Source organism: Telluria sp. Soil_C_11, assembly GCF_057657395.1.
The window spans coordinates 1-56,687 of record NZ_JBDGIN010000001.1 but is presented as its reverse complement, the minus strand read 5'-3'; the positions used below and the strand labels follow the sequence as shown (position 1 = coordinate 56,687).

Genomic DNA, 56,687 nt, shown 5'->3' with positions numbered 1-56,687 from the left:
GGGCGGCGGCGCGGGTGATCCACGCTGCCGGGCTTCGGCACGCTCGGTTCGACCGGGAACACGCGCGAGCCGGGCACCACGCCTTCGACGTCGCTCTGCGGCATCAGGAACAGGCGCTCGCCTTCGAAGCCGACCACTTCGGCCTCGATGCGCGCGCCCGATGCGACCGGGATGGTGCAGGCGCTGCCCACCGCCAGCTTCAGGCCGACGCATTCCATCACCAGTCCGGCCACCCGCGTGACGCGGCCCGAGACCTGCATCGGCTCGACGAAATCGAGCACGTTGCCGCAGTCCTTCAGGTAGGACTTCCAGCGTGCGGTGTGGCGGTCGTTCACCCCAACCACTCCACGTTGCGGCCCAGCGCATGCGACAGGCGCTGCCAGCGCGAGGCGATCTGGGCGTCGATCTGGTTGCTGGCGGTGTCGATGCGGCAGCCGCCGCGCGCGACGTTGCCGTCTTCGACGATGCGCCAGCCGCTCTTGTCGAGTTCATGGCCGATGCTGCCGCGCACGATCAGGGCGTCTTCCGGATGCAGGACCAGGAGGGCCGGCTGCTGCAGGGTCGGCAGGTAGTCGATCGCTTCGCGCACCACCGGCAGGATCAGTTCGGGACGCACGTCGAAGGCGGTGCGCACCATGTTCTTCGCCAGGTGCAGGGCCAGTTCGAGCACGTCGGCGGCGATGGCTTCGTCGGCCCGGGTGACGGCGTCGCCGAATTCGGCGGCGATGCCTTGCAGGTGCGCCAGTTCGGCGGCGGCCTCCTGGCGGCCCATCGCCAGGCCGTCTTCATAACCGCTGGCGTGGCCGGTGGCGAGACCCGCTTCGTGGCCTTCGGCATAGCCCTGCTGGCGCGCCGCTTCGCGGATCGCTTCCAGCTCTTCTTCGCTGATCGCCGGCGCGGCCGGCGCGGGTGGCGGTTCCATTGCGCGCCGGGCAGCCATGGCCTGGGCCGCTGCGGAAGCGGCTTCGGCGGCCTGGCGCTCGGCCGCCGCGCTGGCGCGCTCGTCGCTGAAGGAAGTCATTTCCCAGCGCTTGAACATGGGCTGGAAGTCTTTCGAATTCACCATCAGACGAACGAGTCCTCACCTTTGCCGCCCAGGACGATCTGGCCTTCGTCGGCCAGGCGGCGGACGATCTGCAGGATCTGCTTCTGCTGGGATTCGACTTCGGACAGGCGCACCGGACCCTTCGATTCGAGGTCTTCGCGCATCATCTCGGCCGCACGCTGCGACATGTTCTTGAAGACCTTTTCGCGCAGGTCCTGCGAGGCGCCTTTCAGCGCGATGATCAGCATCTCGGACTGCACTTCGCGCAGCAGCAGCTGGATGCCGCGGTCGTCGATGTCGATGATGTTATCGAACACGAACATCTCGTCCATGATCTTCTGCGCCATGTCGTTGTCGTAGTTCTTGATGTTCTCCATGACCGAGCTTTCCTGGTCGCCGCTCATGAAGTTCAGGATCTCGGCCGCGGCGCGCACGCCGCCCAGCGAGGACTTCTTGATATTCTCGTTGCCCGACAGGAGCTTGGTCAGCACGTCGTTCAGCTCGCGCAGTGCGGCGGGCTGCACGCCGTCCAGGGTGGCGATGCGCAGCACCACGTCGTTGCGCAGGCGGTCCGTGAAGTGGGCCAGGATCTCGCAGGCCTGGTCGCGCTCGAGGTGGACCAGGATGGTGGCGATGATCTGCGGGTGCTCGTTGCGGATCAGTTCCGCGACCGACTGCGAGTCCATCCACTTCAGGCTCTCGATGCCGGAGGCGTCCTTGCCGCCCAGGATGCGGTTCAGCAGCACGGCGGCCTTGTCGTCGCCCAGCGCCTTGGTCAGCACCTGGCGGATGTACTCGTCCGAATCCAGGCCCACGGTCGACTGCAGGTCGACGCGCTCGCGGAAGTCGGTCAGGACCGCCGTCACCTCGTCGTGCTGCACCGCCTTCATCTGCGCCATCGCCGCGCCCAGCTTGAGCACTTCGCGCGGGCCGAGGAAGCGCATCACTTCCGCCGCTTCCGATTCGCCCAGGGCCAGCATCAGGATGGCCGCCTTGTTGATGTTGTCTTTGTCCTTGTCGCTCATGTTATTCCGCGCCCAGCCATTCCTTGATTACGTTTGCCACAATGCGCGGGTCGTTCTGCGCGAGGGTCTTGGCCATCTCCAGGTTGCTCTTGTAGACGATGACCTGCTTCTGTTCTTCCGCTTCGCGGGCGATCCGGGCCAGCTCCTCGTGGTCCGGTTCCGGTTCCGGCTCCGGCTCGACCGGTTCCGGCTCCGGCGGCATCTCGACCGCCTGGTCGAATTTCTTCATCACCGGCTTGAGCAGCGGGCGCAGGATGCGGTACCAGAGGAACAGCAGCACCATCGCGATGAACACCCATTTCGCGACGTCCTTCGCCAGCGGCAGGTTGTTCGGGTCCTTCCACCAGTCCGGGACGGTGTCAAGCGGCTTGTCGATGCCGTCGAACGGGGCGTTGGCCACGTTCAGGGTGTCGCCCCTGGCCTGGTTGTAGCCCATCGCCTGCTTGACCAGTTCATTGATCTGCGCGACTTCGGCGGCGCTCAGCGGCTTGATCGCGACCTTGCCGGTCTTCGGATCGACGCTGCGGCGGTAGTTGACCACCACGCCCACGGTCAGGCGCTTGATGCCGCCCATCGGCTTCTGCTCGAAGCGCAGGGTCTTGTCGACTTCGTAGTTGGTGGTCGCGTTCTTGCTGGTCGGGCCGGCGCTTGCAGCTGCACCTGCCTGCTGGCCGGCCGCGGGGGCGCCTTCGATCGGCGCGGTGGCCACGCCCGGCGGCTGGTTCGACAGCGCGCCCGGGATGCCGGACGGGTTCTGGGTGCCCGGACCGGTCGACTCCGAGGTCTGCTGGCTGCGGATCGCCTGCGGCTCCGGCGGCGAATTCGGCTTGTACATCTCGGCGGCGGTATCGACCTGGGCGAAGTCCACTTCGGCGGTCGCTTCGGCGCGCACGTTGTTCTGGCCGACGATCGGAGCAATGATCGACTCGACCTGCTTGACGATGTTCTGCTGCAGGGCTTCGACGTACTTCAGCTGGTTCGGATCGAGCTGCTTGCCGTTCTTCGCGCTGGTATCGGAGAGCAGGGTGCCGTTCTGGTCGACCACGGTCACGTTGGACGGGGTCAGTTCAGGCACCGAGGACGCGACCAGGTGCACGATGGCGCTGACCTGGGCCTGGTCGAGGGCGCGGCCAGGCTGCAGGTTGAGCAGGACCGAGGCGGTCGGCTTCTGCTGCTCGCGCACGAACACGGACGCTTTCGGCAGCGCCAGGTGCACGCGCGCCGAGGCGACCGCGGACACCGACTGGATCGAGTTGGCCAGCTCGCCTTCCAGCGAGCGCTGGTAGTTGACCTGTTCGACGAACTGCGAGGTGCCCAGCTTCTGGTTCTCGAGCAGCTCGAAGCCGACGTTGCCGGCGCGCGGCAGGCCCTGGGCGGCCAGCTTCAGGCGCACGTTGTGGACCTGCTCGGCCGGGACCAGGATCGCGGTGCCGCCGTCGGAAAACTTGTACTTGACCCCCATCTGGTCGAGCGAAGCGGTGATCGCGCCGCCGTCGCGGTCGCTGAAATTCGAGAACAGGACCTTGTACTCGGGCGCCGAGCTCCACAGCCAGATCGCGGCGATGACGGCCATCGCGGCCGCGATCGCGCCGCCGATGACGACGCGCTTGCCCATTGGAGTTTCCCAATACTTCGGCCTGGATTCGGCCTGGGCGCCGAGGTCATCGTCGAGAAGTGGTTCCGCAGTTGTTGCCATGGTGGGTGGTCGGGGGATTGGGATCAGGGTAGTTGAACGCCATTATGAAGCCGTAGGGCAACATTCAAACCCTCGAAAAGGGGGATGTTTACGGTGCTGCTCGAAGGCAACCATTGCCGGGGCGCTGATATTCTGACAGCCTGAATGAACCTGTTCTCAAGAGGCGGACATGAATATCGGCGGAATCGACAGCAGCCGCATCGAAGCGATGATGGCGCAACTGAAGGCAGCGGCCAGCAAGCCGGCCATGCCATCGGCCGCGTCGGCGCTGAACGCCGGCGGCATCGGCGGGATCGGCGGCCTGGGCAAGCCCGGCGGCGCGGAAGGCGTGGAATCGTCGTCGAAGGTCAGCTTTTCGGATGCCCTGAAAGCCCAGCTGGAAAACGTCAGCAACGCCCAGAACCAGGCCGACGAGATGGGCAAGCGCTTCGCCGCCGGCGACGATTCGGTCAGCCTGTCCGACACCATGATCGCAATGCAGAAAGCCAGCATCACCTTCCAGGCCACCGTGCAGGTGCGCAACAAGCTGGTGTCGGCCTACCACGACATCATGAACATGCAAGTGTAATAAGCTTAATCTTCAAGCCAAATCAAACCGGGGTCAGACTCCGATTTTTGGAAACGGCCTTCGGGCAATTGCCAAAATCGGGAGTCTGACCCCGGTTTGATTTACAACAAGTTTTAGACGAGGCCGGCCAGGCGGGCGTTGCGTTCGCGCTCGAGCTTGGTGATGTAGCGCTGCACGGCGGCCAGGTTGCCGCGCGAGATGTCGATGAACTGGCAGCCGAGGCGGCGGTTGGTCTTGTTGTTCAGCAGCGTCATGTCCAGCGAGTTGCGGATCTGCAGCGAGGTCATCACCGGGCCGATTTCCGGCAGCTCCAGGCGGCAGCCGACGTAGGTCTGGCCGATGGTCGTGCCGAGCACCTGCTTGTTGTCGAGGATGGCGATGCCGCCGCAGCTGATGTCGGCCAGCGGGAAGGTTTCCAGCTTGCCGCCCAGTTCGGCCGGCAGGGGAATGGTCACGCGCACCGGATTGCTGACCGGGGTCGCCATCCGGTAGAACTCGCGCCGCTGCAGGCGGATCAGGCTGGCCGGGATGTTGGCGCGTACGGCGGTGCTGCCGTCGTAGCTGATCTCGCCCAGGCCGTCCGCGCCGAACAGGATGCGGATCTTGTCGAGCGAGGTCTCGCAGCGGACCGTGCCGGCGGCAGCCATGCGCTGGATCTGGTCGCGGCTGACCGGGCGGTCCAGGATCATGGTATTGCTGTCCGGATCGACGTCGAGGATCGAGGTGACGCAGACGTCGGCCTCGCCCCTGATCAGGACACGGACCAGCTGGTTCTTTTCGGAGATCTGGCGCAGCAGCGCGACGATTTCCCTGCGCGACTCGACTTCGTAGTCGTGCCAGGCTTCTAGTTCGGCATCAGTGATTGCTTGCATCTGTTCCAACCGGTGATTCTTCTGGTTGCAGGAGTCGCGTCGTGTCCGGAGGCGGGGGTAGGGCCTGACCGGTGGTTTGCGCTGACTCAATATAATATAGCCATGCTAACAGTTCGGCAATGGCGCGATACAGGGCGGGTGGAATCTGCCGGTCGAGATCGACTTGCATCAGCAGCGCCACCAGCTCCTTCGATTCGTGCACGAACACGCCGGCGCCGCGCGCGCGTTCGATGATCTGTTCGGCCACCAGGCCATGGCCCTTGGCCACGACCTTCGGCGCCGGGTCACCGGCGCCATACGCCAGCGCCACCGCGTGCTGGCGGCGGGTGTCAGTGTCCCGGCTCATCGCTCTGGGCGGCCGCGTGGATGGCCAGGGTGCCGAGGGGCGTGCCGGCGGCGTCCAGCGCATCGGCCAGGCGGCCGCTGCCGGCCTCCAGCAGCGCGCGCGCCGATGTCGGGGCGTCCAGGCGGATGTGCAGCTGGCCGCCGGACAGCACCACCTTCGCCGCCACCTCGCCGAGGCGGCCGAAACGCAGCGTCAGGCTGCTCTGCCAGCTGGCGGCATCTCCTTCGCCCTGGTCAGGACGGCCGTCCGCATCGCGTTCGGGCTCTCTTTCGATCTCCCAGCTCAGTTCCTGGCCCGGCCACAGCTGGCCCTGCCAGGCGACGCGCGCCTGTTCGTGGGCATTCAGCTGCAGGTTGATGAGCTGGGCGGTGGCCGGATCCGACGGCGGCGCCATGCCGCGCGCCTGCGGTTCGGTCGCCAGCTCGGCCTGCGTGCGCGCGCCTTGCGCCCATTCGGCGACGTGGGACTCGTAGAACAAGCCGCTTTTTTCCATGCCCTGCCGGAGCGCCGCGGCGATCTGCGACGTGTCCAGGCTGGGCGCGCCCAGCAGCGGGGTGCGGCCGAGCGCGGCGGTCTGCTGCGCGCCGCCGTTCTGGGCGGCGGCGATCACCTCGCCCAGCGCCTTGCCGGCTTTGCTGAGCGAGGCGCCGGCGCCGCCATCCGCGCCCAGGGCCGGAGAGGGGAGCTGTGTCCCGGCCAGCAGGGCGCTGGCGCGCGCCAGCGCCGCCGCCCCCTTGCCTTCCAGGTAAGCGAGCGGCGCACCCTGCAGACCGGCGCCTTCCGGCAGCGCCGGCCCGGCTTCGGCGAAGGCCTGGCCGCCCTGGGCGGTGGCGACCTGGAAGGTGGGACGCGGATGCAGTGCGACCAGGGTCAGCGGCACCTGGCTGCCGGCCTGCACGCCGTTCGGCAGCGGCATGCGGGCCGCCATGTCGGCCACCCGCACAACGAAGCTGCCGTCGGACAGTTTGCTCAGGACTTCGGCCTGCATCGACTGGCCGAGCCGCGTGGCCATGGCGCGCTGGAAGGCTTGCTGGCGCGGATCGGCGACCGGCAGCACGGCGCCGACGCGTACAACCGGGGTCAGCGACAGCTGGTCGCGCGTCAGCATGGAAGGGCTTAGATACCGTAGGCGCGCGCGAGGCGGCGTTCGGTCGCGTTATTGTTCATCAGGGCCGACAGCTTGGCCATCCACGGCTGGGTCAGGTCGCGGATCTTGCGGTCGCTGGCCAGCATCTTGCGGATCGCATTCGCCTTGCGCACGCGCTCCTGGCCGGCGAGCGGGGCGCCGTCGCCGCTGGCCTTCAGCTGGCGCACGCAGGCGGCGCACTGCTGCTCCAGCTGGACCACGCGGTCCCAGTCGTTGTCGGTGGCGGCGGCCAGCATCTGGTCGGTGATGCCGACCATCGCTTCATAGACCGATACGATGTCTTGTCCGGTCATCATGGCTCAGGCACCCGCGAAGGCAGCGGTCTTCGGCGCGGCCGGGGCGGCGGCCGGCGCCGAAGCGGCCTGCTCGACCTTGTCGCCGATCGCGACCCAGGCTTCGCGCAAGTCCGACAGCAGGCGGTGCACCTCTTCGATCGCCGGCACGTCGTTCTTCAGGTTGGCGTGCAGCAGGCGGCGGCTCATGTAGTCGTACAGCGCGTCCAGGTTGGCCGCGATCTCGCCGCCGGCGTCCTTGTCGAGCGAGGCGCGCAGGCCGTTGTCGATGATCGTGATGGCCTTCGAGATCGCCAGGCCCTTCGCCGCGATGTTGTTCGCGGCGATGTTGGTCTTGGCGCTCAGCAGCGCGACCAGGGCGCCGTCGTACAGCATGACGATCAGCTTGTGCGGCGAGGCCGAGGCGATGCCGGTTTCCAAGCCCACGTTGGCATAGGCGTTGACGCCGCGTTTCATGGTTCCAAACATCTTGGTTCTCCGATAAATCTAGGGTTAGCTGTTGGCCTTGAGGGCCGCGAGCTGCTGGGTCAGGTAGCTCTGGGTGCTCTGCATCGACTGCAGCATCGTGTCCAGGGCGGTGAATTGGGCGCGGTAGCGCTTCTCGATGGCGGTCAGGCGGTCGCTGAATTTGTCACGCTGGCTGGCAACCTGCTTGATGGTGACGTTCAGGCCGTCGGTCTTGCCCTGAAGGATGCTGCCCTTGCCAGTAAAGCTCGCCGACAGGTTGGTCAGCTGGTAGGCATAGCCCTGCGAGAAGGTCACGCTGCCGCGATCGCCCTCGCTGCCGCTTTTGACGGTCAGCTGGATGCCTTCAGCGGGCGATCCGGCCGCCGCGGTCAGGGTCTGGCCGTTGCCGGTGGCGGCCACGCCGCCGATCGTGCCTTCGACGTTGTTGCCCTTGGCTAGGACCGGGGTGCCGAAGATCGATTCGAACTGGACGCCGGACACGCTGGCGATCGAGACGTTTGACTTTTCACCGAACAGGCTCGACGAGATCGTCAGCTTGCCGGCCGTGTCGACCGAGGTCTCGACCGAGTCGCCCGCGCCGGAAAAGGCGGTGTTGCCGTTGATCGCTGCGCGCAGCACGGCCGCGAACTGGGTGCTGTCGTAGGTGCCGGCAGGGATCGTGATGTTCTGGACCTTGCTGCTGGTGACGGGGTCGCTCTGGTTCAGGGTCACCGTCCAGGTGGTGTTCGGATCGATCTTGACCGGGACCGCCAGGCCGGCGGCGCTCGTCACCGAACCTTTGGTCGCCATCTTCGAGATGTAGACGGGATACTCGCCGGCCTTGGTGGCCGCGCTCGACTTGTCGAAGCTGATGCCGCTGTCGCTGGCCGAGCCCATCGCCGCGAACAGGCCGCCGATGTCCGAAAAATTGTTGGCGATCGCGGCGTTCAGCTTGGTCGAATCGACGGCCAGGCTGCCGTCCTTCTGGAACGAGATGCCGACCTGGCTCAGGTTGGTGAGCTTGCCGCCCAAGCCCTCCACCGTGGTGCCGAGCTGGCGCCGAAGCTGCGACTGGATCGAGCGTGCCGATGCGTCGCCCTGCAGCGGACCGCCGGTCTTGGTGTCGGCGTTATAGCCGGTCAGGCCGGAGATGGTCTTGTTGAGGTCGTTGTAGGCCTTGACGAAGGCATTGATCGCGTCCGAGACGGCGCCGGTGTTCTTCGATACCGTCAGCGTACTGCTGCCGAGCGCGCTCACGTCCATGCTCACGCCCTGGATCGCATCGCTGACCGAGGTGCTCTTGCTGGTGACCGTGATCCCGTTCACGGTCAGCTTGGTGTCCTGGGCGCCGGTGGTCTGGGTCAGGCCCTGGACGCCGGCTGGGTCGTAGCCCATCAGGCTGGCAACGGCGGGCTCGGGACCGTTGACGCCGTCGCCGCTGACGCTAATCTTCATGGTCGAACTGGAGCCGGTCTTGTTGTTGGTGAGCACCAGGTGATAGGGGGTATCGCTGCCGTCCGACACGATGGTCGCGGTCACGCCGATGTTGGCCTTGTTGATGGCGTCGCGGATGCCCTGCAGCGACTGGTCCTTGGCGTCCAAGGTGACGATGCCCATGTTCTGCGTGCCGTCCTGGCTGAAACCGGCGCCGAGGTAGCTGCCGGTGCTGCCCGCGGCAAAGCCGGCGGCGGCCGGATTGTTGCCGCCGATGACGATCTGGCTGCCGTCCGCCGAGCTCAGCGTGACGCCAGTCGTCGTGGTCGTGCTGGAGCCGGTGTTGGCAGATTGATAGTCCAGTCCGATGCCGCCGTAGACTTCGTCGCCGGCCGCTTCGCTCACGTTGATGTTCGAGCCGTCCGCAGCCAGGAACTGCAGGTCGTGGCCGGCCGCCGTCCCTTTCACCGTGATGTCGGCCGCCGCTAGCGCATTCAGCGTGGCCGTGCTCTTCAGGGCATCGTCGATCGAGGCCGCGGTGACGCTGCCGCCTGCATCGGCCGAGACGATCTTGACGCCGTTGACCGACAGGCTGTAGCTGCCGCTGACGACGCTGACGTCGCCGAAGCTGCTGAACAGGCCCGCCGGACTGGCGGTGGTGCCGGCCGTGGCGGTGACGCCGGTGCTGTCGCTCTTGTCGTTGATGGCGGCCGCCAGTTCGCGCGCGCTGCGGGTGGTGCCGCTGGTGGCGATCGCGGCGCCGTTGATGGTCAGCGAACCGCCGGGGATGCCGGAACCGGTGACGCCCAGGCCGAGGGCGCTGCCCGCGCTGCCGAAGGTGCCGCCCGTGACGCTGCCGAACTGGAAAGTGAGCGTGGTCTTAGCGCCCTTGCCGAGCAGAGCGCTGGTGCTGGCGCTACCGCTGCTGACCAGGCTCTGGGCCTGTGCGAGCTGGGTGACGTTGACCTTGTAGCTGCCGGCTACCGCGCCGGCGCTGGCGCTGGCCGACAGGATATCCTTGTTGCTGGAAGAAGTGGAGAGCGCGCTGAAGGTGGATGTGGAATTCAGCGAAGTCAGCGCGGCCTGGAAGGTGCCGACCGCGGCGCTCACCTTGCCATAGGCCGCCAGCTTGTTCTGGTAATCGGCCGTTTTCTTGTCGTAGTTATTCAGCGGAGCGGACTCGGCCGCCATCAGCTTGCTGACGAGGCCTTCGACGTCCAGGCCGGAGCCAATACCAGATGAACTGAGTCCCACTTCTTTCTCCTGTGAAAGCGATAATGTAAGTCATTAACGACAGAAGCAATTCGTACTTGAGAGCAGGAAATCCCGTTCAATTCAAATCCGAATGGATGGGTAGGGCCGGAAAGAACAACACCGCTGGCGCCTTCCGGGCGGCAGCGGTGTCAGAGGGGCAAACCAAGTACGGTTCAGGCGGTCTGACGGATCAGCAGGCCGCGCATCTTGTCGAGCGATTTGGCAATCTCGAGCGCTTCTTCCGAGGGAATCTGGCGTACGACTTCCCGGGTAGACTGGTCGATGACCTTGACCACGATGTCCTTGCTATCTTCGTCGATGGAGAATTCCAGGCTTTGCGCGGAAGGCGGCATGGACTCGTTGATTTTCTTGACGGCGGCGCTCAGGGCGTCTCGCGAGGGCTGCGCCCCGGTCGTCGACGTGGTACCGGCCACGACGGAAGCAGGTCCGCCCTGCTCGGTCGCCTGGACCGGACGCTCGTCGAGTTTCGGAGTGATGGGTGAACCAACCGGCGAAATATTCATGGTGAGTTGAGTTCCCTAGCAAAAATTCCTCGGCTGAATTTCTCCAGCCGAGGAACCGATTACTGCACTAAATTGTGGCCGGATTCAGCGATTAGCCACGCAGCAGCGACAGGACGCCGTTCGGCAGCGAGTTCGCCTGGGCCAGCATCGAGGTGCCGGCCTGCTGCAGGATCTGGCCGCGGGTCATGCTTGCGGTTTCCGAAGCGAAGTCGGTGTCGACGATGCGGCTGCGCGATGCCGACAGGTTCTCGGTGGTCGACTGCAGGTTCGAGATGGCCGAGCTGAAGCGCGACTGCAATGCGCCGTATTCGGCACGCTGGCTGTTGACCGTCGACAGGGCGGCATCGGCAATCTTGATGGCCAGCTGCGCGCCGTCGAAAGTCGTTACGTCCAGGTCTGCAACCGCATTCAGCTTCGATGCGCCGCTCAGGCCGAGATTCGAGGCATCGGTGACCGAGAAGCTCTTTTCCGAGTCCAGAGTGATGTTGCCGACTGCGGTACCGGTGGCGTTGCCGCTGGTCGTTCCGATCGCGAAATCGGTGCCTTGTGCCTTGCCGTCCTCGTCGTAGTTATCGAGCGTAACGTCGTCCGCGCCAGCGTTGCCGATCTTGATGTCGTTGCCTTCCGAATTGGTCAGGCGAATGCCCTTGTTGTCGGCATCGTAAGAGGCGACGACACCGGTCTTGGCCGATTGTGCGTTGAACGCGCTGATCGCGGCAGCGTAGCTGTTGGCGCTGTCGTCCGAGCCTACCGAGAACGAAACGGTGACGGGCTTGGTGCTGTCGTTGTTCGATTCGATCGTCAGCTCGTACGACTTGTCAGCAGTTCCCTTCAGCAGCGCGTCGGTCTTGGCAGTCGCGGTCACGCCCGTGTCGGCGGTTTTTGCATTGATGGCGGCCGCAGTGTTCTTTGCGTTGGCGCCGCTTGCTGCGGTCGGGACCGTGGTCGAGCCAAGGTAGCCGTTGATCGTGATGTCTGCGCCGTCGCCTACCGCCGCGGTGTCGGACACCACCACCGAAGCCACCTTCACGCGGTTGTCACCGTAGGTGTTGGTCTGGAAGTTTGCGCCGTTCATCGAGATCAGCTGGCCTGCGTTGGCGCCGACCTGGAAGTTGGCGGTGCCCATCGAGCCGTCCAGCAGCTTGGTGCCGTTGAATTCGGTGGTGCCGGCGATGCGGTTCAGTTCCGAGGTCAGCTGGGTGACTTCGGTCTGCAGGGCCTTGCGGTCGCTCGAGCTGTTCGACGAGTTCGACGACTGCACTGCCAGTTCGCGGATGCGCTGCAGGATGTCGCCCGAGCTCGACAGGGCGCCTTCTGCGGTTTGCGCCATCGACACGCCGTCGTTGGCGTTGCGGGTCGCCTGATTCATGCCGCGGATCTGCGAGCTCATGCGGTCCGAGATTGCGAGGCCGGCAGCGTCGTCCTTGGCGCTGTTGATGCGCAGGCCCGAGGACAGGCGCTGGATCGAGGTGTTCAGGGAGCTTTGCGAAGTCGACAGGTTACGCTGTGCGTTCAGGGATGCAACGTTGGTATTGATTACGGATGCCATGGTGTCTCTCCAGACTTGGTCTTGCATTTGCGTGGCGACGTGCCACTCGATCACTTTGGTGTGCCACGCTGTTCCGTGACATTCACACCGCTGTTGATGCAGGTAACGTACTGCTATGGGAAAACTTTATGGTGGAATTCAAAAAAATTTTCGTACGGCAACCGTTTCGATACAAAAAACGCCGGCTTGCCGGCGTTTTCGTATCATGTTGATAACTGAACTTCAGTTGGCGATGACGACCCGGTTCTTGCCGCTGCTCTTGGCCTGGTACATGGCCTCGTCCGCGCGCGCCATCAGCGATGCCTGGTCCTCGTTCTGGCGGCGCAGCGCCACGCCGCAGGAGAAGGTGATCAGCATCTTCTCGTTTTCGTGCAGGAAAAAGTGTTTGGTTAGCTCGCGCTGCACCCGCACCATCGCCGCGGCGGCGGCTTCCACGTCCGTTTCCGGCAGCAGGATCAGGAATTCCTCGCCGCCGAAGCGGGCGATCACGTCCATCGAGCGCAGCGTGTCCTTGACCACCTTCACCAGGTGGCGCAGGGCCCGGTCGCCGGCCAGGTGGCCGTAGGTGTCGTTGAGCTTCTTGAAATTGTCGAGGTCGAGCAGGGCCACGCACAGCGGCGTGCCGCGGCGGTCGGCGCGCGCGCTTTCGCGCTCGAACACGTCGTCCAGGCCGCGCCGGTTCAGGCTGCCGGTCAGCTGGTCTTCGCGCACCAGTTCGCTCATATGCTGCAGCTTGGCTTCCAGCTCGCGGATGCGGGCTTCCGCTTCCTGCATCTCGCGGTGCGCGGCCAGCATGCGGTCGCGCGAGGCGAGCGCCTCGGCCTGCACCGCGCGGGTCTCGCGCAGCACTTCTTCCAGCACCTGGTTCAGTTCCTCGATATTGGCGGCGCCGCGGATGCGCTCCGAGAAGCCGCCGATCTTTTCCTGGTAGTCGCCGGTCGAAGCGGCCACCGAGCCGAGCCGGTCGATGAAGGTCATCATCATGTTCTTCATGGTCAGCTTGACGTCGGCGATGCCGTGCCGCAGCTGGCCCTGCTTGTAGATGACGTCCTTCAGGCTGCGCGTCGCGTCTTCCAGCGCGCGGTGGTCGAGCGGTCCGGCGATCAGCTCCTGCACCGCGGCGATCTGGCCGCGCATCCAGCTGTCGTCGTCCAGCAGCTCGCTGACGTTTTCCAGCAGCAGCTTGAACAGGCGCAGCAGCAGCTCCTGCTGTTCGGCCGTGTCGCCGCTCTTCAGTTCGATCTGGTAGCACAGCTCCTTCAGGCGCGCGCCGATTTCGTGCAGGGCCGCTTCGCCGTGCGCGGTCCTGACCGCGGTGCCCAGCGATTCGGCCGCGTCCGCCAATGGGGAACTGGCCGGCAGCAGGGCCGCGACCGCGAAGGTGAGGGTGCGGCTGAGCAGGTCGCGCAACTGCCTGGCATCGGCGTCCTCGAGGCCCAGCGCCATCACCGGGTGGGTGTGGCGGCGCAGGTGCTTCTCGGCCAGCTGCGACAGCATGCGCGCATAGCCGTCCCAGTCGCGCTGCTTGACCGCGCGGTTCAGGCGCGCGCCGATTTCGGCCAGTTCGCCCGGCGTGTCGGCAAGACGGTGGGCAAAGCCGGACAGCACGTTCTCCGCGCCCGGACCGGCCTCCGCCGTGGCCGGGGCCAGCGGCGCGATCACGCCGGCGATCTCGTTATAGATGTCGCGGTAGGCGTCGGGCGTGGGAGCGATGCGCCGGGTCGCGAGACGGCGGAACGCTTCCCTGGCGATCTCGGCCGGATTGGGGGTGGGGCTGGACATGGACGTTGCTACTTGGAATATTTATTCCGACATCGTAGCGGTGTTTTTTGATTTCGATCGCTCGAAAAAACGCCGGAATACCGCTCAGTTATGCGGAATGTATTGACGGTCCGGCAATCAATCGAGGAGCTGGTTGCGGATTGCGTAATGGGTCAATTCCGCGCTGGTCTTGAGTTTCATTTTCGACAGCAGGCGCGAACGGTACTCGCTGACGGTCTTGACCGACAGCGAAAGTTCCCTGGCGATTTCGCTGACCGTCTTGCCGGACGCGATCATGGTCAGGGTCTGGTATTCGCGGTCGGACAGGGTGTCGTGGACCGGCCGGTCGTGGTCTTCGCCGAGCTGGGCCGCCAGCACCTGGGCCAGCTGGGCGCTGACGTAGCGCTGGCCGCCGGCCACCTGGCGGATCGCATTGACCAGCTCGCGCGGCGCGCTCTGCTTCGTCAGGTAGCCGGAGGCGCCGGCCTTCAGCGAGCGGATCGCGTACTGGTCTTCCCTGTGCATCGACAGCATCAGCACGGCCAGCTCCGGCTTGTCGTCCTTGATCTGCTTGAGCACCTCGATGCCGTTGCGGTCGGGCAGCGAGATGTCGAGCAGGAGCACGTTGCAGCGCGACTTGCGGAACAGCTTGATGGCGTCCAGGCCCGTCTCGGCCTCGCCGACCACGGAAATGTCGCGCTCCTCGGCGAGGATCTGTTTCAGTCCTGCACGCACGATGGCGTGGTCGTCGGCGATAAAAACGCGGATGCTGGCTTTTTCTGTCATGCTCGGGTGGCTTCGGGTTGCTGGGACGCTGCGGCTTTCGCGGCCGATGCGGTCAGCCTGATCTTGACGACCACCATCGTGCCACCGCCGGGCGCCGCCGACAAGGTCAAGGTGCCGCCCAGCGCGCGGGCGCGCTCGCTCATGCCGCGCAGCCCGAAGGATTGCGGCTTGAGGCGGTCGGCCGGGGTGATGCCGCGGCCATTATCGCAGATGGTGAGCGTCAGGTGCTGGCGCTGGCGGCGCAGGGTGACCGTGACCCGGGTCGCGCCGGCGTGCTTGGCGATATTCGTCAGCGCTTCCTGGAAGATGCGGAACAGGGCGCTGGCATGGTCCGGGTCGATGTCGCCCTCGATGCCGGTGCCGTCGGCGCCGCTGTCGGCACGGAAGATGCAGGCGATCCCCACCTGCTTCTCGAATTCGCGCGCCTGCCATTCCAGCGCGGCGACGATGCCCAGGTCCAGCGTGGACGGCCGCAGGTCGAGCGAGATCCGGTGCACCGCCTCGATGGTGCGGTCGACCAGGCTGTCCAGGTACTCGGCCTTTTCGCGCAGCGGGGCTTCGTCCGGCAGGCGCGCCTCCAGCATCGCCAGCGCCATCTTGATCGCCGTGAGGTTGCCGCCGAGGTCGTCGTGGATCTCGCGTGCGATGCGGGTGCGCTCCTGCTCCTTGACGTGTTCGATGTGCGCGGTCAGCTCGGCCAGGCGGGCGCGCGAACGCCGCACCTCTTCCTGCTCCAGCTTGCTGGCCGTGATGTTGGTCATGATGCCGTCCCACTGCATCCCGGCGCCAATCAGCGGCGAGGGCGTGGCGCGCAGGTTGATCCACTTGACGTCGTTCCAGGTGTCCTCGATGCGGATCCGGCCTTCCCAGTTCCAGGCGCTGGCGTTGGCCTTCGACGCCTGCATCGCGTCCTGGTAGCCCTTGCGGTCTTCCGGCAGGATCAGTTGCAGGAAGCGGCCGGGATCCTGCTGCAGCTCGCTCACCTGCAGGCCGAGCAGGGCGGCGCAGCCTTCGCTGAGGTAAGTGAAGGCCGTGCTGCCGTCCGCGTGCAGCACGAACTGGTAGACCAGGCCCGGCGTATGGTCGACCACCGCGTTGAAGCGCGCCTGGTACTGCTGCAGCGCGGCGCTGGCGGCGTGCGCGAGCGACTGGTCGTCGCCGATCGCCAGGAACAGGGACCGGCCGTCGCGCACGACGCGCAGAAAACACAGCTTGATCGGATAGCGGCTGCCGTCGGCGCGCAGGAAATGGGTGCGCAGGGTGACCTGGGCGCCGACTTCCTGGCCCAGCGACTCCAGCAGCCCGTCCAGCGCGGCCGGATCCAGGTCGGGAGCGAGGTCGAGCGGGGTCATGGTGACGAGCCTGGCCAGGTCGAAGCCGAGGTTCTGGCGCGCCGCCTGGTTGGCGTCGACCAGCAGCAGGGTGTCGGCGTCGATCAGGTAGATCTCGGTGGCGGCGGCCTGCATCTCCGGGGCCAGGGCGGGAACGATAGGTGGAGTCATCGCATTCTTCATGTTGTTGGTCCGTCAGCGGCGCCGCGCGCGCCATTGGACGACGAAGCGGCGCAGCACCCGCGACATGCGGCTGGCGCGGCGGCTGCCGAACGCTACCCCGGCCCGCCTGCCGCGCACGAGCCGCGCGATCCTGAAACGCCACTGGCGCAGCGCGCGCCGCATGGCCCGCAGCAGCTGTCCGGCCTGCAGGAAGGCCCGGCTGGCGCGCAGCCGTCCGATCCAGTGGTTCTTCAGCCGCATGAACCAGCCGTGGCAGCGGGCGAACCAGCCCACCGCCAGCAGGGTCGGCAGGGTCAGCGCGTACAGCCGGGCGACCACCGCCGCGCCGCCCAGCTTGGCGACCACGATGGTGGCGATGCCGGACACCGCATGGCCATGCGCGATCGCGACCACCGCCAGCAGCTTGACCGGCAACAGCAGCAGGCCGGGCAGCACGAACAGGCACAGCGCGCCCCACGGCGGCAGCAGGCGCACGCGGGCTTCCACCGCCGCCAGCAGCGGCCAGCGCGCCAGGCGCGCACCCAGGTACGCACCCAAGCGCGCGCCCACGTCCCAGCACCACTCCTCGAGCAGCAGGAACACGGCGGCGAGGTGCACCAGCGGCGCGAACAGCCGGGTGCGCGCATTCGTCGTGGCTCGTGTCATGTCCGAATGATACGGGAAATGCCGGCGCCTGCCGTCGCCGCCGTGCCGCGTATGCATCACGTTCGTGCGCTTGGAGCTACAATAAGACTTATGAACAAGGCATTCGTAAAAGAGTCCGATAACGACGACGATGATGAAGCCCTTGCGCTGGCCCAGGCGATTCCGGCCGGCTCCAAGAACTACATCACCCCGGCCGGGCACAAGGCCATCAAGGATGAGCTGCTGCAGCTGATCGACGTCGACCGTCCGGAAGTCGTGCGCGTGGTGCACTGGGCGGCCTCGAACGGCGACCGCTCGGAAAACGGCGACTACATCTACGGCAAGCGGCGCCTGCGCGAAATCGACCGCCGCATCCGCTTCCTCACCAAGCGCCTGGACTCGGCCTTCGTGGTCGATCCCTCGGTCCACTACGGCAACGACCAGGTCTTCTTCGGCGCCACCGTCACCTACATGAACAAGGCGGGCGAGGAGCACACCGTCACCATCGTCGGCATCGACGAGCTCGATCCGCTGAAAGGCAGGATCAGCTGGGTCTCGCCGGTGGCGCGCGCGCTGACCAAGGCGCGCGAGGGCGACGTCGTCACCCTGCAGACGCCGCAAGGCACGGACGACCTGGAAATCCTCAGCGTCGAGTATCCCGAACCCATCACCGATTGAATCTCCCATGAACCGCAATATCGAGGCCGGGCCCGGGGCCGATCCTCTGGCCGCGCTGCGTTCGGCCACGGCCAGCCGCCACGAAGAGCTCGACAGCGGACTGCCGATCGGGGCTGCGGACGCCTCGCTCGCCGACTACGCCGCCCACCTGGCGATGCTGCGTGCCTGGCTGGCGCCGCTGCAGGACTGGCTGGCCGGCTTCGATGACGGTCCGCGCTTCGACCAGGCGGCGCGGCTGGCGCTGATCGACCGCGACATGGACGAGCCAGGCATGCCGGCCGCGCCGCCGCCGCAGTCCGCCGCCGATGCCGGCTGGCCGCGCGACGCCAGCCCGGCCTGGCGCTGGGGCGTGTGCTATGTGATCGAAGGCTCGCAGCTGGGCGGCGCCGTCCTCTACCAGCGCCTGCGCGAACGGCTGTCCCCGCATCCGCTGCGTTACCTGAAGGGAAGCGAGGCCGGTCCCGGTCCGCGCTGGCGCGGCTTCATGCTGGCGCTGCGCGAACATGTGCGCAGCCCCCAGGAGATCGCCGAGGCCAGCGCGGGGGCCTGCGCGGCATTCGACAGCATCCTGGCGCTGGGCATGCGCGGCAATAGAATTAATTTCTAATCCTTATTATTTCCAGAATTAAAAATTTCAATAAAAAGATTTGTTCAAATTTTTTAATCCGCTTCATTCCCGGACGGAGACTGTTCGGGATATTTGAGTCGCCTTAATACCATTATCACCCGATAAATCATCATCATTTCCGTTGTGCCAAACAAGGGAAAATGATGAGACAACTCTACGAATACCATCCGGTCGTCGGCTACCGCTATATACCCGACTTGCGGGTCCGCATCCCGCATGAAGGTGGCGGCTACCTGATGCAGGTCAATGCTCAGGGCTTCCGATCTGACAGGCAGTTTGTGCAGGCGCGTACACCAGGCCACCGGCGTGTGCTGGTATTCGGCGATTCCTTCACAGCCGGCGATGCCGTCCCCAACCGTCAGCGATATACCGAATTGCTGGAAGCGCGCTTGTCCGCCGCCGGCGGGTCCCCGGTTGAAATCTATAATTTCGGGCTGTCGTCGACCGGAACCGACCAGCACTATCTGATCTGGCAGGAATTTGCCCAAGGCATCGAACACGATCTGGTCGTGATCGCGGTATTCGTCGAAAACATTCGGCGCGTGAATGCCCGGTTCCGGCCCCATCGCGACGAACACGGCCGCGAGCGCATTTACGCCAAGCCGTATTTTCAGCTCGAAAACGGCGCATTGCGCCTGTGCCAGGTGCCGCCGCGGCGTGAACCCTACGAGGAGGCCGAGCTGAGCCCCGAGCAGAGCGCGGCGGTCGACCAGGGCGGCCGCTTCGTGGCGCTGCGCAAGATGGCCAGTGCCCTCGGCGTGCGCGACGTGGTGCAGAAACTGACGCAGTACCAGCCCTTGCCGCACTACGATTCTCCGTCCAGCCCGGCCTGGCTGTTGATGCGGGCCATCCTCGCGCAGTGGGTCGACGCCCTCGACAAGCCGGTCCTGCTGGTTCCGCTGCCGCTGCCGCAGCACCTCGACCAGACCTGCAGCGCGGCCGGCTACCAGGCCCGCTTCGCCGAGCTGGCGCAGGATCTTGCCTGCGCCCTTCACGATCCCTTGCCCGACCTGCTGCGCATCGCCCCGGCCGAACGCCGCCGCCTGCGCTGGGAAAAGGACATCCATTTCACGCCGGCCGGCCACGACGCGCTGGCGCGCTCGCTCGCGCCCGTGATCGCGCGGATGCTGGCGCAGGCTCCGGATCCCCTGCCGGACGCGCAGCGCGCAGGCGGCCGGGCAGCGGAGCCGGCCCCGATTTGACCGCCACGAGGAGGGCACATGAGCAGAACCATACTGGGCATCGCCGGCTACTACCACGATTCGGCGGCGGCGCTGGTGCGCGACGGCGAGATCGTCGCGGCCGCGCAGGAAGAGCGTTTCACGCGCAGGAAGCACGATCCCTCGTTTCCCGTCAACGCCATCAACTACTGCCTGGAGGAAGGCTTCGTCGATGCGGCCGATCTCGACGCGATCGTGTTCTACGACAATCCGCTGCTGACCTTCGACCGCGTCGTGCAGAACGCCCGCGCCGCCGGTCCGGAGGGGCGCACGGCGTTCGCCCAGGCGGCCGGCAATCTGCTGGGCGACAAGATCTGGGTCAACGAGCACGTGCAGCGCACCCTCGGCACCCTCGGGCGGGAAGAAAGGGTGCTGTTCACCGAGCATCATATGGCGCACGCGGCCAGCGCCTTCTATCCTTCCCCTTTCGACAGCGCCGCGGTGCTGACCATCGACGGCGTCGGCGAATGGGCCACGACCAGTCTCGGCGTGGGGCATGGGCGCGCGCTCGAACTCTTTGCCGAGATCGACTACCCGCACTCGCTGGGCCTGCTGTACAGCGCCTTCACCAGCTTTTGCGGCTTCAAGGTCAATTCCGGGGAATACAAGCTGATGGGGCTGGCGCCATACGGCCGCCCGAAGTACGCCGACCGCATCCGCGACCACCTGATCGATATCCGGCCGGATGGCTCCTACCGGCTCGACATGGCGTATTTCGGCTATATCGACGGCATGGCGATGGCCGGTCCGCGCTTCGCCGAGCTGTTCGACGGACCGGCGCGCGCGCCCGAGTCGCAGATCACGCGGCGCGAGATGGACCTGGCGGCCAGCATCCAGCAGGTGACCGAGGACATCGTCCTGAAGACCGCGCGCCACCTGCGCTGCCTGACCGGGGAAAAGAACCTGGTGCTGGCCGGCGGCGTGGCGCTCAACTGCGTCGCCAACGGCAAGCTGGCCAGGGCCGGGCTGTTCGACGGCATCTGGATCCAGCCGGCGGCGGGCGATGCCGGCGGCGCGCTCGGCGCGGCGCTGCTGGCGCATCACGGCTATTTCGAGGCGCCGCGCACACGCACGGCCGGGGCCGGCGATGCGCAGCGCGGCAGCTACCTGGGGCCGCGCTATTCGAGCGGCGAAATCCTCGCCTTCCTCGAGCGCAAGGGCTATCCCTATCGCCGCATCGCCGACCGCGAGGAGCGGCTGGGGATGGTGGCGCAGGCGCTGGCCGCCGGCAAGATCGTCGGCTGGATGTCCGGGCGGATGGAATTCGGACCGCGCTCGCTGGGCGCGCGCTCGATCCTGGGGGATCCGCGCAACCCGCGCACCCAGGCCACGATGAACCTGAAGATCAAGTACCGCGAATCCTTCCGTCCGTTCGCCCCCGCGGTCCTGCGCGAACAATGCGCGGCGTTCTTCGACTTCGACGGCGACAGTCCCTACATGCTGCTGGTCGCGCCCGTGCTGCAGGAGCGCCGCCAGCCGATGGACCTGGCGGCCTTCGAGGGCGGCGACGACGACATGATGGCGGTCATCAACCAGCCGCGCAGCGACGTGCCGGCCATCACCCACGTCGATTATTCGGCGCGGATCCAGACCGTCGACCGCAAGGATGAAGCGCACGGCGGCCATCCCGAATTCCGTGCCCTGCTCGAGGCCTTCGAGCGCCTGACCGGCTGCCCGCTGCTGGTGAACACCTCGTTCAATGTGCGCGGCGAGCCGATCGTGTGCAGCCCGCAGGATGCCTACCGCTGCTTCATGCGCACCGAGATGGACCTGCTGGTGCTGGAGGACGTGGTGTTGTGGCGCGCGGAACAGCCGCCGCTGCCGGACGACGAAGACTGGAGGAAGACCTATGAGCTCGATTGACGAAGCCGCCGTGGGCGCGGCCACCTCGGCCCTGTTCGATGCCATGACCGCCGGCGCCGCTGCGCTGCCGCCGGGGCAGAAGCCGTTTCCGCTGGGGCCAGACCCGCGCCTGGCCACCTATTACACGCAGCGCAGCCGGCCCGCGATGGCGCATGAGGATTTCCTGGCCGCGTCCTGCCTCGGGGCCGGGGAATTCGGCCAGCGCCTGGCGGCCTGGTGGCGCGCGGCCGGCCATCCGGCGCTGGCGGACCAGGGCCCGCTGGTCGCCGAGGCCGCGGTGGCGCTGCACGCGCTCTATGTGCAGGCGCAGCCTCGGGCCGAGCTATCGCCCTACATCTACCAGATGTTCTAGCAAGGGCATGGGGGCCGGGGATGAACAATACCGATGCGGAAGTCGCCGCCGTCGCCTCCCGCCGCGCCTGTCCGCCAGGTTTCGTCATGGTGCCGGAGACCGTCCTGCCATCCGGCGCCAGGGTGCCGGCCTTCGCCGTCGCGCGCTGGCTGGCTGCGCGCGGACGGCATGGGGCGGTTTTGCTCAGCGCCACCGCGCCGCCGTGGGTGAACGTCAGCTACCACGCGGCGCGGCGCGCCTGCGCCGCATCGGGCATGGGCCTGCTGACCGAACTGCAGGCCCTGGCCATCGCGCATGACCTGGCGCGCCAGGCTGCGAACTGGAGCGGCGGCGCGGTCGGGGCGGGCGAGCTGGTCCGGGGCCTGCGCCTGGACACCTTCGGCGCCGCCCAGCCGGCCTGCGTCAGGTCTCCCGATGCGCGCGAACGGCGCTGGCATGTCCTGTCGAACGGTGAACGGATCGTCGATGCCGCCGGCAATGCCTTCAGCTGGGTCTTCGACGACGTGCAGGGGAACGCGGATGGCGTCGTCGCCCAATGTTTTGCCGCGGATTCTCCGACGGTGTCGGGCATGCCCGGTGCGCGCTGGGAAAGAGGGCTGGGCTGGTGGCCGCGGGCGGGACGCAGCTGGTGGGGAAGGGCGCTGGCGCGCGGCGGCGCCTGGTCGTCGCGGGAGGGAGCGGGGGCCTTCACGGTGATCGACGAAAAGCCGGGGACGGAGCGGCCGTATATCGGCTTTCGCTGCACCTGGCCCCTGTAAGAAAGGGCCGGCACGCCACCCCGGGCGCCCGCCGGGCCGGCTAGAATGCCGTCATGCCCAAGAAAACCCCCATCTTCCCCGGCCCGCGTACGGCGCGCGGCCTCGTCCTCGCGATCCTGCTCTCCAACGCCGACCAGGCCGGCGCCGAACCCCTGCGCGGGCGCGTGACCCTGGCCGCGATCGTCCGCTCCCTGAAACGCAAGTACCACTGGCCGATCGAGACCACGAGTTTTCCGTCGAACGCGGCGGATGGCCGGGCGACCTGGGCGACGGTGTACAGCCTGCCGGCCGAGGTCATCGACAAGGCGCTGGACGGGCGTGGGCGGGACTGGTTGAAGAGCAGCCTCGGATGCAGGGATTCGTCGACTTAGGAAAGTCCCTTCACTGTGCTTCGCACTGCAGGAATCTGTCGAATTCGCGCGGTGGAAGCGGCCTGGCGAACAGGTAGCCCTGGCCGCTGTCGCAGGCGACCAGGCGCAAGGCATCCATGACCTCTTCGGTTTCGATGCCCTCGGCCACGACTGTCAGGCCGAGCGCATGCGCCATGTCGATGATCGCCTTGACGAAGTTGCTGTTGCCGACACTGAAGGACTGTTCATGGAAGAACGAGCGGTCCAGCTTCATCACGTCCACCGGGAAGCGCTTGAGGTAGGAAAGGCTGGAGTAGCCGGTACCGAAATCATCGAGCGACAGCCTGACGCCCAGCTGCTTGAGGCGCCGGAGAATCGTGGCGGACTGCTCGGTATCCTCGATCAGCGCGCTCTCCGTCAGCTCGAGCTCGAGGGCGCCCGGCGGCAGGCCGGATTCCCGCAGCGCCTCCTCCACGTCGGCCACCAGGTCGCCGCACTGCAGTTGGCGGGCCGAGACGTTGACCGAGACGTGCAAGCGCAGGCCGTGCCCGTCGCGGAATCGCCTGGTCTGGAGGCAGGCTTCGCGCAGGACCCATTTTCCGATCGCCATGATGTGGCCGCGCTCCTCGGCGATGGGAATGAACTGCAGGGGCGAGACCTGGCCGAATTCGGGGTGGTTCCAGCGCAGCAGCGCTTCCATGCCGCGCACGCGCATGGTGCGCAGGTCGACGCGCGGCTGGTAGTACAACTCGAACTGGCCGAGGTCGAGCGCACGCCGTAGCGCCACTTCGAGCTGCAGCTTGCGCTTCACTTCCAGGCTCATTTCGGGTTCGAAGAACTGGTAGGCGCTGTCGCCCGCCGCCTTGGCCCGGTACATGGCGGTGTCGGCGTTCTGGAACAGGAGCTCGGGGGTGGCGCTGTCCTGGTCGGCCAGGCTGATGCCGATCGATGCGCCCACGTGGATTTCGAGCCCATGCACGCTGAACGGAAGCGTCAGCGCCGCCAGCAGCCGTTGCGCGATCGCCCCCGCGGCGTCGCGTCCGGCGCAGTTGGCGGCGACGACGAATTCATCGCCGCCAAGCCGTGCCACCACGTCGCCGGGACGCATGCACGATTCCAGCCGCTGGCTGACTTGCTGCAGCAGGTTGTCGCCGGCCGCATGTCCCAGCGAATCGTTCACTTCCTTGAAACGGTTGAGGTCGATGAACAGTACGGTGGTGGACGACGCGTCGCCGGTAGCGCCCATGATGGTCTTCAGGTGCTGGTTGAGCCAGGCGCGGTTCGGCAATCCCGTCAGGACGTCGCGCGTGGCCAGCTGTTCGAGGCGGGATTCGGTCTGCTTGCGTTCCGTGATGTCGGTGATGAATGCGCTGAAGGACAAGGGCGCGCCTTGCTCGTCGCGTTCGCTGGTCTGGTTCACGAGCGCGTGGACCAGGTGCCCCTGGCGGTGCCGGATCACCGTCTCGAACACGTGGGTCTGCTGTCCCGCCGGCCGGGTCCTCGGCGCGGCGTCCTGGTCGATCTGGAACAGCACATCGGCGATGCGTTGTCCGAGCAGCTGTGGGCTGGCGTAGCCGGAAAGCTGGCACAGCGCCGGGTTGGCTTCCCGAATGATTCCGTCGGCATCGGTCAGCACGTAACCGGCCGGCGTGATCTCGATCATCTGGCGCAAGCGCCGTTCGCTGTCGCGGACCAGCTGGTCGCTGTTGACGCGCTCCGAAATGTCCTGGAAAAACACCGAGAGGCCCTCGTCGTGCGCGTAAATGCGCACGCTCATCCATGCGCCGGCGGGTTCGTAGTACATCTCGAACGAGGTGCTTTCGCGCGTTTCCATCGCGCGCCAATAGATCGGGGCGGCAGGGGACTCGGCCAGTCCCAGCGCCACATCCCACAATACCTTGCCGATGGGCGCATCGCGATCGAGACCGACGAAAGCGGCCGCAATCGTATTCGCGTACGTGATTTCCCAATTGCGGTTGACGGAGAAAAAACCGTCATCGATGCTTTCCAAAATCGTGCGCACGTGCGCGTGCGCCTGCTCCAGCGCGAGCCTGGTCTGGTGCTGTTCGGTGATGTCCCTCGCCGTAACATAGATCAGGTTGCTGCCCGACGGGCGGCACAGGCTCCAGTCCAGCAGAAGCGCACGCTGGTCCTTGCACACCCAGGAGACGGTCGAGGACAGAAAACCTTCGCCTTGCGCCAGCGTCTCCAGGTTACGGCTTGCGTCCGCACGTCCCTCGGTGCTGACGTGGTCGGTCACCGCATGGCCGAGGATTTCTTCGGGGCGGTAGCCCGTCGTCTTCTCCAGGGCATTGTTCGCGTGAAGGATCCGTCCTTCGAGGTCCAGCGACATGATGATGTCCGGCGAATGCGCGAGCAATGCGCTGTTCTGCTCCGCCATGCGTTCGATCCGGCCCAGCATCTCCCTCTCGCGCGTAATGTCGCGCGACACCAGTACCGCGCCGACCACCTGTCCGCTGGCCGGGTCGGATACCTTGCGCACCCTGGTGCCCAATGCCACGTATTCCCCATGTCGATGCCGTTTGCGCACTTCGACGGTGTCGGGAATGTCTTCCCCGTTCAACACGCGAACGAGCACGGCGTGCGCATGCGCCCGATCCTCGGGATGCAGGAACGCGAGCACCGATTGCCCGATCATGTCTCCGGCTTCCCATCCGAGCAGCCGGGTGTAGGAAGAGGACACATGGGTATATCTGCCGCCGGAGCCGCAGTGCGCGATCAGGTCCATGCTGTTGTCCACGATCACGCGCAATTCCGCTTCCGTGCCGACGCTGCGCTCGAGATCGGCCTTCTGCTCCGTGAAATCGACGATGGCTCCGCTGAAGCCCTCGAATTCTCCGTTCGCGCCAAAGCGGGGCAGGCCCGTCATCGCAACCCATCGCGTGCGCTTGTCCTTGCACAGGATCCGATGTTCGTGGCGGAACGGGACGCGCCGGCGCATTGCCTGGGCGATCGCCTCCGCGGCCCGGGGGCCGTCGTCGGGATGCACCGAGCGGATCCAGTCACCGATATTCGCCTGCTCCAGGACTGGCAGCAGGCCGGCGGTGCGCTCGGCGGCGAACGTGCAGATGCCGCGGGCATCGGTTGCCCAGATACTGTCAATGGATGGTGCTGTGGGGTGTGCCATAAGGGTCGGGAAACAGGGGCAGGCCGTTCGAAACCGCCCGGCCACTGGATTATGAGCCGCCCGGCCTGCCGAGTGGCAATGGATTGCTGGTAGATGAGAGGCATTCGTTGCTTACTCGCAACGCATATTGGTTCATCGTAAGCATGTTGGCAACGCAAGGTGCGAGCCTGGCAAGGGATGCCCTGCGCGCTCCCGATTCACTCTTCGAGTTTCCCGAACCGGGACATCCGAATTTCCTGATGTTTTTATCAGTCCCGCCGCTATACACTTTGTTGGTCGTTCATAAACAAAACGACCTGCCAACAGAACGCGTGGTCGGCAGAACTTTCCAGAAAGGAAATCGAAATGAGAGGCTTACCGTTGAAGGTTGTGGGCATCGTGGCCCTGCTGATCCTGATGGTGGCGCTGGCGCCGTTCGGCACCGTGCCTGCGGGTCACCGCGGCGTGATGACGACTTTCGGCAGCCCGAGCAGCGAGGTGCTGAGCGAAGGCATCCACTTCCGCATACCGCTGGCGCAAAAGCTCAACCTGGTGAACGTGTCGATCCAGAAGGGCGAGGGCGACGGCGACGCCGCTTCGCGCGACCTGCAAACCGTGCATACCCGCGTGGCGCTGAACTACCATGTCAAGCCGGAGGCGGCGATGACGGTGTTCCGCGACCTGGGCAACGAGCCGGGCGCGCGCATCATCATCCCGTCGGTGCAGGAAGCCGTGAAGGCCGTCACCGCGCGCTTCACCGCCGAAGAGCTGATCGCCAAGCGCACCGACGTGCGCGACCAGATCGTGGCCCAGCTGCGCGAACGCCTGGCGCGCCACGGCATCGTGGTCGACGAGTTCTCGATCGTGAACTTCAACTTCTCGCGCTCCTTCAATGACGCGATCGAAGCCAAGACCACGGCCGAGCAGCTGAAGCTGAAGGCGGAACGCGACCTGCAGCGCATCGAGGTCGAAGCCAAGCAGCGTGTGGCCCAGGCCAGGGCCGAGGCGGAGTCGCTGGCGGTGCAGCGCCAGCAGGTGACGCCGGAACTGATCCGCTTGCGCGAGATGGAGAACCAGCGCCAGGCGATCGAAAAGTGGGACGGCAAGCTGCCCAACGTGGCCGGCGGCGCGATCCCGTTCATCAACGTGAGCAACGCGAAGTAAAGCCAGAACAGGAGACCAGCATGATCAAGGGACTGCGTACCGTGAAATACCCCGTCGCCGACCTGGACAAGGCCAAGGCCTGGTTCAGCGAGGTGTTCGGCACTGCGCCGTATTTCGACCAGCCGTTCTACGTCGGCTTCGCCATCGGCGGCTTCGAACTCGGCCTGGTGCCGGACGGGACGCCGGGCACCGCGGGTTCGGTGGTGTACTGGGGCGTCGACGACATCGAGGCCGAGGTGGCGCGCATCGTCGGCCTTGGCGCGACCGAGCACGAGGCGATCCAGGAAGTGGGGGAGGGCATCAAGGTGGCCGAGCTGAAGGATCCGTTCGGGAATGTGATCGGGCTGATCTACAACCCGGTGTTCGATTTGGCAGCGGTCAGGTGAACGCGTGGGCTCGGGGAGCCCACCCTACGGTTCGGTAGGGTGGGCACCAGGTGCCCACGCGTGCCCTTCGATCAGGTCCGCTCGCGCTCGACCCGGTTCACGCCCGCCACGCGCCGCAGGTTGCGGATCAGGTGGGCCAGGTGCACGCGGTCCTTCACCTGGATGGTGAAGCGCAGCTGGGTCATCATGTGTTCGTCGTCCTCGTCCATGCCCACATACGTGATGTTGGCGTCGGACTCGCCGATCTCGGCGGCGACCCGCGCAAGGATGCCCTTTTCGTTGTTGATCAGGAGGCGGATGCGGCAGTCGAAGCGGCGATTCAGTTCGCTGCCCCACTGGACCGGGATCCAGCGGTCCGGTTCCTTGCTGCGCAGGCGCTTGGCCTGCGAGCAGTCGCCGGTGTGCACCACCAGGCCCTGGTCGCGGCGCAGCTGGCCGATGATCTGGTCGCCCGGGATCGGCAGGCAGCAGGGCGCCAGCTGCACCGACACGCCTTCGCTGCCGTAGATCGTGACCGGATCGAGCTCGGGCGAGTTGCTCGGCTCGGTCGGTACGGCGTCGCCCGGATTGTCCATCAGGCCGAAGATGTGGCGCGCCACCAGTGCCGGCATGCGCTTGCCGATGCCGATGTCGGCGTACAGCTCGTCCATCGACTTGGCCGAGGATTCGGCCAGCACCTTCTCGATCGTGCCTTGCGCGATGTCGCCGCGGATGCCGAGCTGGCCCAGCGCCTGCGACAGCAGCTCCTGGCCCAGTTCCACCGATTCGTTCAGGTTGATGGTGCGCAGGTAGTGGCGGATCGCCGAGCGCGCCTTGCCGGTGCGTACAAAAGAAAGCCAGGTCGGGCTGGGCCTGGAGTTCGGGTCGGTCTCGATCTCGACGATGTCGCCGTTGCGCAGTTCGGTGCGCAGCTGGGCCGGTTCGTGGTTGATCTTGACGGAGACCGTGTGGTCGCCGATGCCGGTGTGGATCGAGTACGCGAAGTCGAGCGGCGTCGCGCCGCGCGGCAGGGCGATGATCTTCGACTTCGGCGTGAACACGTACACCGAATCCGGGAACAGGTCGACCTTGACGTGCTCGAGGAATTCGGCCGAGTCGCCGGTCTGCTGCTGGATGTCGAGCAGCGACTGCAGCCAGGCGTGGGTACGCTGCTGCAGGTCCGACATGTTCTGGTCGCCGGTCTTGTACAGCCAGTGCGCCGCCACGCCGCTCTCCGCGGTGCGGTGCATCTCCTGGGTGCGGATCTGGAATTCGACCGGGGTGCCGTAGGGGCCGATCAGGGTGGTATGCAGCGACTGGTAGCCGTTGATCTTGCGGATCGCGATGTAGTCCTTGAACTTGCCGGGCATCGGCTTGTACAGGGCGTGCAGGGTGCCGAGCGCCACGTAACAGTTCGGCACGGTGTCGACCACCACGCGGAAGCCGTACACGTCCAGCACCTGCGAGAACGACAGGTGCTTGTTGCGCATCTTCTTGTAGATGCCGAACAGGGTCTTCTCGCGGCCGTAGACCTCGGCCTGGATGCCGGCCGCGCCGAGCGTGTTCTTGACCGCGTCGAGGATCTTCTTGACCACTTCGCGGCGGTTGCCGCGCGCGGCCTTGATCGCCTTCGCCAGCGTGCGGTAGCGCATCGGGTACAGGTGCGAGAACGACAGGTCCTGCAGTTCGCGGTAGATGTCGTTCAGGCCCAGCCGGTGCGCGATCGGCACGTAGACTTCCATGGTCTCGCCGGCGATGCGGCGCTTCTTGGCGGGCGCCATCACGCCCAGCGTGCGCATGTTGTGCAGGCGGTCGGCCAGCTTGATCAGGATGACGCGCACGTCGGACGCCATGGCCAGCAGCATCTTGCGGAAGTTCTCGGCCTGGGCCTCGACCACGCTCTGGAATTCGATCTTCTCCAGCTTGGACAGGCCGTCGACCAGGTTCGCGACCTGGGGACCGAAGCGCTCGATCAGCTCTTCCTTCTTGACGTCCTGGTCCTCGATCACGTCGTGCAGCAGCGCGGCCATGATGGCCTGGGCGTCGAGCTTCCAGTCGGCGCAGATCTCGGCGACGGCGATCGGGTGGGAGATATAGGGTTCGCCCGACTTGCGCACCTGGCCGAGGTGCATCTCGTCGGAGAAGCGGTAGGCTTCCTTGACCTTCTTGAGTTCGGCGGGCGTGAGGTATTCAGCCAGTTTGCCGGCGAGGTGGGAAATCGACGCGACGCCGGGAGCGGGCGCCGGTTCGGCTTCCTGCGGCTTGGCCGGCCGGTTGGGCCTGCCTTTGGTGGTGCCTGAGTGTATGGAATCCGGTGTTGACAAGGTCATACTCGAAGAAAATCAGCCGCTGTGGGGGACAGCATATCAGAATAAGTCGGGGTCAGAGCCCGGTTCACACGGTTGGGCTCTGACCCCGACTTTATTCCTGCCTCACTGATTCCGACCCCAGTGAATTACATAGGGACCTTCTTCAGCATTTCCAGGCCGACCTTGCCGGCTGCGATTTCGCGCAGGGCGACGACGGTCGGCTTGTCCTTGGCTTCGACCTTCGGGGTGTGGCCCTGCAGCAGCTGGCGGGCGCGGTAGGTGGCGGCCAGGGTCAGCTGGAAACGGTTCGGGACGTTCTTCAGGCAATCTTCGATGGTGATGCGGGCCATGGTTTTCTCCAAATAGATTTGCGTCCTGCCGTAACGGTCAGGATTGCGGTTGGTGCGCGTGGATTCCTAACTGCGCGAACAGCGAAGCATTGCGGGCCGCCTGCTGGGCGAATCGTGCTCGTGTCGCTTTGACAATCGCCTGCAGCTCGGACAGGGCGACGTTGAACTCTTCGTTGATGATAACATACTCGAACTCGGGAGCGTGAGCGATCTCGCCGCCCGCAGCCAGCAAACGCCGCGTGATGATGTGCGGTTCGTCGGTGCCGCGCTTGTGCAGGCGTTCTTCCAGCGCCGCGATCGACGGCGGCAGGATGAAGATGCCGGCCGCATCCGGGAACAGCTTCTTCACCTGGCGCGCGCCCTGCCAGTCGATCTCCAGCAGGATGTCGGTGCCATTCTTCATTTCCTGTTCCACGGTCAGGCGGCTGGTGCCGTAGTAATTGCCGTGCACCTCGGCCCATTCCAGGAACTCGCCGCGGTCGGCGCGGGCGACGAAATCGTCGGCGGTGGTGAACTGGTAATGGACGCCGTCCTGCTCGCCCGGACGCGGCGGACGCGTGGTCGTCGAGATCGACAACTTGATGCCCGGTTCCTGCGCCAGCAGCGCATTGACCAGGGTCGACTTGCCGGCGCCGGAAGGGGCGGCGACAATGAAGAGGCTGCCGGAGAAAGCGTTGGTGTGCATGGTTGTTCCTTTTGCTACGTTTGCGATGTTCTTAAGTATTCGTGGGCACGTGGTGCCCACCCTACGAATGACCGTGTAGGGTGGGCGCCCCGTGCCCACGCGTGTCGTGCAAAAACCTGCCCGACGATTATTCCAGATTCTGTACCTGCTCCCGCATCTGCTCGATCAGCAGCTTGAGCTCCATCGACGCATCCGCCAGTTCCTTGACCGAAGCCTTGGCGCCCAGCGTGTTCGCTTCGCGGTTCAGCTCCTGCATCATGAAGTCGAGGCGCTTGCCGACCTGGCCGCCTTTCTTCAGGATGTGGCGCGTCTCGTTCAGGTGCGCGGTCAGGCGCGACAGCTCTTCGGAGACGTCGATGCGGATGCCATATAAAGTGACTTCCTGGCGAATCCGTTCGAAGACTTCCTGTCGCGTCAGCACCTGCGGGTTGCCGTGGCCGGCCAGGCCCAGCGCGTCCTGCATGCGTTCCACCGCTTTCTGCTGGAACTGCGCGATCACTTGCGGGATCAGCGGCGTGATGCGCTTGACGATGGCTTCCATCGACTCGATGCGCGACAACAGCATCGCTTCCAGCGCCGCGCCTTCGCGCTTGCGGCTGTCGACGAAGCTGGCCACCACTTGTTTGGTGAGCTCGGCGACGTCGGCCTGCAGCGACTCCTGGCCCACCTGCGATTCCTCGACCACGCCCGGCCAGCGCAGCAGCTCGGCCACCGTCATCAGGGGCGCGGACACGAAGTGGCGCGTGACCTCGGCCTGCAGGCGCGCCAGGTCGCCCAGCAGCTCGTGGTTCAGGGCCTGGGAGCCGCTCGCAGCCTTGCGGCCGAACGAGAGGCGGACTTCCACCTTGCCGCGCGTGATCGCAGCCATGATCGCCGAGCGCAGGTCCGGTTCGAGCGCACGCAGCTCGTCGTTGATGCGGAACTGCAGGTCGAGGAAGCGCGAATTGACGCTTTTGATCTCGATCGTGAGGGTTCCCGCAGCGCCTTCGCTGGTGGCGACCGCATAACCTGTCATGCTAGAAATGCTCAATTGAGTCCCCGGATAATCACAGAGCTTACGTAGCCCGTTTATTCTTTACAAAGCGGTGATTTATCCACACAATCGCCGTGTTACGCAAGGAATACTTTCCCAAATGGCTGCACAAAATAACGCTCCCCTGCCCGAAGGGCTGGAAATTGGCGGATATCGCATTGTAAAGAAAATTGCGTCCGGCGGGTTCAGTATTGTTTATCTTGCATATGACGGCGACGGCAATGCGGTCGCGATCAAGGAATACCTGCCCAGCGCCCTGGCACTGCGCCAGCCCGGCGAGCTGGTGCCGGCCATTTCGAAGGCCAACCTGCCGGTGTTCCGCATCGGCCTGAAGTGCTTCTTCGAAGAGGGCAGGGCGCTGGCCAGGATCGTCCACCCGAACGTGGTGCGGGTCCTGAACTTCTTCCGCGCCAACGACACGGTCTACATGGTGATGGCCTACGAGTCCGGCCACTCGCTGCAGGAACAGATCTCGCGCCTGCTGGCCAGGGAACAGCGCGCCAGCGAAGGCTTCATCCGCCAGGCCTTCAACGGGGTCTGCGGCGGCCTGCGCGAGGTCCATGCCAACAAGCTGCTGCACCTCGACCTGAAGCCGGCCAACATCTACCTGCGCGTCGACGGGACCCCGCTGCTGCTGGACTTCGGCGCCGCGCGCCAGACCATCAACACCGATTTGCCGACCCTGGCGCCGATGTACACGCCAGGCTTCGCCGCCCCCGAGCTGTATGCGAAATGCGCCACGCTCGGACCCTGGACCGACATCTACAGCATCGGCGCCGCGATCTACGCCTGCATGGCCGGCGCCCCGCCGCAGCCCGCCGACCAGCGCAGGACCGGGGACGAGATGGCGGCCCGCATCGCCAGGCTCGAAGGGGCCTATTCGGCGGAGCTGATGGCGATGGTGGCGTCCTGCCTGGCGCTCGATCCGCTGGCGCGACCGCAAAGCGTGTTCGCGGTGCAGAAGGTGCTGCAGGCCGGTTATAGTGCTGCTGCCGGCGCGCCGGCGGCGCAGGCCGAAGCGGTGGCGCAGGCGCCGGTATCCGGCTGGCGCAGCCTGGTCAATCGCATCAGCCCATTCGGCCCGGCCCGGCGCTCCGGCAGCGGCCAGTCTTAAAAGGAATTTCATGCAGTTCAGCGTCTACCAGCAAAGCCACATCGGCGGCCGCAAGGTCAACCAGGACCGGATGGGCTACAGCTACACGAGGGAGGCTTTGCTGCTGGTGCTGGCCGACGGCATGGGCGGCCACCAGCGCGGCGAGGTCGCGGCCACCATCGCCCTGCAGACCATGTCGTCGCTGTTCCGCAGCCAGGCCGTCCCGTACGTGAAGAAGCCCGAGCGCTTCCTGGAAGAGGCCTTCCTGCGCGCCCATCAAGAGATCCAGCGCTACGCCCGCGAGCATGGCCTGCCCGACAACCCGCGCACCACCATCGTCGCCTGCCTGGTCCAGCACAACAGCGCCGTGTGGGCGCACTGCGGCGACTCGCGCCTGTACTGGCTGCGGCGCGGCCAGATCCTGGCGCGCACGCGCGACCACTCGCACATCGAACACCTGATCGCCAAGGGCCTGGCCGACCCGAGCGAACGCAACTCGCACCCGGACCGCAACAAGCTGTACAGCTGCCTGGGCGCCTCGACGCCGCCGAAAGTCGAGCTGTCGCGCCAGGCCAGCCTGGAGCCGGGCGACGTGCTGCTGCTTTGCTCGGACGGCCTGTGGGGCATCCTGCCCGACACCGAGATCGTGCACCAGCTCTCGACCCACACCATCGTGCAGGCGGTGCCGGACATGATCGGCATGGCCACCGCGATCGCCGGCAGCCGCGGCGACAACACCACGGCCCTCGCCATCCAGTGGCAGGGCGCCGGCGACGCGGCCGCGGCCGGCGACGACAGCGTGGTCTCGACCATGATGCTGCCGGAAGGCGAGGTCACGACCCGCCTGGCCGAGGAACCTGCCGCCGCGCAGGGCACGGATCCCGCGGCCGACGACTTCGGCGACGAGGAGATCGAAAAGGCGATCGCCGAGATCCGCGACGCGATCGAGAAATCATCCCAGCTACTCAAATAACAAGGACCCTCAATGACCTTCACCTCCCGCCCCAGCAACCGTGCCGTCGACCAGCTGCGCGCCATCCGCCTGACCCGCCAGTACACCAAGCATGCCGAGGGTTCGGTGCTGATCGAATGCGGCGACACCAAGGTGATCTGCACCGCCAGCATCGAAGAGAAGGTGCCGGGCTTCCTGAAGGGGAAGGGGCAGGGCTGGCTGACCGCCGAATACGGCATGCTGCCGCGCTCGACGCACACGCGCATGGACCGCGAGGCGGCGCGCGGCAAGCAGTCCGGCCGCACCCAGGAGATCCAGCGCCTGATCGGCCGCTCGCTGCGCGCCGCGTTCGACCTGGAAGCCTTCGGCGAGCGCACCCTGCACCTCGACTGCGACGTGATCCAGGCCGACGGCGGCACCCGCACGGCCTCCATCACGGGCGCGATGGTGGCGGCCTACGACGCCTTCAACGCCCTGGTCGGGCGCGGCCTGATCGCCGCGGTGCCGGTCAAGCAGTTCGTGGCCGCGGTCTCGGTCGGCGTGTACCAGGGCATGCCGGTGCTCGACCTCGACTACATCGAAGACTCGAGCTGCGACACCGACATGAACGTCGTGATGACCGACCTCGGCCACTTCGTCGAAGTGCAGGGCACGGCCGAAGGCGCGGCGTTCTCGCGCGCCGGCATGAACCGCCTGCTGGACCTGGCCGAGCACGGGATCCGCGAGCTGGTGACCGTGCAGAAGCGGGCGCTGGGGCTGGTGGGCTGAGACATCCGGGGCGCGCATGAAGCTGCGGACAAGGCATCTCATCAAGTATGGTTTGCTGCTGCTGTCGGCAGCCGCCGGCGCGCTCGCGCAGGCCGCCAATCCGATCGTCCCGGGCTGGTACGCCGATCCGGAAATCCGCATCTTCAAGGGCGAGTACTGGATCTATCCGACTTATTCCGACGATGCCGGCAAGCCGGCCCGGCCGTCGTCGTTCACGCCCGAACAGCGGCGCATGCGCGCCCGGCCGGGAATCGTCTTCGACACCTACCTCAAACAGACCTTCCTGGATGCCTTCTCGTCGCCGGACCTGGTGCACTGGACCCGGCACGAGCGCGTGCTCGACGTCGAAAACGTCGCTTGGGCCGCGTACGCGGTATGGGCGCCGTCGGCCATCGAGCACAAGGGCAAGTATTACCTCTTCTTCGGCGCCAACGATATCCAGGACAACGGCCAGCTCGGCGGCATCGGCGTCGCGGTCAGCGACCGTCCGGAAGGCCCGTTCAAGGATGCGCTTGGACGCCCTCTGATCGGGCAGATCCACAACGGCGCCCAGCCGATCGACCAGATGGTGTTCAAGGACGACGACGGCCAGGTCTATATGTACTACGGCGGCTGGAAGCACGCGAACGTCGTGAAGCTGGCGCCGGACCTGCTCGGCGTCGTGCCGTTCCCGGATGGGGAGACTTTCAAGGAAATCACGCCCGACCCGGCCTATGTGGAAGGCTCGTTCATGGCCAAGCGCAAGGGCGTGTATTACCTGATGTGGTCGGAAGGCGGATGGACCGGACCGGATTACCGCGTCGCCTATGCGATGGGGCCGTCACCGTTCGGGCCGTTCAGGCGCATCGGCACGATCCTGGAACAGGACGCCAGGATCGCCCGGGGAGCGGGGCATCATTCGGTGGTGAACGTGCCGGGCACCGACGAGTGGTACATCGCCTACCACCGCCGGCCCCTCAACGAGACCAACGGCCATCACCGCGAGATGGCCATCGACCGCCTGTATTTCAATGACGATGGCACGATCCGGCCGGTCAGGATGACGAATGAGGGCGTGGCGCCGCGCCGTATTGATTCTGCTGCCAAGTAATGGGTGAGGTTGTACGCAATTTAGCAGGATCATTGTGGCAGGGCCGGTTCGACCAATAAGCGATTTCTAATCGGCTGCATCTCACGCTTCAAAAGCGGAAAGCAGGAACGCCAAAGCAGCGCCTGGAATTGCATAGGAACATTATTTCCTTTTGCGATTTCATAGGAGCTCAAATTGCGATGCCAGATCGTTTCCCCTTGCTTGGCACGGAGAACTGAGTGGCGCAATAAATCTTGAAGTGATAACCCCTGGCGGGTAACTCGCTTATCTTTTCCTTTTCGACACATTGAGCTGTTACGTGTCGTCGTCAGATTATCTCATTTACGGTTCAAATAGCTGGGAGGAAAGAACTTAATGGTTCTTGTCGCCGGCGAGGTTGCGTCCACTTATTGTTCAGTGTTAAGGGCAGCCGCTTCTCACGTCGTGTCAGCTTATTAGGGGTCATTTGAAGCTGCTTCGTTTGTAGGGAATTTCACCGTGATTCATTTTTTCTTCTGGCGGAATGACAACGGCGCGGAATAAAGCGATGTAAAAAACCATAACTTTCCCCTCCTTACCCATTCGATTACTGGGTATTCGTGTGTCATCACTTGGGAATTTATGCTCCCCGCATCATTCTGTGCCGAGACCTACTGGGAATAGTTGGTATTGCTAGAAAATTGTCTATTTGATAAGTACAAATGTCTATAACAATTAGGCACTCATCCGATTGTGAGAATTTTTAGTGAGCATTACGCTTGGGTAAGTGCGGTTATATGGGATAGATTAAAGGAATAATCATGACGATGAGATTGCGAGTTTTTCTAGTATTGACGAGTGTTATTTTGAGCGCATGCGGTGGAGGCGGTGGAAGCAATACCGAAAGCTGTGTTAGCGGAATTTCCGGCTTGTGTACAATGTTAGGAACAACTCCTCCCACTCAAGGCACCCCTACATCGCCTTCGCCAGTTCAATCTGCCGCCCCAACGGTCACCTTGGCACTCGTGAATGCTAGTGGCAACTCTTCTAACTCATTGACTGGCGCAACGCCGCTCACGGTCAAGGCAACGGTGTTAGATTCAGACAAGAAGCCTGTGCCGAACGCGGTCGTTAGCTTCGCCACCAACGACGCATTGGCGGTGTTCTCTCCGACAAGTGGTACTGCACTAACTGATGTCAATGGTTTGGCGAGCGTCACCATGCGTGTCGCTAACTTAGCCGCTGGCGGCGCTGGCACCGTTACCGCCAGCAGTACCGTGGGCAATACTACAGTTACAGGCAACGCCACTTACGCGGTGAGCGCCACCACCTTGTCGTTTGGCACCCTTAGCGCTTCTCCGGCCGCCATTCAAGCTTATGGATCAACCGTGCTATCAGTCGATCTGATGAACGGTGCTACCAAATATACTGACCAGCAAGTCAACGTCAACTTCAGCTCGGCCTGCGTTACTGCTGGAAAGGCTACATTAGCTACGATGGCTTCGACAAACAATGGCACCGCACAAGCGGTATATCGCGATAAGGGTTGTGCCAATAACGACACCATCACCGTTTCAGCCGATGGCGTTGCCAAGCCAGCCACTGCTGCGCTTACGATTGCGCCACCTGCAGCGGCATCCGTTCAGTTTGTGCAGGCGCTCCCATCGGACAAGTCTATCGTCATCAAAGGTCAAGGGGGCAACGGCCGCACTGAGACCGCAACCTTGACCTTCAAGGTCGTTGACATTTTCGGTAACCCATTGCCGGGCAAACAGGTGAATTTCACATTAGGGCCGACCGATGCCGACGTAGTGATTAACAAGTCCACGGATACGTCGGATGTTGACGGAACTGTGATCACGACCGTGAATTCCAACAATACCCCAACCTCGTTTCGCGTGCTGGCCACCCTGCCAGGCACGGGTAATGGCGGCGCAAACATCTCGACTTTGTCAGACACGGTCGTGGTTACCACTGGCCTGCCAGTAAAGCGTTCGTTCTCGCTCAGCACCAGTTCCTTCAACGTCGAAGGGTGGAACATGGACAGCTCACCTACCAATCCGGCTGCAAGGATTCAACTGCTGTTGGCTGATGAGTTTAGTAATCCGGTTCCGGATGGTACTCCGGTCGTGTTCCAGACCAACCTCGGGTCCATCGGATCGTCAAACAGGGGTGGCTGCAACACTGTCAATGGCGGTTGCTCGGTTGACTTCCGCGCGCAGGAGCCTCGCAGTGCGATACAAAACATCCCGGTCACGCCTTGCAATACCGGCCATGTGGGCTCCAGTTCAGACATCCTGCGCCCTGGCATGGCGACAATTTGTGCCAGCACGACTGATGGCGCGAGTACCATGTTCGGCAAGATCGCTGTCTTCATGAGCGGCAGCTACGCTGTGAACACGACGATGAACGGCTCCTTGGTGTCCTTCGGCACTCCAAATGACTTAGGTTCGGTCAGCGCCAGCGCTACCAAGTTATTTCAGCTGCAGATCAACGACGTCAACAATAATCCGATGCCGGTGGGAACCAAGGTCGAACTGGTTAGCGTCTTGAACGCCAACGGGGCTGCCGTCTCGCCAGCTACCGTGCCCAACATCGCTCCGCACGGTACCGGCGGCGATGACAACACCGGCAATACGGTCACCGGGCCGCAAGGGTCGATCCACACGTTCGGCGTGGCCAGTACCACCCCAACCGAATGCAAGGGGCCGGTGCAGGCATCGTTTAGCGTCATGATAACTACGCCGGGGGGCGGGGTTACCAATATTCCTTTTAAACTATTATTTACCTGCCCTTAAGCGCATATTTGGAAAGCGATGACTCGGAGCGGCCAAGGATTCTGGCCGCTTCTTTTTGTCTTTGCGGTCGTAAGAATCTGAATCGGAGAATTTCTTTGAAAGGATCGCGCCTGCAACGTGATGCCACCTGTAGTACGGATCGACGTTGAACTTGGCGCTTTCCGAGAAGGTCACAACTCAATGCGAAGCGCCTCGTTGATATACGCTCATGCGCCCGCCAGCGCGCTGTATTGAAGACAGATGCGTTAGGTCAATAATGCCGGCGGGCGGAATGCACCGGCCTAGTGATGCAGTTGCGTCCCCATCGACGCCTGCGCCCCCTGCTCAGGCTGGAAAGCCCGATTCGCCGCCGCCGTATTGCTGTGGGCTTCGAAACGGGCCATTTTGCCGTCACGCATGGTGAACACGTGGACCCATGGCGTGTCCAGTTCGCGTCCGGTCGTTTTGACATGCCAGGTCGCATGTCCCAGCACCACCACCTTGTCGCCTTCCGCAATGAATTCCCGCGGTTCGAAGCGGATGGCCTGGGTGCTAGCGTCGAGCTTGGAGAAGAACTCGGCAATGCCCTGCTTGCCGCGGAAGGTGCCGGCGAAAGGGACATACTCCGATTCCGGGCTGGTCCATTCGGCATCGTCGGTGCAGCGGGCGAGGATGCCGGCGATGTCCCCTTGCATGAACATCCGATACGCTTCCTGCACCAATTGCTTGTTTTGCTGTGCGTCCATGGCGTCTCCTTCAGTGTGTCGGCCGGATGGCCGATGAATCAGCCTAGTACCCGCCATGAATAAGTCAAGGATGCCGGACGAGGACATTGCATGTTCGCGCCTGTGCTCGTCGTTACGACGTATAATGCTGAATGTTAAATTTGTTAGAGAGCATAAAACGATGTCGCTCGTAAAGATTCGCAACAACGTTCATGTCTCTGGCAAAGGCGCGGCGACCATGGTTTTCGCTCACGGGTTCGGTTGCGACCAGACCATGTGGCGCTTCCTCGCACCGGCCTACGAGGAACGTTTCAGGACGATCGCGTTCGACCTGGTCGGCAGCGGCTGCTCGGACCTGTCGGCGTACGACCGCGAAAAATACGGCAGCCTGCACGGCTATGCCGACGACCTGCTGGAAATCATCGACGAGTTCGCTACCGGCCCGGTGGTGTTCGTCGGGCACTCCGTCAGCACGATGATCGGCCTGCTGGCCACGATCAAGGCGCCGCACAAGTTCAGCGCCCAGGTCATGGTCGGCCCATCTCCCTGCTACATCAACGATGGCGACTATATCGGCGGCTTCAGCCGCGAAGACATCGACGAGTTGCTGGAAACGATGGAGGCGAATTACCTCGGCTGGTCGAGCAACCTGGCGCCGGCCATCATGGGCGTTCCCGACCGGCCCGAGCTGCGGCAGGAACTGACCAACAGTTTTTGCCGTAACGAGCCCGACATCGCCAAGCATTTTGCCCGCGTTACTTTCCTGTCCGACCATCGTGAAGACGTGGCACGGTCGACCGTGCCGGCCCTGATCCTGCAATGCAGCGATGACCTCGTGGCTCCCCGCACGGTCGGCGAGTTCCTGCATCGCAAGCTGCCGGCCAGCACCCTGCACGTCATCGACAACGTCGGCCATTGTCCGCACATGAGTGCCCCCACCGAGAGCTCGCAGGCGATCGATCACTTCCTTGCGCAGACCTTGCGCTGATGTCGTGACAGGAGACCCGCCTTCCGATGACAGCCTGTTCGATCACGCGGCATGCGCCTTGCTGGTGACGGCAAGCGACGGGCTGATACTCAAGGTAAACAGTACGGCTTGCGGCTGGCTCGGCTACGAAGCGGAAGACCTGGTCGGCAAGGTGCGCGTGGTGGACCTGCTGCCGGTCGGCGCGCGCCTGTTCTATAACACGCATTGCCAGCCTATCCTCCAGGTGCAGGGGTCCGTGGGCGAGATCCAGGTCGACCTGCGCAACCGCCGCCAGGAGCGCTTGCCGGTGCTGATGAATATCCTGCGGCGGCAGGAAAACGGCCGGACCGTCGATCATTGGGCCATCTTCAAGGCGTCCGACCGCCGCGCTTACGAGCGCGAATTGCTAAGCGCACGTAAAGCCGCGGAAGCAGCCGAAGCCGAGCTGAAGAAGCTGAATGCGCAGTTGTCGCTGGCCGATCGCCGGAAAGACGAATTCCTGGCGACGCTCTCGCACGAACTGCGCAATCCCCTGGCCCCCATGCGCAGCGCGCTCGACGTGTTCAAGCTCAGGTTTGGCCAGGCGGGCGACGACCGCCTGTTCCAGGTCTTCGACCGCCAGCTTCGCCATCTCACGCGGCTTGTCGATGACCTGATGGAAGTCTCGCGCATCACCCAGGGACGCATGCAGCTGCGCCGCGCGCCGGTCGAGCTGTCCGCGCTCGTGCGCAGTGCGGCAAACGATACGGCCGCGATGATGAAGGCGGCAGGGCATACCTTGCGCCTGTCCGTGTGCGAGGCGCCGGCCGTCGTCGACGGCGACGCGACCAGGCTGGCCCAGGTGGTGATCAACCTGCTGACCAATGCCGCCAAATATACGCCGGACGGCGGCCTGATCGAATTGCACCTGGTCTGCGACGCGGAAGTGGCCGAGATACGGGTGTGCGACAACGGGATCGGCATTCCGGCCCCCGCGCTCGCCACCGTCTTCGACATGTTTTCGCAGCTCGAGCCGGCGCTGGAACGGGCCAAGGGCGGTCTCGGCATCGGTCTTGCCCTGGTACGCGGGATCGTCGAACTGCATGGCGGCAGTATCCACGCCGAGAGCGCGGGGCAGCACAAGGGCAGTACCTTCACCGTGCGCCTGCCGCTCGCCGCCGGCGTGTCATGCCCGGTCGCGCAAGCGCCTGCCGAAGTTGCGCTCGCCCAGGCCCGCATCCTGGTGGTCGACGACAACCAGGATGCGGCCGAGACGCTGGCAATGGCGCTCGAGTTGTTCGGTTGCCACGTCATGGTCGCGCACTCGGGAGCGCAGGCGCTGGAGCTGATCGCCATCGCCGACCCCGCGGTCGTCCTGCTCGATATCGGCCTGCCCGACATGAATGGCTACGAACTGGCGCGCCGCCTGCGCCAGTTGCCCGGCGGACCCGCCATGACACTGATCGCCACGACCGGCTGGGGCCAGCAAAAGGACCGCGAGCGCGCCTTCGATGCCGGTTTCGATCATCACCTGACCAAACCGATCGATTTCGAACTGCTCAAACCTTTGTTGCATGGGGACGGCGCAGCCGCACAGCGCTAAAATAGCGCCTTCCCTGCGCTATCCCTACACACCATGACCCAACGCCTCATCCTTGCCTCGAACAACGCGGGCAAGCTCAAGGAATTTGCCCAGCTGCTGGCCCCGATCGGTTTCGAACTGCATCCGCAGGGCGAATTCAACGTCCCCGAAGCCGAGGAGCCCTTCGGCACCTTCGTCGAGAACGCGCTGCAGAAGGCGCGCCATGCATCGCGCCTGACCGGCCTGCCGGCGCTGGCCGACGATTCCGGCGTGTGCGTGAACGCCCTCGGCGGCGCGCCCGGCGTCTATTCCGCGCGCTATGCCGGCGAGCCGAAGTCGGATGCCCGCAACAACGAAAAGCTGGTCGCGGACCTGGCTCCCCACGCCGACAAGTCGGCCTATTACTATTGCGTGCTGGTCTACGTGCGCCATGCCGACGATCCGCAGCCGGTCATCGCCGACGGCATCTGGCGCGGCCAGATCGTCGACACGCCGCGCGGCGCCAACGGCTTCGGCTACGATCCGTACTTCCTGATCCCGGCACTGGGCAAGACCACCGCCGAGCTCGAGCCGGCCGAGAAAAACGCCATCTCTCACCGTGGCCAGGCGATTCGCGCACTGGTCGAGAAGCTGAAATGATCCCGATCAAACCCATCGGCAATGGCATCCCGGCGAACACGGAGCCGCGTTCGCCCGCCACGGCCGCCCTGCAATACCTGCAGCCCGGTTCGCTGAACCTGACCGCGCTGCCGCCGCTGTCCCTGTACATCCACTGGCCCTGGTGCGTGCGCAAGTGCCCGTACTGCGATTTCAACTCGCACGAGTCGAAGGGGCCGATCCCGGAACAGGAATACCTGGACGCGCTGCGCGCCGACCTCGAACAGTCGCTGCCGCTGATCTGGGGCCGCAAGATCCACACCGTCTTCATCGGCGGCGGCACGCCCAGCCTGATGTCGGCGGCTGGCCTGGACCGCCTGCTGTCCGACCTGCGGACCCTCCTTCCGCTGGAGATCAATGCCGAGATCACGATGGAGGCCAACCCCGGCACCTTCGAAGCCGAGAAATTCAAGGCCTACCGCGCCAGCGGCATCAACCGCCTGTCGATCGGCATCCAGAGCTTCAACGGCAGGCACCTGCAGGCGCTGGGCCGCATCCACGACGAGAACGAGGCGCGAAAAGCGGTCGAGATCGCGCAGGCGAACTTCGACAACTTCAACCTCGACCTGATGTACGCGCTGCCCGGGCAAACGCTCGAGGAAGCCCGGCGCGACATCGACACCGCGCTGGCCTTCGCGCCGCCGCACCTGTCGCTGTACCACCTGACGATGGAGCCGAACACGGTGTTCGCGAAGTATCCGCCGCAGCTGCCCAGCGACGACGAGAGCGCCGATATCCAGGACATGATCCTGGAGAAGATGGCCGGGGCAGGGTACGAGCACTACGAAGTGTCGGCCTATGCGAAGCCGGGACACCGGGCGCGCCACAACCTGAACTACTGGACCTTCGGCGACTACCTCGGCATCGGCGCGGGCGCCCATTCCAAGCTGTCGTTCCCGCACCGCGTGCTGCGCCAGGCGCGCTACAAGCAGCCGGCATCCTTCATCGAGGCGGCGCAGAAGGGCAACGCGGTGCACGAGGAGCACGAGATCGCGCGCGGCGAGATGGGCTTCGAGTTCATGCTCAATCTGCTGCGCCTGACCGAAGGCTTCGACCCGAACCTGTTCGGCGAGCGCACCGGCCTGTCCATCACCATGATCGAGAAGGCGTTGAACGAGGCCGAGGCCAAGGGACTGATCTACCGCGACTTCAAGCTGATCAAGCCGACCGGACTGGGGCAACGCTTCCTGAACGACCTGCAGGAGATGTTCCTGGGGGAGTAGGGCGGGACCGGCCCGGCTTACCGAACCGTAATACCGGCGGCGCGCGGGCTCGCCTATACTTCCACCCATGCCACACTGCCTCCTTATCGAAGACGACGCCGAGACCCGCGAGTACCTGCGGGCCGGTCTCGAATCCGCCGGTTTCATCGTGCTCGCGCTCGACAATGGCAGCGACGCCGGCCGCCACTTGCGCGAACGGCGCTGGGACATCGTGGTGCTGGACCGCATGCTGCCCGGCCAGGTCGACGGCGTCGGCATCCTCGAGCAGATGCGGGCGCGCGGCGACATGACGCCGGTGCTGATCCTGAGCGCCCTGAACAACGTGGACGAACGCGTGCGCGGCCTGCGCGCCGGCAGCGACGACTACCTGGCCAAGCCCTTCGTCATGTCCGAGCTGCTGGCGCGGGTCGCCAACCTGACGCGCCGGGCGACCTGGTCGCGCGAGGTGACCCAGCTGCACGTGGCCGACCTGCAGCTCGACCTGCTCACGGTCCGCGTCACGCGCCGCGGCGTCCCGATCAACCTGCAGCCGCGCGAGTTCCGCCTGCTCGAATACCTGATGCGCCATGAGGGCCAGATCGTGACCCGCACCATGCTGCTGGAAGGCGTGTGGGACTATCATTTCGACCCCCAGACCAACGTCATCGACGTACAGATCAGCCGCCTGCGCAGCAAGATCGACAAGGACTTCGACCCGCCGCTGATCCACACCGTGCGCGGCGCCGGTTACGTGCTGAGCGCCTCCGGTTATGGCCCGGCTGCGCCTTAGCCTGCGCGGCTCGATCGTCGCGCGGCTGGCGATCGGCTATGGCCTGCTGGTCGCGCTGTCGGTCGCGGCGCTGTCGACCATCTTCTATATCGGCACCGTGGGCGTGCTCGAGCGTTCGATCGACAACAAGATCAGGGCCAACGCGCTGCGCCTGTCGGATGCCTGGCATGCCGAGGGCGATGCCGGCCTGCGGCGCCAGGTCGACCTGCAGCTGCATGACCGGATCGACAGCGACACCGAACTGATCGGCCTGGTCGACGCCGCCGGCCGCAGCCTGGCCGGCAACCTCGGCGCATGGCAGGGCACGCTGGCGCCGGGCCGGCTGGTGTTCGACACGATGGCGCGCGGCAACGCGACGGTGTCGGTGCGCCTGATGGCCGTGCCGCTCGCGGGCGGCAGGCAGCTGGTGGTCGGGCACGACCTGAGCGAACTCGATGCCATCCGTGACGTCATCGAGCGCGCACTGCTGATCAGTTCCTCGGTCTCGCTGCTGCTGGCCTTTGCCGGCGCCTTGCTGTTCCGGCGCCTGATCGAGGCCCGCATCGGGCATATCCGGCGCACCGCCGCGCGCATCGCGGCCGGCGAACTGTCGAGCCGGATCACGGTGCCGGGCAACGACGAGTTCGCGCGCCTCGGCACCGACATCAACCAGATGCTCGACCGCATCGAGTCGCTGATGGAAGGGGTGCGCCATGTCTCGAATTCGATCGCGCACGACCTGCGCACTCCCCTCGGCCGGGTGCGCAGCCGGCTGGAGCGGGCGCTCGGCGCCACCGCCGATCCGCAGGCGCTGGTCGGCGATGCCCGCCTGGCGATCGAGGAAATCGACAGCCTGATCGGCCTGTTCGACAAGCTGCTGCAGATCGCGGCGGCCGAGAGCGGCGTGCGGACCCGCTCGTTCGGCCTGCTCGACATCGCCGCCATCGCGCGCGACATGGCCGAGCTGTACGAAGCCGCCGCCGACGAGCAGGACATGATGCTGCGCTATACCGGCGCGGAGGCGCTGAACGTGCGCGGCGACCGCGACCTGCTGGCGACCGCACTGGCCAGCCTGATCGACAATGCCATCAAGTATGCAAAAATCGGCAGCTGCGTCGACATCGGCGTGGCCGCCGACCGCGAACACACCGTCGTGTCCGTGCGTGACTACGGCCCGGGCGTGCCGGAGGCCGACATCGGCAGGCTGTGCGAACGCTTCTACCGGGTCGACCAGAGCCGCGGCCTGCCGGGCAATGGCCTCGGGCTGTCGATCGTGGCCGCCATCGTCCAGCTGCACGGCGCCACGCTGCGGCTGCGCAACGCCAGGCCGGGCCTGGAGGTCAGCCTCGTGTTCCGCAGCGAATAGGGCGCGGCGCTCCGGACCGGCAGCGCCGCCGGACGCCTGCCGGGATCAATCGGCGCTGAGGGCCGGGGCCGGGCGCCGTGCGGAAAGGCCGGGCGTGGGCGCGGCGTGCGCCAGGCGGAAGCGGCGCATCAGTTCATCGAGGCGCGCCGACTGTTCCTGCATGCTGGACGCGGCCGCCGCGGCTTCTTCGACCAGGGCCGCGTTCTGCTGGGTGGCCTGGTCCATCTGGGTGATCGCCGCGTTGACCTGGTCGATGCCGGCGCTCTGCTCGCGGCTGGCGGCAGTGATCTCGGCCATGATGTCGGTCACCCGCGCCACGCTGGCGACGACTTCCTCGATCGTGGCGCCGGCCTGCTGCACCAGCGCCGTGCCGGTATTCACCTGGGCCACCGAGTCGCCGATCAGGGCCTTGATCTCCCTGGCCGCCGTCGCCGAGCGCTGCGCCAGGTTGCGCACTTCGGAGGCCACGACGGCGAAGCCGCGGCCCTGTTCGCCGGCGCGCGCCGCTTCCACCGCCGCGTTCAGCGCCAGGATATTGGTCTGGAAGGCGATGCCGTCGATGACGCCGATGATGTCGACGATCTTGCGCGAGGCGCTGTCGATCGCGCCCATCGTATCGACCACCTGGCCGACGATTTCCCCGCCGCGCGCCGCGACCGCCGACGCCGCCTGGGCCATCTGGTTGGCCTGGGTGGCGTTGTCCGCGTTGTGGCGCACGGTCGACGTCAGTTCCTCCATCGATGCCGCGGTTTCTTCCAGCGAGCTGGCCTGCTGTTCGGTGCGCGCCGACAGGTCGAGGTTGCCGCTCGCGATTTCGGTGGAGCCGGCGGCGATCGTGCGCGTGCCTTCCTGCACCTCGGACACCACCTTGGCCAGTCCGTCGTTCATCGACTGCATCGCGCGCAGCAGGTCGCCGATTTCGTCGCGGCGCCCATGGTCGAACGAGCCGGTGAGGTCGCCGGCGGCGACGGTTTCCGCCACCTTCACCGCGCGCGACAGCGGACGGACGATGCTGCGCGTGATCGTCACGGCGCCGAATGCGACCAGCGCGATCATCAGGCCGTTCAGCACGAGCACGAAGCGCGACCGTTCTTCATAGGCGGTGCGGCTGGCGTGGGTGATCCGGTCGATGGTCTGGCGCTGCATCGCCAGCAGATCCTGCAGCGCGGCCGAGTAGGCCTGGGCGGCCGGGGCGAAGCCCTCGTCGTAGCGGCGCTCGGCGGTGATGCTGTCGCCGGCCTTCTTGGCATCCATGACTTCGACCTTGGCCGCCTGGTACCTGGCGCGCAGGGCCTGCACCTTCTTCAGCTGCGCCTGTTCCTCCGGCGAGTCGAGCAGGGGTTCGACCCGCTTGACGATCTCGGAGGTGCGGGTGACGCTGTCGGCGATGTCCTTGGCGAATACGCTGCTCAGGGTGTTGTCGGTGCTGCGCGCGATCAGCGAGGTGCGGACGATCGCGGAATAGGTGTTGACGTTCCAGTCCGACACCAGGCGCTCCTTGGTCAGCGGGACGGCCAGCATCTTCTCGGTCGCGTCGACGTTGGCGCGGGCTGCCAGCAGGGCGGAAGCGGTGGCGATCATGGCGAGCACCAGGATCAGCGCGAAGGCGATGGTCAGGCGGCTGCCGATGCGCACATGGCGCAGAAAGTACTTCATCATCTCCAGATTCCTCTTGGTGTAAAGAGTTAGTTTTTATAAATACCCAAGGTAAGTATGGAGTAATTACTTGCAGTGAGGAAAGATATTTCCGTGCTGCGGTGCGGTGTTGTCGCAAATTTGCACCTCTCAGGCGCAGCCGAGGATGTCCGCCACCTCGGTGAGCGACCCGGCCACCACGTCCCAATCCTCTTCGGCCCGCAGGTCCGTGTCCTGGTCCGGCCCGTACTCGTGCGGCCGGCACACGAACACCGTGCGCATGCCCAGGGCCCGCGCCGCGCGCAGGTCGCCGTTGTGGGCCGCCACCATCGCCGCCTGCTCCGGCGCGAAGCCGGCCGCTTCCAGCGATTGCAGATAGGTCGCCGGCTGCGGTTTGTAGCTGCGTGAAATTTCCGCGCCCAGGATCGCATCCCAGGGCAGGCCGCCGAAGCGCGCCAGCCTCAGCATCCCGGCGATATGGCCGTTCGAGATCGGGGCGATGGCAAAGCGCCGCTTGAGCCGCGCCAGCCCGGCCACGGCATCGGGCCAGGGGTCCAGCCTTTCCCAGGCGCGCGTCAGGTCGGCCAGGTCCTGTTCCGGAATGTCGTCCACCGCCACCCCGTGCGAGGCGAGCAGCCGTTCGAGGTTCTCGCGCTGCAGGACGTCGAGCCTGGCCCAGGGACGCTGGCCCGAACGCACCCGTTCCATCGACGGCTGGTACAGCGCGCGCCAGGCGTTGGCGAAGGCGAAGGGATCGAGGTCGATGTCGTAGCGCTCCAGGAAGGGAGCGGCGGCCCGTTCCACGCCCGAACGCCAGTCGACGACCGTGCCGAACACGTCGAAGCCGAGGAAGCCGACCTGCTGGAGCCTGCAGGTCATGCGCGCCTCGCCGTGATGGATGCCCCCGCCATCGATCACCCCTGCTGTCCGGCTGCCAGCGCGCGGATCGTGCGCGCCAGGCCCTCCAGCACGCGCGCCGTGCCCTCGTAGTCGAACCTGTCCGGCGACTCCCCGGCGCCGTCGTCCGCCTTCATCCTGTAATAGGGGTAGCGCATGAATCCGGTGTCCGCGATCAGGATGGCGGGATGGCCGGAGCGGCGGTAGGCGGAGCGATCCGACAGCGTCACGCCCTGCACGTAGGCCGGCGCGGCCAGGCCGTGGGCCGGCAGGTCGGACACGGCGCGGAAGGCGGACAGGGCGTCCTGCACCAGGCGCGACGATGCCTGGGTGCCGACGAAGGCGACGAAGCTGCCGGGGCCCGCATCGCGCTTCTCCATGCCGGGCCGGTGTTGTCCGCCATGGCGCTGCAGCGTGTACCAGCCGATGGCTTCGAGCGCGGGCGCGTCCGCGCCGTACTGGATGCCGCCGATTTCTTCTCCTTTGGACCAGGGCTGCTCCTCGTTGAGGAAGAAGACGAACTTCACTTCGGTGCCCTGGCTGGGGCGCATGTCCTTGAGCAGGCGCGACAGCTCGAGCACGGCGGCGGTGCCGCTGTCGTCGTCATGGGCGCCGACGATGAATATGCGTGCCGGCCGGGTAGCCGGTGCGAGGTTCGACACCGACACCTCGATGTTGCGCATCATCCGTCCGCCGGCCCGGTAGGCGTGGCGCCGGATCGCGTAGCCCTCGGCCTCCAGCACGCTCTCGATGTAGCGCGCGGCCCGTTCGCGTTCGGCCGGCGTGGCGGTATCGTGCCCGCTGGAAGCGGTCGCCGACACGTGGGCACGCAGGCGCGCCGCGAGCGGCAGTTCGGGCGCCGCCGCGCCTGGGTTGACGGTCATCGTTGCCAGCAGCACGAGCAGAACGATGGCGACAACGACTTTCCAGTGTGCACGTAGAAAGGTTCGCATGAGAGGGAGACGGAGCAAAAAGAAACCGGGGCCGTCCTGCGATTCCATCATACAGAAATCGCAGGACGGCCCCGGTTGCAGGGCCCCTCAATCGTGCGCCGCGCGCCAGGCGTTCAGCGTGCGGCGGTCGCGTTGGCCGGCTCGCTCCAGCCGCCGCCCAGCACGCGGTACAGCGTCACCTGGTTCTGCAGGCGCGCCAGGTTCGCTTCGATCGCCTGCTGCTGGGCGGTGAACAGCGAACGCTGGGCATCCAGCAGGTCGAGGTAGCTGGCGGTGCCGCTCTGGTAGCGCAGGCTAGAGAGGTTGAAGCGGTCGGCTTCCGCCGCCGCCACCGCCTGCTGGGCACGCAGCTGCTCGCTGAAGGTGGCCTGGCCGGCGAGGGCGTCCGAGACTTCGCGGAACGCAGTCTGGATCGACTTCTCGTAGCGGGCCACCGCGATGTCGCGGCCGGCCTTCGCGCTCTCGACGCCGGCGCGGCGGGCGCCGAAGTCGAACAGCGGCAGGATCGCCTGCGGCGCGAAGGACCAGCCGAAGGAACCGCCCTTGAACAGGCCCGACAGTTCCGAGCTGGCGCTGCCCGCGCTGCCGGTCAGCGAGATGCGCGGGAAGTAGTTCGCGCGCGCCGCGCCGATGTCGGCGTTGGCCGCGATCAGCTGCTGCTCGGCGGCGCGGATGTCCGGACGCGCGATCAGCAGGTCGGACGGCATGCCGGCCGGCAGGTCGGGCAGGTCGGTAGCAGCCAGGGTGCCGCCCGCCGGCAGGGTGTCCGGAATCGGCTGGCCGACCAGCAGGGTCAGGGCGTTGGCGTCCTGGGCGCGCTGGCGCTGCTGCTGGGCCAGCACGGTGCGGGCCTGCTCGACCAGCGAGACCGACTGCTGCAGGTCGAGCTTGGAGATCACGCCATTCTCGAAGCGCAGCCGGGTCAGGCGCAGCGATTCCTCGCGCGTCTTGAGGGTCTGCTGGGTCAGCGCCAGCAGCTCGTCGTCGGCCAGCAGGGCCAGGTAGGTGTTGGCCACCGTGGCGACCAGGCTGATCTGCGCCGACTTGCGCGCTTCCTCGGTCGCCAGGTACTGCGCCAGCGCCGCATCGCTCAGGTTGCGCACGCGGCCGAACAGGTCCAGCTCGAAGGCCGTGACGGTCAGGCCGGCCTGGTAGACGCTGTTGACCTCGGCATTGCCGCCGGCGGCCTGGCGGCTGCCGCTGAAGCCCGCGTTGACGGTGGGGAAGCGCGCCGCGCGCTGGATCTGGAAGGCCGCGCGGGCCTGCTCGATGTTCAGGATCGAGACGCGCAGGTCGCGGTTGTTCGCCAGCGCCATCTGGATCAGCTGCTGCAGGCGCGCATCCGCGAAGAAGCGCTGCCAGGCGATGCCGGCCGGGGCTTCATTCGCCACCGGGTTGCCGCTGGCGACGGTGCCGGCCACCGTCGGGAAGCCGGCGGCCACCGGCGCGGCCGGGCGCTCGTACTTGGGCGCCAGGTTCACGCAGCCTGCCAGCACCAGGGCCATGGTCAGGGGAAGCAGGGTAGAGAGTCGTTTCATGTCGCCCATCAGATTTTTTCGTTGATGACAGTGGTGTCTTCTTCATGCGCGTACATCTTGCGCGTGCGCTCGCTGCCCTTGAACAGGCTGCGGACCACCACGAAGAACACGGGTACGAAGAACACGCCCAGCGCCGTCGCCGTGATCATGCCGCCCATCACGCCGGTACCGATGGCGCGCTGCGAAGCCGCGCCGGCGCCGCTGGCGATCACCAGCGGCAGCACGCCGAGGATGAAGGCCAGCGAGGTCATGATGATCGGACGGAAACGCAGGTGGGCCGCCTGCAGCGCCGCTTCGATCGGCGACTTGCCCTGCGCCTGCAGGTCCTTCGCGAACTCGATGATCAGGATCGCGTTCTTCGCCGCCAGGCCGATCACGGTGATCAGGCCGACCTTGAAGTAGACGTCGTTCGGCATGCCGCGCATGGTCGCGGCCAGCAGCGAGCCGAGCACGCCCAGCGGCACCACCAGCAGCACCGAGACCGGGATCGACCAGCTTTCATACAGCGCCGCCAGGGCCAGGAACACGGCCAGCAGCGAGAAGCCGATCAGCACGAACACGGTCGAGCCGGACAGGATTTCCTCGCGCGACTGGCCGGTCCACTCGTAGGCGAAGCCGGCCGGCAGCTTGGCCGCCAGGTTCTGCATTTCCTGCAGCGCGTCGCCGGACGAGTGGCCCGGGGCGGGTTCGCCGGTAATGCTCATCGCCGGGTAGCCGTTGTAGCGGGTGGTCTGCATCGGGCCGGTGATCCACTTAGTGCTTGCGAAGGCCGACAGCGGCACCGGCTGGCCCTTGGTGTTCATCGCGTTCAGGCGCAGCAGGTCTTCCGGCTGCATGCGGTCCTTGGCGTCGGCCTGCACCACCACGCGCTGGAGGCGGCCGGCGTTCGGGAAGTCGTTGATGTAGGCCGACCCCAGCGAGGTCGAGATCGCGTTGTTGATCGCGTCGAAGGTCACGCCCAGCGCCTGCGCCTTGTCGCGGTCGATGTCGAGCTGCAGCTGCGGCGCGTCTTCCAGGCCTTCCGGACGGATGCCGGTCAGGACCTTGCTCTGCATTGCCATGCCCAGCAGCTGGTTACGCGCCTGCAGCAGTGCCGCGTGGCCGAGGCCGCCGCGGTCCTGCAGGCGGAACGAGAAGCCGGCGCCGCGGCCCAGTTCCGGGATCGGCGGCGGGCTCACCACGAAGATGAAGGAGTCGCGCAGCGCCATCAGGTGCCCCGTGATGCGGCCGGCCAGGCTCTGTGCGTCCGAACCTTTTTCCTTGCGCTCGTCCCAGGACTTCAGCGGGATGAAGGCGAGGCCCATGTTCTGGCCCTGGCCCGAGAACGAGAAGCCGGTCACGGACACCATGTCGGCGACTTCCGGCTGCTTCATCACGTAGTCCTCGGCGGCCTTCAGCACGGCGCTGGTGCGCTCGGCGGTGGCGCCCGGTGGCAGCTGGATGTTGGCGATGATGTAGCCCTGGTCCTCGTTCGGCAGGAAGGAGTTCGGCATCCTGGTGAAGACCAGGCCCACCAGGCCGATCAGCAGCACGAACACGACCAGCGCGCGGCCGGTGCGGCGCAGGATCTTGCCCACAAAACCTTCATAGCGCTTGGCGCCGGTGGAGAAGGTGCGGTTGAACCAGCCGAAGAAGCCGCGCTTCTCCATGTGGTGGCCGGCTTCCACGGGTTTCAGCAGGTGCGCGCACAGCGCCGGGGTCAGCGACAGCGCCAGGAAGGCCGAGAACGCGATCGAGGACACCATCACCGCCGAGAACTGGCGGTAGATGTTGCCGACCGCGCCGGCGAAGAAGGCCAGCGGCACGAACACCGAGATCAGCACCACGGTCACGCCGATGATCGCGCCCGAGATCTGGCCCATCGCCTTGCGGGTCGCCAGCAGCGGCGGCAAGCCTTCCTCGGACATGATGCGCTCGACGTTTTCCACCACCACGATGGCGTCGTCGACGACGATACCAATGACAAGGACCATGCCGAACATGGTCAGCACGTTGATCGAGAAGCCCAGCGCCAGCAGGGTGGCGAAGGAGCCGAGCAGGGCGACCGGCACCACGATGGTCGGGATCAGGGTGTAGCGGATGTTCTGCAGGAACACGTACATCACGATGAACACCAGGATCACCGCTTCGATCAGGGTCTCGACGACCTGCTTGATCGAGATCTGGATGAACTTGGTCGAGTCGTACGGGATCGCGTACTTCATCCCGTGCGGGAAGTACTTCGACAGTTCGTTCATGCGGGTCTTGATCAGCTGGGCGGTTTCCAGCGCGTTACCGGTCGGCGACAGCTGCACGCCGATACCGGTCGACGGCTTGCCGTTCAGGCGCGCCGAGGTCGCGTAGGCCTGGCCGCCGATCTCGATGCGGGCCACGTCCTTCAGGCGGACGGTCGAGCCGTCCGGGTTCGCGCGCAGCACGATGTTGCCGAACTGTTCGACGTTCGACAGCTGGCCGGTCACCACCACGGTGGCGGTGATCTGCTGGCCGACGTTCAGCGGCAGGTCGCCGATGGTGCCGGAGGCCACCTGGGCGTTCTGGGTGCGGATCGCGTTGTTGACGTCGGCGGCCGACAGGCGGAAGCCGACCAGCTTGGCCGGATCGATCCAGATGCGCATCGCCTTCTCGGTGCCGAACAGCTGGGCCTGGCCCACGCCCTTGATCCGCTGGATCTCGGGCAGCACGTTACGCGAGGCGTAGTCGCCCAGCGCGATCGGGTCCCAGTTCGGGTCGTCCGACGAGAGGATGGTAAACAGCAGGAAGTTCGAGCGCGCCTTGTCGACGCGCACGCCCTGCTGGGTCACGGCCGCCGGCAGGCGCGGGGTCGCGCGCGACAGGCGGTTCTGGACGTCGACCTGGGCCAGGTCGGGATCGGTGCCGGTCTCGAACGAGATCGTGATGGAACCGGTGCCGTTGGCCTGGCTGGTCGACTCCATGTAGACCATGCCGGGGGAACCGTTCATCTCGCGCTCGATCACGGAGATGACCGAGTCCTCGAGGGTCTGTGCCGAGGCGCCCGGGTAGGCGACGCTGACGACGATCGACGGCGGCGCCACGGTCGGGTATTGCGCGATCGGCAGCTGCTTGATGGCGACGCCGCCAAGCACCATGATGAACAGCGCGATCACCCAGGCGAAAATTGGGCGGTCAATAAAAAAACGAGCCATTGGGAAGTCCTGTTTCTAGTGTTGCTCTTACTGGCGGGTATTGCCCGGGCCGGCGGCGGCGCCGGCGGCCGGCGAACCGGCTTTCGGCGTATCCGCGGTGCGGCTGGCAGCGGCGGGGGTAGCGCCGGTGGCGCTGGCGCCAGCCGGTTGGGCGGCAGGCGCAGCTGCAGCGGCCGGCGCGGTCGCGGCTTGCGGGACCCAGGCCACCGGCTGTACCGGGGTGCCCGGCGGCAGCATCTGCAGCTTCTGGAAGCCGTCGACCATGACTTTCTCGCCTTCCTGCAGGCCATCGGTGACGACCCAGTCGGCGCCCTGCTGCGACGCGATCCTGACGGTGCGCTGGACCGGCTTGTTGTCCGGGCCGATGACCATCACGGTATCGCCGGTCTGGCCGCCGCGGGTGACGGCCTGCTGCGGCACCAGGATGCCTTTCGGCAGCTCGGACTGGGCCAGGCGCACGCGCACGTACTGGCCCGGCAGCAGGGCGTTGTCCGGGTTCGCGACCTGGGCGCGCAGGGTCACCTGGCCGCTGGTCGGGTCGACGGTCACGTCCGAGAACAGCAGCTTGCCCTTGCGGCCCAGTTCGGTGCCGTCGTCGAGGATCACCGACACCGGGATCGCCGAGTCGATGCCGCGCCCGCCGGCGCTCTTGCGCAGGCGCTGCAGTTCGGAGGCCGACTGGGTGATGTTCAGGTAGACGTTGTCGGTCTGCTGGATCAGGGCCAGCTGGGTCGCCTCGTTGGCGGAGACCAGCGCGCCTTCGGTGACCAGGGCGCGGCCGATGCGGCCCGAGATCGGCGCGTAGACGTTGGCGTAGCCATAGTTGATCTGGGCGATGCGCAGCTGGGCCCGGGCGGCGTTGACGTCGGCCTCGCCCTGCTTGGCGGCGGCGACGGCATTCGTGTACTCCTGCTTGCTGACTGCGTTGGCCTCGACCAGCGGCTTGTAGCGCTCGACGGTGGCGGCGGCCGAGGCCTGGGCGGCCTGGGCGCGGCCGAGCGCAGCCTGGGCGCTGTTGACCTGTGCCTGGTAGGGTTCCGGATCGATCTGGAACAGGGACTGGCCCTGCTTGACCATGCTGCCCTCGGTAAACAGGCGCTTCAGCACGACGCCGTTGACGCGGGCGCGCACTTCGGCCACGCGGATGGCTTCGACGCGGGCCGGCAGTTCGGTTTCAAGAGCGACCTGCTGGAATTTGGTCGTGATCACGCCGACTTGCGGGGCCGGCATCTTGGCGCCGGCGCCGGGGGCGGCCTGGGCGGCATCCTTGGAGCCGCAGCCCGACAGCAGGGCCAGGGCGGTCAGGGTGCACGCGGCGATCCTGGTCAGATTCATGGTAGAGGAGTGGGCAGAGCGCATTAATGCTTCCTTCAGTTGAAAAAAGACAGAATCGCCTGCGGCACTTCTGGCACCGCACACGATTCGTCACTGGCTTTTAGGTAAACGGGGATATACTATCACGAGTGTATGTTTAATGTTTTTGACCACCAAAAAATGGAGAGAGGCGCCGATGGCCCGCAGAACCAAAGAAGAGGCCGCTGCCACACGGGACAGCATTCTTGATGCTGCCGAGAAATTGTTTGTTGAACAGGGCGTCTCCAGGACGACCTTGCAGCATATCGCAAGCGAAGCCGGTGTGACGCGCGGTGCGATCTACTGGCATTTCGACGACAAGGGCGCGCTGTTCAACGCGATGATGGAACGCGCCACCCTGCCGCTGGAGGCCGAGCTGCAGGTGCTGGACGAGTCCGGGTCGAGCGATCCGCTGTCCGACCTGCGCGACTACATGCTGGCGGTGCTGCGGCGCACGGTCGAGGATCCGGTGGCGCGCCGCGTGTTCGAGATCGCCACCCTGAAGGTGGAATTCGTCGACGAGATGGACGCGGTGCGGGTGCGCCGCCAGGTCAGCATGAACGACTGGATGGCGCGCGCCGAACGCCGCATCCGCCTGGCCTGCGACAAAGGCCTGATCGGCTGCGAGATCGAGCCGCGCACGGTGGCGCTGGCGATGTGGACCATGATCGACGGCCTGATCCGCAACTGGATGTTCGATCCGAAGAGCTTCGACCTGCTGGAGCTGGGCAGGTGCGTGATCGATCCGTACATGGACGGCTTGCGTGCCGGACGTGCGGCCTAGCATGAAATATCTGCTTGCCATCCTCCTCGGACTCGGCGCGGCGCCGGCCGTCCTGGCGCAGTCCTTGCCATTTACCGGACGCTGGGTGCTGGACGACGGTTCGGCGGCGCCGGCCCCCTATACCAGCCTGACCGTCAAAGGCGAGCGCATGACCTGGAGCGGACCGGACAAGAAGGCGCCAGGCTGTGTCCAGGAATTCGTGCTGAAAACGGAAAAGCCCGGCACGGTGTACGTCGATGGCCGCGGCACCAAATTCCTTGCCGGTGTCAAAGGCAGCATCCCGACCTATCTGCTCCAGCTTCGCACCAGCACCTGCGGCCGCGCCGGCGAGGACGTGCGGATCCGGTATCCGCTGGTGTACGACACGCGGCACATCGAAGTCATCGAATACGCGGGCGGCAAACCGGTCAGCGCGTGGCGGTTCCGGCGCAAGAAATGACCCGCGTCGTCACCGCGAAACACCCCGTCGTCCCCGCGAAACACCCCGTCGTCCCCGCGGAGGCGGGGATCCAGGTTCTGCACGCGTTACGTTAGCGCAAACAAACTTGGGGGGATAGTGCCGGGGGCACTATCCCGCCTCCGCGCACTACTGTCCGGGATAATAACGTTGTGCTGATCATCAGGCTTCTCCAAGGGGTGACAGGTTGAGGCTTGATGGTCTTCGTCGGCGTGGCGGTAGCGTCGCGTCACTGACGGCGGAAGTGAACAGCG

Annotated in this window: 51 protein-coding genes (1 of these 51 running past the window's edge); 23 read left to right on the top strand and 28 right to left on the bottom strand. The window is 65.6% G+C overall.

Annotated features, from left to right (window positions below; all coding sequences use genetic code 11):
- The 4 genes from fliI to fliF form a co-directional block, all read right to left on the bottom strand.
- Positions 1-260, bottom strand: the 5' portion of a protein-coding gene (gene fliI / locus AC3A6M_RS00255) for a flagellar protein export ATPase FliI (protein ID WP_487851212.1). 1,057 nt of this gene lie to the left of the window's left edge; 260 of the gene's 1,317 nt are visible here — the first part of the coding sequence; its start codon is at positions 258-260; its stop codon lies off the left edge, out of view.
- Positions 261-331: 71 nt separating this feature from the next.
- Positions 332-1,066 carry a flagellar assembly protein FliH gene (gene fliH / locus AC3A6M_RS00250; protein WP_487850752.1) on the bottom strand — a complete coding sequence of 245 codons (735 nt, stop codon included), beginning with the start codon at positions 1,064-1,066 and terminating at the stop codon, positions 332-334.
- Positions 1,066-2,070 (bottom strand): flagellar motor switch protein FliG, encoded by a 1,005-nt coding sequence (gene fliG, locus AC3A6M_RS00245; RefSeq protein WP_487850751.1) that lies wholly within the window; start codon positions 2,068-2,070, stop codon positions 1,066-1,068. The genes fliH and fliG overlap by 1 nt, the downstream gene beginning before the upstream one ends.
- A 1-nt stretch (position 2,071) precedes the next feature.
- Positions 2,072-3,766: a flagellar basal-body MS-ring/collar protein FliF gene (gene fliF, locus AC3A6M_RS00240; RefSeq protein ID WP_487850750.1), complete on the bottom strand. Its 1,695-nt coding sequence runs from the start codon at positions 3,764-3,766 to the stop codon at positions 2,072-2,074.
- A gap of 169 nt (positions 3,767-3,935) precedes the next feature.
- On the opposite strand from fliF, the gene fliE reads away from it, so the two are divergent.
- Positions 3,936-4,334, top strand: coding sequence for a flagellar hook-basal body complex protein FliE (gene fliE / locus AC3A6M_RS00235; RefSeq protein ID WP_487850749.1), 399 nt, complete (start codon positions 3,936-3,938; stop codon positions 4,332-4,334).
- Between the two features lie 113 nt (positions 4,335-4,447).
- Here the strand turns inward: fliE and AC3A6M_RS00230 are convergent, their stop codons facing one another.
- The 12 genes from AC3A6M_RS00230 to AC3A6M_RS00175 form a co-directional block, all read right to left on the bottom strand.
- Entirely contained in the window at positions 4,448-5,206 is a 759-nt protein-coding gene (locus AC3A6M_RS00230; protein ID WP_487850748.1) for a flagellar brake protein, read from the bottom strand.
- Positions 5,190-5,552, bottom strand: coding sequence for an EscU/YscU/HrcU family type III secretion system export apparatus switch protein (locus AC3A6M_RS00225; protein WP_487850747.1), 363 nt, complete (start codon positions 5,550-5,552; stop codon positions 5,190-5,192). The genes AC3A6M_RS00230 and AC3A6M_RS00225 overlap by 17 nt, the downstream gene beginning before the upstream one ends.
- The gene (gene fliK / locus AC3A6M_RS00220) at positions 5,536-6,660 is read right to left on the bottom strand and encodes a flagellar hook-length control protein FliK (RefSeq protein WP_487850746.1); all 1,125 of its coding nucleotides are present in this window, start codon (positions 6,658-6,660) and stop codon (positions 5,536-5,538) included. Before fliK ends, AC3A6M_RS00225 begins: the two co-directional genes overlap by 17 nt.
- Positions 6,661-6,668: 8 nt before the next feature.
- Positions 6,669-6,995: a flagellar protein FliT gene (locus AC3A6M_RS00215; RefSeq protein ID WP_487850745.1), complete on the bottom strand. Its 327-nt coding sequence runs from the start codon at positions 6,993-6,995 to the stop codon at positions 6,669-6,671.
- A gap of 3 nt (positions 6,996-6,998) precedes the next feature.
- On the bottom strand, positions 6,999-7,460 hold the full coding sequence (fliS, locus tag AC3A6M_RS00210; protein ID WP_487850744.1) for a flagellar export chaperone FliS: 462 nt from the start codon (positions 7,458-7,460) through the stop codon (positions 6,999-7,001).
- Between the two features lie 24 nt (positions 7,461-7,484).
- Positions 7,485-10,127: a flagellar filament capping protein FliD gene (fliD, locus tag AC3A6M_RS00205; protein ID WP_487850743.1), complete on the bottom strand. Its 2,643-nt coding sequence runs from the start codon at positions 10,125-10,127 to the stop codon at positions 7,485-7,487.
- A 173-nt stretch (positions 10,128-10,300) separates the two neighbouring features.
- The gene (locus tag AC3A6M_RS00200; RefSeq protein WP_487850742.1) at positions 10,301-10,651 is read right to left on the bottom strand and encodes a flagellar protein FlaG; all 351 of its coding nucleotides are present in this window, start codon (positions 10,649-10,651) and stop codon (positions 10,301-10,303) included.
- 91 nt (positions 10,652-10,742) lie between these two features.
- The gene (locus tag AC3A6M_RS00195; protein WP_487850741.1) at positions 10,743-12,200 is read right to left on the bottom strand and encodes a flagellin; all 1,458 of its coding nucleotides are present in this window, start codon (positions 12,198-12,200) and stop codon (positions 10,743-10,745) included.
- A 222-nt stretch (positions 12,201-12,422) separates the two neighbouring features.
- Positions 12,423-13,982 (bottom strand): GGDEF domain-containing protein, encoded by a 1,560-nt coding sequence (locus AC3A6M_RS00190; protein ID WP_487850740.1) that lies wholly within the window; start codon positions 13,980-13,982, stop codon positions 12,423-12,425.
- Positions 13,983-14,099: 117 nt separating this feature from the next.
- Positions 14,100-14,747: a response regulator gene (locus AC3A6M_RS00185; RefSeq protein ID WP_487850739.1), complete on the bottom strand. Its 648-nt coding sequence runs from the start codon at positions 14,745-14,747 to the stop codon at positions 14,100-14,102.
- A complete protein-coding gene (locus AC3A6M_RS00180; RefSeq protein WP_487850738.1) occupies positions 14,744-16,249 on the bottom strand; it encodes a sensor histidine kinase in 1,506 nt (501 codons plus the stop codon). The genes AC3A6M_RS00185 and AC3A6M_RS00180 overlap by 4 nt, the downstream gene beginning before the upstream one ends.
- Before the next feature lie 24 nt (positions 16,250-16,273).
- Positions 16,274-16,906 carry a hypothetical protein gene (locus tag AC3A6M_RS00175; protein WP_487850737.1) on the bottom strand — a complete coding sequence of 211 codons (633 nt, stop codon included), beginning with the start codon at positions 16,904-16,906 and terminating at the stop codon, positions 16,274-16,276.
- 90 nt (positions 16,907-16,996) lie between these two features.
- Here AC3A6M_RS00175 and greB point away from each other — a divergent pair, with 90 nt between their 5' ends.
- The 7 genes from greB to AC3A6M_RS00140 all read left to right on the top strand — a co-directional run bounded on the left by greB (position 16,997) and on the right by AC3A6M_RS00140 (position 22,755).
- On the top strand, positions 16,997-17,563 hold the full coding sequence (gene greB, locus AC3A6M_RS00170; protein WP_487850736.1) for a transcription elongation factor GreB: 567 nt from the start codon (positions 16,997-16,999) through the stop codon (positions 17,561-17,563).
- A gap of 7 nt (positions 17,564-17,570) precedes the next feature.
- On the top strand, positions 17,571-18,170 hold the full coding sequence (locus AC3A6M_RS00165; protein ID WP_487850735.1) for a biliverdin-producing heme oxygenase: 600 nt from the start codon (positions 17,571-17,573) through the stop codon (positions 18,168-18,170).
- Positions 18,171-18,331: 161 nt separating this feature from the next.
- Entirely contained in the window at positions 18,332-19,393 is a 1,062-nt protein-coding gene (locus AC3A6M_RS00160; protein ID WP_487850734.1) for an SGNH/GDSL hydrolase family protein, read from the top strand.
- 18 nt (positions 19,394-19,411) lie between these two features.
- Positions 19,412-21,274, top strand: a complete 1,863-nt coding sequence (locus AC3A6M_RS00155; RefSeq protein WP_487850733.1) for a carbamoyltransferase family protein — start codon at positions 19,412-19,414, stop codon at positions 21,272-21,274.
- Complete coding sequence (locus AC3A6M_RS00150) at positions 21,261-21,626, top strand: hypothetical protein (protein ID WP_487850732.1); 366 nt, start codon at positions 21,261-21,263, stop codon at positions 21,624-21,626. Before AC3A6M_RS00155 ends, AC3A6M_RS00150 begins: the two co-directional genes overlap by 14 nt.
- A gap of 20 nt (positions 21,627-21,646) precedes the next feature.
- On the top strand, positions 21,647-22,384 hold the full coding sequence (locus tag AC3A6M_RS00145; protein WP_487850731.1) for a hypothetical protein: 738 nt from the start codon (positions 21,647-21,649) through the stop codon (positions 22,382-22,384).
- Between the two features lie 53 nt (positions 22,385-22,437).
- Positions 22,438-22,755, top strand: a complete 318-nt coding sequence (locus tag AC3A6M_RS00140) for a hypothetical protein (RefSeq protein ID WP_487850730.1) — start codon at positions 22,438-22,440, stop codon at positions 22,753-22,755.
- 10 nt (positions 22,756-22,765) lie between these two features.
- On the opposite strand, the gene AC3A6M_RS00135 is transcribed toward AC3A6M_RS00140, so the two are convergent.
- A complete protein-coding gene (locus AC3A6M_RS00135) occupies positions 22,766-25,882 on the bottom strand; it encodes a sensor domain-containing protein (RefSeq protein ID WP_487850729.1) in 3,117 nt (1,038 codons plus the stop codon).
- Between the two features lie 345 nt (positions 25,883-26,227).
- Between AC3A6M_RS00135 and AC3A6M_RS00130 the strand changes: the two genes are divergently transcribed.
- Together AC3A6M_RS00130 and AC3A6M_RS00125 are read left to right on the top strand one after the other, a co-directional pair.
- Positions 26,228-27,025 (top strand): prohibitin family protein, encoded by a 798-nt coding sequence (locus AC3A6M_RS00130; RefSeq protein WP_487850728.1) that lies wholly within the window; start codon positions 26,228-26,230, stop codon positions 27,023-27,025.
- Between the two features lie 20 nt (positions 27,026-27,045).
- Positions 27,046-27,411 carry a VOC family protein gene (locus tag AC3A6M_RS00125; RefSeq protein ID WP_487850727.1) on the top strand — a complete coding sequence of 122 codons (366 nt, stop codon included), beginning with the start codon at positions 27,046-27,048 and terminating at the stop codon, positions 27,409-27,411.
- A gap of 71 nt (positions 27,412-27,482) precedes the next feature.
- Here the strand turns inward: AC3A6M_RS00125 and AC3A6M_RS00120 are convergent, their stop codons facing one another.
- The 4 genes from AC3A6M_RS00120 to AC3A6M_RS00105 form a co-directional block, all read right to left on the bottom strand.
- Positions 27,483-29,720 carry a RelA/SpoT family protein gene (locus AC3A6M_RS00120; protein ID WP_487850726.1) on the bottom strand — a complete coding sequence of 746 codons (2,238 nt, stop codon included), beginning with the start codon at positions 29,718-29,720 and terminating at the stop codon, positions 27,483-27,485.
- A gap of 125 nt (positions 29,721-29,845) precedes the next feature.
- Positions 29,846-30,049 (bottom strand): DNA-directed RNA polymerase subunit omega, encoded by a 204-nt coding sequence (rpoZ, locus tag AC3A6M_RS00115; protein WP_005665923.1) that lies wholly within the window; start codon positions 30,047-30,049, stop codon positions 29,846-29,848.
- Between the two features lie 37 nt (positions 30,050-30,086).
- Complete coding sequence (gene gmk, locus AC3A6M_RS00110) at positions 30,087-30,734, bottom strand: guanylate kinase (protein ID WP_487850725.1); 648 nt, start codon at positions 30,732-30,734, stop codon at positions 30,087-30,089.
- A gap of 127 nt (positions 30,735-30,861) precedes the next feature.
- Complete coding sequence (locus AC3A6M_RS00105) at positions 30,862-31,749, bottom strand: YicC/YloC family endoribonuclease (RefSeq protein ID WP_487850724.1); 888 nt, start codon at positions 31,747-31,749, stop codon at positions 30,862-30,864.
- A 118-nt stretch (positions 31,750-31,867) separates the two neighbouring features.
- Between AC3A6M_RS00105 and AC3A6M_RS00100 the strand changes: the two genes are divergently transcribed.
- The 5 genes from AC3A6M_RS00100 (at position 31,868) to AC3A6M_RS00080 (ending at position 38,426) form a co-directional block, all read left to right on the top strand.
- A complete protein-coding gene (locus AC3A6M_RS00100) occupies positions 31,868-32,881 on the top strand; it encodes a serine/threonine protein kinase (RefSeq protein ID WP_487850723.1) in 1,014 nt (337 codons plus the stop codon).
- Positions 32,882-32,891: 10 nt separating this feature from the next.
- Entirely contained in the window at positions 32,892-33,833 is a 942-nt protein-coding gene (locus AC3A6M_RS00095; RefSeq protein ID WP_487850722.1) for a PP2C family protein-serine/threonine phosphatase, read from the top strand.
- Positions 33,834-33,845: 12 nt separating this feature from the next.
- On the top strand, positions 33,846-34,580 hold the full coding sequence (gene rph / locus AC3A6M_RS00090; RefSeq protein ID WP_487850721.1) for a ribonuclease PH: 735 nt from the start codon (positions 33,846-33,848) through the stop codon (positions 34,578-34,580).
- Positions 34,581-34,596: 16 nt separating this feature from the next.
- Positions 34,597-35,670, top strand: a complete 1,074-nt coding sequence (locus tag AC3A6M_RS00085) for a glycoside hydrolase family 43 protein (protein ID WP_487850720.1) — start codon at positions 34,597-34,599, stop codon at positions 35,668-35,670.
- Positions 35,671-36,644: 974 nt separating this feature from the next.
- On the top strand, positions 36,645-38,426 hold the full coding sequence (locus AC3A6M_RS00080) for an Ig-like domain-containing protein (protein WP_487850719.1): 1,782 nt from the start codon (positions 36,645-36,647) through the stop codon (positions 38,424-38,426).
- A 281-nt stretch (positions 38,427-38,707) separates the two neighbouring features.
- On the opposite strand, the gene AC3A6M_RS00075 is transcribed toward AC3A6M_RS00080, so the two are convergent.
- A complete protein-coding gene (locus AC3A6M_RS00075; protein WP_487850718.1) occupies positions 38,708-39,151 on the bottom strand; it encodes a nuclear transport factor 2 family protein in 444 nt (147 codons plus the stop codon).
- A 217-nt stretch (positions 39,152-39,368) separates the two neighbouring features.
- Between AC3A6M_RS00075 and AC3A6M_RS00070 the strand changes: the two genes are divergently transcribed.
- From AC3A6M_RS00070 to AC3A6M_RS00045, 6 genes are all read left to right on the top strand, one after another.
- A complete protein-coding gene (locus AC3A6M_RS00070; RefSeq protein WP_487850717.1) occupies positions 39,369-40,118 on the top strand; it encodes an alpha/beta fold hydrolase in 750 nt (249 codons plus the stop codon).
- 4 nt (positions 40,119-40,122) lie between these two features.
- Entirely contained in the window at positions 40,123-41,679 is a 1,557-nt protein-coding gene (locus AC3A6M_RS00065; RefSeq protein WP_487850716.1) for a hybrid sensor histidine kinase/response regulator, read from the top strand.
- Positions 41,680-41,712: 33 nt separating this feature from the next.
- Positions 41,713-42,297: an RdgB/HAM1 family non-canonical purine NTP pyrophosphatase gene (rdgB, locus tag AC3A6M_RS00060; protein WP_487850715.1), complete on the top strand. Its 585-nt coding sequence runs from the start codon at positions 41,713-41,715 to the stop codon at positions 42,295-42,297.
- The gene (hemW, locus tag AC3A6M_RS00055) at positions 42,294-43,538 is read left to right on the top strand and encodes a radical SAM family heme chaperone HemW (RefSeq protein ID WP_487850714.1); all 1,245 of its coding nucleotides are present in this window, start codon (positions 42,294-42,296) and stop codon (positions 43,536-43,538) included. Before rdgB ends, hemW begins: the two co-directional genes overlap by 4 nt.
- 67 nt (positions 43,539-43,605) lie before the next feature.
- Entirely contained in the window at positions 43,606-44,307 is a 702-nt protein-coding gene (locus AC3A6M_RS00050; protein ID WP_487850713.1) for a winged helix-turn-helix domain-containing protein, read from the top strand.
- Positions 44,288-45,652 (top strand): sensor histidine kinase, encoded by a 1,365-nt coding sequence (locus tag AC3A6M_RS00045; RefSeq protein WP_487850712.1) that lies wholly within the window; start codon positions 44,288-44,290, stop codon positions 45,650-45,652. The genes AC3A6M_RS00050 and AC3A6M_RS00045 overlap by 20 nt, the downstream gene beginning before the upstream one ends.
- A gap of 45 nt (positions 45,653-45,697) precedes the next feature.
- On the opposite strand, the gene AC3A6M_RS00040 is transcribed toward AC3A6M_RS00045, so the two are convergent.
- The 6 genes from AC3A6M_RS00040 to AC3A6M_RS00015 form a co-directional block, all read right to left on the bottom strand.
- Positions 45,698-47,308, bottom strand: a complete 1,611-nt coding sequence (locus tag AC3A6M_RS00040) for a methyl-accepting chemotaxis protein (RefSeq protein WP_487851211.1) — start codon at positions 47,306-47,308, stop codon at positions 45,698-45,700.
- Between the two features lie 129 nt (positions 47,309-47,437).
- Positions 47,438-48,166 (bottom strand): haloacid dehalogenase type II, encoded by a 729-nt coding sequence (locus AC3A6M_RS00035; RefSeq protein WP_487850711.1) that lies wholly within the window; start codon positions 48,164-48,166, stop codon positions 47,438-47,440.
- Between the two features lie 35 nt (positions 48,167-48,201).
- Positions 48,202-49,068, bottom strand: coding sequence for a M28 family peptidase (locus AC3A6M_RS00030; RefSeq protein WP_487850710.1), 867 nt, complete (start codon positions 49,066-49,068; stop codon positions 48,202-48,204).
- 182 nt (positions 49,069-49,250) lie between these two features.
- On the bottom strand, positions 49,251-50,675 hold the full coding sequence (locus AC3A6M_RS00025) for an efflux transporter outer membrane subunit (RefSeq protein ID WP_487850709.1): 1,425 nt from the start codon (positions 50,673-50,675) through the stop codon (positions 49,251-49,253).
- Positions 50,676-50,683: 8 nt separating this feature from the next.
- On the bottom strand, positions 50,684-53,839 hold the full coding sequence (locus tag AC3A6M_RS00020) for an efflux RND transporter permease subunit (protein WP_487850708.1): 3,156 nt from the start codon (positions 53,837-53,839) through the stop codon (positions 50,684-50,686).
- A 27-nt stretch (positions 53,840-53,866) separates the two neighbouring features.
- The gene (locus tag AC3A6M_RS00015) at positions 53,867-55,174 is read right to left on the bottom strand and encodes an efflux RND transporter periplasmic adaptor subunit (protein WP_487850707.1); all 1,308 of its coding nucleotides are present in this window, start codon (positions 55,172-55,174) and stop codon (positions 53,867-53,869) included.
- Positions 55,175-55,313: 139 nt separating this feature from the next.
- Here AC3A6M_RS00015 and AC3A6M_RS00010 point away from each other — a divergent pair, with 139 nt between their 5' ends.
- Both AC3A6M_RS00010 and AC3A6M_RS00005 read left to right on the top strand, forming a co-directional pair.
- Entirely contained in the window at positions 55,314-55,976 is a 663-nt protein-coding gene (locus AC3A6M_RS00010; RefSeq protein ID WP_487850706.1) for a TetR family transcriptional regulator, read from the top strand.
- A gap of 1 nt (position 55,977) precedes the next feature.
- Positions 55,978-56,415, top strand: a complete 438-nt coding sequence (locus tag AC3A6M_RS00005; RefSeq protein WP_487850705.1) for a hypothetical protein — start codon at positions 55,978-55,980, stop codon at positions 56,413-56,415.
- The last annotated feature ends 272 nt before the right edge of the window (positions 56,416-56,687 follow it).

Excerpts from the sequence above, each read along its gene's own strand:
- fliH (WP_487850752.1), bottom strand. The coding sequence starts at position 1,066 with ATGGTGAATTCGAAAGACTTCCAGCCCATGTTCAAGCGCTGGGAAATG.
- fliG (WP_487850751.1), bottom strand. The coding sequence starts at position 2,070 with ATGAGCGACAAGGACAAAGACAACATCAACAAGGCGGCCATCCTGATG.
- fliF (WP_487850750.1), bottom strand. The coding sequence starts at position 3,766 with ATGGCAACAACTGCGGAACCACTTCTCGACGATGACCTCGGCGCCCAG.
- fliE (WP_487850749.1), top strand. The coding sequence starts at position 3,936 with ATGAATATCGGCGGAATCGACAGCAGCCGCATCGAAGCGATGATGGCG.
- AC3A6M_RS00230 (WP_487850748.1), bottom strand. The coding sequence starts at position 5,206 with ATGCAAGCAATCACTGATGCCGAACTAGAAGCCTGGCACGACTACGAA.
- AC3A6M_RS00225 (WP_487850747.1), bottom strand. The coding sequence starts at position 5,552 with ATGAGCCGGGACACTGACACCCGCCGCCAGCACGCGGTGGCGCTGGCG.
- fliK (WP_487850746.1), bottom strand. The coding sequence starts at position 6,660 with ATGCTGACGCGCGACCAGCTGTCGCTGACCCCGGTTGTACGCGTCGGC.
- AC3A6M_RS00215 (WP_487850745.1), bottom strand. The coding sequence starts at position 6,995 with ATGATGACCGGACAAGACATCGTATCGGTCTATGAAGCGATGGTCGGC.
- fliS (WP_487850744.1), bottom strand. The coding sequence starts at position 7,460 with ATGTTTGGAACCATGAAACGCGGCGTCAACGCCTATGCCAACGTGGGC.
- AC3A6M_RS00200 (WP_487850742.1), bottom strand. The coding sequence starts at position 10,651 with ATGAATATTTCGCCGGTTGGTTCACCCATCACTCCGAAACTCGACGAG.
- AC3A6M_RS00195 (WP_487850741.1), bottom strand. The coding sequence starts at position 12,200 with ATGGCATCCGTAATCAATACCAACGTTGCATCCCTGAACGCACAGCGT.
- AC3A6M_RS00190 (WP_487850740.1), bottom strand. The coding sequence starts at position 13,982 with ATGTCCAGCCCCACCCCCAATCCGGCCGAGATCGCCAGGGAAGCGTTC.
- AC3A6M_RS00185 (WP_487850739.1), bottom strand. The coding sequence starts at position 14,747 with ATGACAGAAAAAGCCAGCATCCGCGTTTTTATCGCCGACGACCACGCC.
- AC3A6M_RS00180 (WP_487850738.1), bottom strand. The coding sequence starts at position 16,249 with ATGACTCCACCTATCGTTCCCGCCCTGGCCCCGGAGATGCAGGCCGCC.
- AC3A6M_RS00175 (WP_487850737.1), bottom strand. The coding sequence starts at position 16,906 with ATGACACGAGCCACGACGAATGCGCGCACCCGGCTGTTCGCGCCGCTG.
- greB (WP_487850736.1), top strand. The coding sequence starts at position 16,997 with ATGAACAAGGCATTCGTAAAAGAGTCCGATAACGACGACGATGATGAA.
- AC3A6M_RS00165 (WP_487850735.1), top strand. The coding sequence starts at position 17,571 with ATGAACCGCAATATCGAGGCCGGGCCCGGGGCCGATCCTCTGGCCGCG.
- AC3A6M_RS00160 (WP_487850734.1), top strand. The coding sequence starts at position 18,332 with ATGATGAGACAACTCTACGAATACCATCCGGTCGTCGGCTACCGCTAT.
- AC3A6M_RS00155 (WP_487850733.1), top strand. The coding sequence starts at position 19,412 with ATGAGCAGAACCATACTGGGCATCGCCGGCTACTACCACGATTCGGCG.
- AC3A6M_RS00150 (WP_487850732.1), top strand. The coding sequence starts at position 21,261 with ATGAGCTCGATTGACGAAGCCGCCGTGGGCGCGGCCACCTCGGCCCTG.
- AC3A6M_RS00145 (WP_487850731.1), top strand. The coding sequence starts at position 21,647 with ATGAACAATACCGATGCGGAAGTCGCCGCCGTCGCCTCCCGCCGCGCC.
- AC3A6M_RS00140 (WP_487850730.1), top strand. The coding sequence starts at position 22,438 with ATGCCCAAGAAAACCCCCATCTTCCCCGGCCCGCGTACGGCGCGCGGC.
- AC3A6M_RS00135 (WP_487850729.1), bottom strand. The coding sequence starts at position 25,882 with ATGGCACACCCCACAGCACCATCCATTGACAGTATCTGGGCAACCGAT.
- AC3A6M_RS00130 (WP_487850728.1), top strand. The coding sequence starts at position 26,228 with ATGAGAGGCTTACCGTTGAAGGTTGTGGGCATCGTGGCCCTGCTGATC.
- AC3A6M_RS00125 (WP_487850727.1), top strand. The coding sequence starts at position 27,046 with ATGATCAAGGGACTGCGTACCGTGAAATACCCCGTCGCCGACCTGGAC.
- AC3A6M_RS00120 (WP_487850726.1), bottom strand. The coding sequence starts at position 29,720 with ATGACCTTGTCAACACCGGATTCCATACACTCAGGCACCACCAAAGGC.
- rpoZ (WP_005665923.1), bottom strand. The coding sequence starts at position 30,049 with ATGGCCCGCATCACCATCGAAGATTGCCTGAAGAACGTCCCGAACCGT.
- gmk (WP_487850725.1), bottom strand. The coding sequence starts at position 30,734 with ATGCACACCAACGCTTTCTCCGGCAGCCTCTTCATTGTCGCCGCCCCT.
- AC3A6M_RS00105 (WP_487850724.1), bottom strand. The coding sequence starts at position 31,749 with ATGACAGGTTATGCGGTCGCCACCAGCGAAGGCGCTGCGGGAACCCTC.
- AC3A6M_RS00100 (WP_487850723.1), top strand. The coding sequence starts at position 31,868 with ATGGCTGCACAAAATAACGCTCCCCTGCCCGAAGGGCTGGAAATTGGC.
- AC3A6M_RS00095 (WP_487850722.1), top strand. The coding sequence starts at position 32,892 with ATGCAGTTCAGCGTCTACCAGCAAAGCCACATCGGCGGCCGCAAGGTC.
- rph (WP_487850721.1), top strand. The coding sequence starts at position 33,846 with ATGACCTTCACCTCCCGCCCCAGCAACCGTGCCGTCGACCAGCTGCGC.
- AC3A6M_RS00085 (WP_487850720.1), top strand. The coding sequence starts at position 34,597 with ATGAAGCTGCGGACAAGGCATCTCATCAAGTATGGTTTGCTGCTGCTG.
- AC3A6M_RS00075 (WP_487850718.1), bottom strand. The coding sequence starts at position 39,151 with ATGGACGCACAGCAAAACAAGCAATTGGTGCAGGAAGCGTATCGGATG.
- AC3A6M_RS00070 (WP_487850717.1), top strand. The coding sequence starts at position 39,369 with ATGGTTTTCGCTCACGGGTTCGGTTGCGACCAGACCATGTGGCGCTTC.
- rdgB (WP_487850715.1), top strand. The coding sequence starts at position 41,713 with ATGACCCAACGCCTCATCCTTGCCTCGAACAACGCGGGCAAGCTCAAG.
- hemW (WP_487850714.1), top strand. The coding sequence starts at position 42,294 with ATGATCCCGATCAAACCCATCGGCAATGGCATCCCGGCGAACACGGAG.
- AC3A6M_RS00050 (WP_487850713.1), top strand. The coding sequence starts at position 43,606 with ATGCCACACTGCCTCCTTATCGAAGACGACGCCGAGACCCGCGAGTAC.
- AC3A6M_RS00045 (WP_487850712.1), top strand. The coding sequence starts at position 44,288 with ATGGCCCGGCTGCGCCTTAGCCTGCGCGGCTCGATCGTCGCGCGGCTG.
- AC3A6M_RS00040 (WP_487851211.1), bottom strand. The coding sequence starts at position 47,308 with ATGAAGTACTTTCTGCGCCATGTGCGCATCGGCAGCCGCCTGACCATC.
- AC3A6M_RS00035 (WP_487850711.1), bottom strand. The coding sequence starts at position 48,166 with ATGACCTGCAGGCTCCAGCAGGTCGGCTTCCTCGGCTTCGACGTGTTC.
- AC3A6M_RS00030 (WP_487850710.1), bottom strand. The coding sequence starts at position 49,068 with ATGACCGTCAACCCAGGCGCGGCGGCGCCCGAACTGCCGCTCGCGGCG.
- AC3A6M_RS00025 (WP_487850709.1), bottom strand. The coding sequence starts at position 50,675 with ATGAAACGACTCTCTACCCTGCTTCCCCTGACCATGGCCCTGGTGCTG.
- AC3A6M_RS00020 (WP_487850708.1), bottom strand. The coding sequence starts at position 53,839 with ATGGCTCGTTTTTTTATTGACCGCCCAATTTTCGCCTGGGTGATCGCG.
- AC3A6M_RS00015 (WP_487850707.1), bottom strand. The coding sequence starts at position 55,174 with ATGAATCTGACCAGGATCGCCGCGTGCACCCTGACCGCCCTGGCCCTG.
- AC3A6M_RS00010 (WP_487850706.1), top strand. The coding sequence starts at position 55,314 with ATGTTTTTGACCACCAAAAAATGGAGAGAGGCGCCGATGGCCCGCAGA.
- AC3A6M_RS00005 (WP_487850705.1), top strand. The coding sequence starts at position 55,978 with ATGAAATATCTGCTTGCCATCCTCCTCGGACTCGGCGCGGCGCCGGCC.